This is a genomic window from Anaerostipes sp. PC18 (genome assembly GCF_039789045.1).
GTDB classification, from domain to species: domain Bacteria; phylum Bacillota; class Clostridia; order Lachnospirales; family Lachnospiraceae; genus Anaerostipes; species Anaerostipes hominis.
This window is the reverse complement of the sequence record NZ_CP121164.1, coordinates 3,315,596-3,373,266: the sequence shown is the minus strand read 5'-3', so window position 1 is coordinate 3,373,266 and position 57,671 is coordinate 3,315,596. Positions and strand designations below refer to the sequence as shown.

Genomic DNA, 57,671 nt, shown 5'->3' with positions numbered 1-57,671 from the left:
TCAGCTGGAAGCAAACCTGAACAACATTCCCTGTGTTGTGGACAAGTATATGAAAAATCACAAGATAGCCGGAGTGTCTTCCGAGATTATGGAACAGATCACCGGGCTGTGTGCTGTCCTGAGTTTTTTCATGGGTTGTCTTGGCACAGTCTGGGGGTACATAGAAGGAGCCGATTTAAGTGTTGTGGCAGAGAGTCTGTTTTTAAGCCTGTCGGCCGGATTGTTTCTCGTGTTTGTGGACAGGCTGATCACCTTTGATGGCAGAAAACAGCTCGTCAGGGCCAATCTGATCCATTTCCTCGAAAATATCCTCCCTAACCGCTATCTGAAATCAGTGAAAAAACAGGAAAAAGAAGAACAGGCAAAGCAGAAGGAGAAGCAGAAAGAAAAGGAGCAGGTAAAGGAAGAAAAGAAAGAGGCAAAAAAAATAGAAAGACACTGGCAGGAAGCTGCCGCATCCAGAGAATTTGAACTGACTGATGAGGAAATGCAGGCGGTGAAAGATTTTATAAATGGATTATAAATCTAATGTATACATAATAGAATAATAAAAAAGCAGGAAATCAAAACATGAGGAAAGTTTTTTTATTATTCTGTATCATTTGCATGCTTGGTCTCGCCGGCTGCCAAAAGGAAGAGGCACAGGTGGAGACTACGAAAGTGATCAGCCAGGGAAGCAATACAAAAGAAGGATGGTGGCTGAAACGAAATAAAGAACATCAGCAGCCGGAATTTTCACAGAATGTGGATCTGTCCAAATATGATGCATACTCGGTGGATACGAAGGCGAAAAATAAGAAAGTGATGTATCTGACCTTTGACTGCGGATACGAAAATGGTTTTACGCCCAAAATTTTGGATGTATTGAAGAAAGAGAAAGTGCCGGCGGCATTTTTTGTGACAAAGCCTTTCATCCGGGAAAATCCGGATTTAGTAAAGAGAATGAAGAAAGAGGGACATGTGGTGGGAAATCATACGGTCCACCATAAGAGCATGCCGACGGTCTCAGACAGGGACAATAAGCAGGAACTCATTGACTGTGCGGAATACTGCAAAAAAGCAACCGGTTATGATATGGATATGTTTATGCGCCCGCCTATGGGAGAATACAGCGAACATACATTGGCGCTGACAAAGAAGCTCGGATATAAGACAGTTTTCTGGAGTATGGCATATGTGGATTTTAATGTGAACAGCCAGCCGGGCAAAGACTATGTGGTCCGGCATTTTGAAGAAAATTACCACAATGGAGCCATTCCGCTGATGCACAATGTATCCCAGTCTAACGCGGAAGCACTGGAGACCGTTATCAAGAATATGAGGGCAAAAGGATTTGAATTCCGGTCGCTGAAAAAGCTCCCGGACTATTGAATAGAAGGGTGTTATTTGTTAAAATATAGATAACGCATTTAAACAAGAGAGACAACAGTAAAGGAGAAAGACATGGGAAAAATTAAGTTTGATTACAGCAACGCAAAAGATTTTATCAGGGACCATGAGATCGATATGATCGAGAAGCAGGTTTCGGATGCGAAAGAGTATTTGCTGTCAAGAAAAGGCCCGGGAAATGACTTCTTAGGATGGATAGATCTTCCTGTGGATTATGATAAAGAAGAGTTTGTGAGAATCAAAAAAGCTGCTGACAAGATTAAGAGCGATTCCGATGTATTGGTTGTCATTGGGATCGGAGGATCCTACCTTGGTTCCAGAGCCGTGATCGAAGGGCTGTCCAACAACTTTAACAACAAGCTGGACAAAGAAGTGAGAAAAGCTCCGGAAGTATATTTTGCCGGACATAATATCAGCGGTACATATGTAAAACAGCTGATCGACGTGATCGGAGACAGAGATTTCTCTGTAAATGTTATCTCCAAATCAGGAACGACGACAGAACCCGGAATTGCATTCCGTATCTTCAAAAAACTTCTCAAAGACAAATACGGAAAAGAAGAAGCAAACAAGCGCATCTACGCTACCACAGACAAGGCAAGGGGGGCATTGAAGACACTTGCCACAGACGAGGGATACGAGACCTTCGTTGTGCCGGATGATGTAGGAGGACGCTTTACAGTCCTGACAGCCGTAGGACTCCTTCCGATCGCAGCTGCGGGAATTGATATTGATGAGTTCGTAAAAGGATTCCAGGACGGAAGAGAGATGTTCCTTAACGCGCCGTTTAAGGAAAATCCGGCTATGCTGTATGCTGCGATCCGAAACATTCTCATGCGCAGAGGAAAGGGCATGGAGATACTTGCAAACTACGAGCCGAACCTCCACTTTATCTCTGAGTGGTGGAAACAGTTATACGGAGAAAGCGAAGGAAAAGACGGAAAAGGTATCTTCCCTGCATCCGTTGACTTCTCCACAGACCTTCATTCTTTAGGACAGTTCATCCAGGACGGATCTTCCAACCACTTTGAGACCGTGCTGAACGTGGAAGAACCGGAATTAGATATTGTGCTCGAAGCAGAAGAAAACGATCTGGATGGATTAAATTATCTGGCAGGCAAGTCTATGAACTTCGTAAACCAGAACGCTATGAAGGGAACCATCTTAGCTCATGTGGACGGAGGCGTTCCGAACTTAAGATTTGATATTCCTAAGATGGATGCATACCATCTTGCGCAGCTGTTCTACACATTTGAGTCTGCGTGCGGTATGAGCGGTTACTTAAACTGCGTGAATCCATTCGACCAGCCGGGAGTGGAAGCATACAAGAAAAATATGTTTGCCCTGCTTGGAAAACCTGGATTTGAAGACAGAAGAGAAGACTTATTAAAGAGATTATAGGAGAACAAATGAAAAAGATTGCACAGTTCCATAAAGTAAGTTTTGGACAGTTTTTAGAAAGCTGGCAGGATACCTTTGAAGGTACCTCCGAGGATGAAGTGAGACAGATTTTTGACGGCATTGAGCTTCCCAGAAGGGCTACCAGAGGTTCCGCCGGGTACGATTTTTACAGTCCGGTTGATTTTGAACTCAAACCGGGTGAGACGATCAAGATCCCGACAGGCATCCGTGTGTATATGGAGCAAAGCTGGGTACTGAACCTGTTTCCGCGCAGCGGCCTTGGGTTTAAATTCCGCCTTCAGATGAACAATACGGTAGGGATCATTGACAGTGATTACTTTTATTCAGACAACGAGGGACATATCTTTGTAAAGCTCACCAACGATTCTAATGAAGGAAAGGTTGTCAGAGTAGAAGCGGGAACCGGGATCGTACAGGGCATTTTTATGGAATATGGTGTGACCATAGACGATGATGCAAAGGAAGTCCGCAACGGCGGATTCGGCAGCACAACCAAATAACAGAAAAAAGACCTTGCCTTTAAAGGGCAGGGTCTTTTTTTTGACAGAAAGTATATGCCTGAATATGTAAATATCACGTTTTTGAGAGTTTGTGGCCAATGATATGATATTCAGGGGAAAAAGTTTTTATAATTTCCATGATACCTTCTAGTATAGAAACATTTGTAATCATAAAAAGGTGAATGATTTCAGGAATTTTCCCGGTGTTTCATATGCTCCAGTTCTGCCGGGGTATGGCCGGAAGCTATGAACAGACGGGTGTCTGCGTACAGACCCATCATCTTCCCGGCAAAGGTATCTGCCTGCTCATACTCGTTGTACAGTTCGGCGATATGCTCAAGCGGTGCGGCTCCGTAAATACGGACACAGTAGTAGCAGTACTGGATCTGTTTTCATGTCAGTTCCCTGCGTTTCCTGAAATTCTCTGTATTCATGGCGCCGGGTTTTAAGATGTATTCAGAAAGATATGAGGCCAGATCAGGCTTCTCCATCTGTGAACAGTGATCCAGCTGATGGATATGGGCGATCTCCAGAAGATCATCCTTTGTATACTGAAGGTAAGCATCCTTGAGGGAATCGGAAGAGAAAGAGGGAGCGGCTTCTTCTGTTTTTTATCTGATATCCGCCCATAATCAACCCACTGTCTGCAATGCTTGTGTAGAAGTTTTATTACATTTATTTTATCACATAAACAGGGCAGAAAAAAGACGGAGCAGGCATCCTCCTGATCCGTCTTTTCCGTCATAGTTTAATGATTAAGAAAACTGTCCTACCCAGGTCTCGATCTTGCCACCGATGGCCTCTGCATCTTCCATGGAGGAACCTTTCACTCCATAGTAGAACTTGATCTTAGGCTCTGTTCCGGAAGGACGCACGCAAAGCCATGTGTTGTTTTCCAGTTCGTAGTAGAGCACGTTAGAAGATGGAAGACCGGTTGGAACTGTCTCACCAGTGGTAAGATCAGTGATCGTGTCGTTCTGGTAATCCCGGGATTTTAATACCTTGAGTCCTCCGATTTCTTTCGGCGGATTCTCTCTCAGAGACTTGAGCATATTCTGGATCTTTTCAGCTCCGTCCAGCCCTGCAAATTCAAGGGCTTTGACTTTATCCAGATAATAGCCGTACTTCTCATACATGTCGGTCATTGCATCCCACAAGGTCTTACCCTGGGTCATATAATATGCGGCAGCTTCACAGAGGGCTACGGTTGCGGATACCGCATCCTTATCCCTTGCATAAGTTCCGATCAGGCAGCCGTAGCTTTCTTCCAGACCGAACAGGTAAGTTCCTTTGCCCGTATTTTCAAAGTTCAGCATCTGCTGTCCGATGAATTTGAAGCCTGTGAGCACTTCGATCAGGTTTACGCCGTAGCCCTCGGCCACTGCGTCCACCAGGTTGGTTGTGACAATAGATTTTACAATGGCTCCGTCATCCGGGAGAGATCCGTTCATGGCTTTCTTCTGGCTTAAAACATATTCACACAGAAGAGAACCGGACATATTGCCGGTCAGTGCGATATATTCTCCGGTCTTTGAATCTTTCACATAGACTCCGAGGCGGTCGGCATCAGGGTCTGTTGCCAATACAAGGTCGGCATCCTTTTCTTTGGCAAGCTTCAGGCCAAGTTCAAATGCCTCTTTGGATTCCGGGTTTGGATAGCTTACGGTTGGGAAAGCCCCGTCGGGCAGTTCCTGCTCCGGCACTACATAGACATTCTGGAAGCCTAAATCCTTTAATACGCGGCGGACAGGGAGATTTCCTGTTCCGTGCAGAGGAGTATAGACAATTTTTAATTTTGATGCCATCTGGTCGATCGCATCCTGATTATGTACTTGCTTTTCTACTTCGGTGATGTATGCATCGTCGACTTCGGAGCCGATTACTTCATATAATCCAGCTCTGATCGCCTCCTCCCTGGACATTGTCTTAACCTTGGAAATATCTGTGATGGCGTTTACCTTGGAGGTTACCCCTTTGTCGTGAGGCGGCGTAAACTGGGCACCGTCCTCCCAGTATACTTTATAGCCGTTATATTCCGGAGGATTGTGGCTGGCGGTAATATTGATTCCTGCAATGCAGTTATAGTAACGGACTGCAAAGGACAATTCCGGAGTCGGACGAAGTGATTCAAAAATATATGCTTTGATGCCGTTTGCTGCCAGGCACAGGGCTGCTTCCTCAGCAAATTCCGGAGACATATGCCGGGAGTCAAAAGCAATGGTAACGCGCTTTTTGTCCGTGCCCTGTTCCAGGATATAGTCTGCGAGTCCCTGAGTCGCCTTGCGGACAACATAGATATTCATACGGTTGATGCCGGCACCGATGATCCCGCGAAGGCCTGCTGTTCCAAAAGCCAGGTCAGAGTAAAACCGCTCTTTGATCTCGTTGTCATCATCCTGAATGTTCTTAAGTTCCTCTTTTGTAGCTTCATCAAAATATGGATTGTTAAGCCATTCCTGATATGTTTCCTGATAGTTCATAGTAGTGCTCCTCCTTTACGTTTTTCCTTATGTTTTATTATAACTTATTTGGGCCTAAAAAACATTATAAAAGTTGTGATATTGTAAAAGAAATTTCTCTCTTTTTTCTTTTAAATCAACAATATCCTGAAGCTTATTGAGATATCTTGGAGATACCCAGTGTTTCTTATGATTCATGTATTGATTTGAGATTTTCCAAAGCTTTTCCGGGTATAAAAAAAGCACATACAAAAAAGAATAATCATTCATTGTGAGGCGCTGAACTTTATTGTAGCCTTTCAGCATAGTCTCACAGATACTGAACTGATAATCATTTTTTTCCAGAGCCTTTCGGATAAAATAATACAGATCGGTCAGAGGATAGCCATAATAAAAATGTTCAAAGTGAAGTGTGGCAGTCCCATGGGGTCCTATCAGCACATTGTGATGGTTGTAGGAACCGTGGCACCAGCCTTCCCTTAACCCTGTAAGTTTTTCCATTTTCGCGCTGGAATCCTCAAGCTGTTTCCAAAAAGGCTGAATCTCCTGCAAAAAAAGATACTCGAAGTCTCCTTTGTTCTTTCTGCTCCCGATATATTTCCAAATACTTTTAAGCTCCCGTCTCCGCTGATGATAGCTCTTTGTCAGGGAGAAATGAGGCGTCCCGTAGTCCGCATGGTAGGGAATTCTGCCTGACGCGCGATGGAAAGAGGCAAGATTCCTGCAGGCGGAAGACAGATCGGAAGGAGAGTGGATATTGCATTCTGTACCATTGAAAGTCCTTCTCATAACAAAAGGCTCATAGTATTTATCATAAGAAATAAATTCATGTTCTTTGTTTACGATATATTGGTCAATTTTTGTAAATCCCTGGTCAATCAATTCTTCTTTCCACTGATGTTCGACAGCCAGACGTTCTTCGGACAGTTTCGTAGCAGACAGGGCAAATAACCCCTGATCAGTGCCGCAGATGATCTCGCCGCGGCCTCTTTTTAAATAATCAATATGCAGATCATATTGATCTAAAAGTATTTTGTATTTGTCGTTCACAATATGCCCTCCTCAAAGTTCTACCTCTAATTGTATGTGCCCGGGGTGCCGGATATGATATCGTCTTGTAATTCGGAAAAAAATGAGGTATACTGGTATTAATCTAAATGTTACAAATGTTACAGAAGTACAATTGGAGGAACAAAAATATGAGAAAAAAATATTTATTTATAACATGTATGCTGATGATCGGGGCTGTTGGCCTGATGGCATGTGGAAAGAAGAGCCCAAGCTCCGAGGGTTCCACAGAAGCCACAACGGCTGAAACAGAGGAGACAACCGCCAGCGAGGAAGTGTCCACGGTAGCTACTGAGGAGACCGAAGCAACCACTGAAGCTGCGAAATCCACAACTGAAGCTACGATCGCAGACAAAAAGGATGAGCAGAAGAAACCGATAAGTGCAACTGGAGTATACAATGGTTTCGGCGACAGTAATTCAGTGGAAGTAAAGATGTCCAGCGGGGAATACAAGACGTTCATCATAGAGGATGAGAAGGTCATGGACGCTTTAAATGACATGGAACCGGGCACAAAGATCTCCTTTACTTATGGAGCCTTAGAAGGCCAGGCAAACATGCAGATTTTATCCGTGAAGAAAAAATAAGTATAAAAAGCACATAGGAATTTATAGTTCCTGTGTGCTTTTTATTACATAGAGGGGAAAAGCATAAGTATGAAAAAATGAGGAAAAATATTTCGGAGGCTGACAGTTCTTTTGTTTACAGGATTGCTCAGCATTACATTTTTAGCTCTGAAGGAGGCTTCGGCAGCATCTGCAAAGTATGCATCGTATTCAGAGAACAATATTTATGAAGTGGGGAGACACCGCTATAAGGCATCAGTTAAGAATCAGGAAAGCCGGCCGAAAGGTCCACTCAAAAAAGATTAAAAGCCCGACTTCGGTGCTGTTTTTCAACACACGCTGAAATGCTCGATAGGCTCTTTCCGTCATGGGAAGCTGGCGCACTCCGTTTTTGGTCTTTGGTGTTTCACTAATATAGACAAGAGCACAAAAGGATAATGCTTGACGGAAGTTATCTCGTCAGATTTTCCACTCGATTTCTACTTTCTCATTGGTTGCCCGGATAACGGTTATCAGTGCGTCCACCACCTGCCGCCTTGCGTCCAGTTCCTCAATCCTACTGTTTGCGTAGGAGAGCAGCACCGGGCTTGCGCCTGTCAGCGTGTCGAGCAGCTTTTCAATCTCGCTTTCCAACTGCGCCAGTTCCAGCCGCTTTGCTGTCAGCTTCGGGGAGATTTTCGCCGCCTTTTTCCGTCCCGTCAGCGTCTTAAAATCTTTCAGCTTCTTTACCATCGCTCCATAAACAACCGCTTTCAGTTCGTGCAGCTTCACGCACCCGCAGCCGGGACAAGCCCCGCTGTCCAGGTGTTCCAGGCTTTCCTTGCAGGCTGATAAGTGTGGCTGGCAAGCAGCTTCTTTCTGCATTTCAGCCACAGTTCGGAGGGGATAAAGCCCTCGTGGGGCGCAAGCACCAGCGTCTGCCCTTGCAGGTGCTTATGCTTGTTTTCGGTGTTCCCCTTGCCCTGATAGTAATAACAGCCGTTTGTCCCCACAAAGTCAGCGGCGTCATTGTAAATATCCGTCCCCTGACTTTTATAGAACTCGTATATATCGAGGTCAGCCATGACATAAATCGGATTGCGGAGGATAACGCTCAAAGTTGCCCTCGACAGCGGTCTGCCATGATAGGTACCTGTCCACGACAGACCTCCTTTTCCGTTCACTTTCTGTTTTCTGCCGCCTGTGAACTCTGGCGGCGCAGTCGGGGCAGTATTTCCCCCGGTTGGACTTTGGGACGAACACGCCGCCGCAGACCGCACAGCGTTTCAAATCTGCACCCCGGTAAATCTCCACTTCCAGCGTCCCGGCAAGCGGCAAGACCGCCCAGCGGAACCACTTACAGCAGACCGAGAAAGAAATCGTTTGGAGACAGGTGCAGGTATCGCCATCATCAAGGGCGATACAATTCCCGTTGTCATAACAGCAGCACTCCCGCCGGATAAGGGAGTTTGCCTGTTTCCGTTGTGCCGGTGTCATGCGGTAAGGCGTTCCGTCTGACTTGCGCTCCAGCGGCGGCAGTCGTTTATATGGGTTATCTCTCATGTGTTCCCTCCGTTTATTTTCCATTGCCGTTCTCCCCGAAAAGATTTCCTGCCCCATTTCTGCGGCGTGTTTTCTCCGTTGGCACGCAAATGCGCTGCTTCGCCGGGAGAAATATTCCTTTTCGGACGGTCATTCTGTTTTCTAGGTGCGGCTCATCGATGAACTAAGATAAGTCTACACGAAAAAAATGCAATCCTCGTTTTCTTGCGAGAATTGCATTTTGATGAAGTTTTCACTTTGAAAATTGTATTTTTGCAATTTTGCTGTATAATGGGAATATGCGGAGGAGGTGTGTGCTTATGGCTTTACCCGGAACACCCGGACAGCGGATTTCCGATTTATGCAACGGAAACCATATTACACAAAAGGAACTTGCGGAGAAGATAGGCGTTTCCGCTTCCCAGTTGAGCCGCATTGTCAGCGGCGAAACAAAGACGGTCAGCAGTGATATTCTCATAGGCGTGGCAAGGGAATTTAAGGTATCGACAGACTATATACTGGGCTTGTCCACTGTGAGCGTCCGCAAAAGCTATGATATTTCTGAATTAGGTTTGTCAGAGGGAGCCGTAAAGGGGTTTGTAACAGGTGCAGTCGATGTGCAAATCCTTAACCGTTTGTTGGAACACAGGAACTTTCCCAAACTGATAGATTTGATACGGATTTACTTCCAAGATACGGCGGCAAAGGGGATAATGGCGAGAAACCAGCTTATCGAGATGGCAACCGCTTCCCTGTCTGACTTGATGAAAGCTCACCCGGAACACAGGGCGGAAGTAAGGCAGGATTTACAGCTTTTGAACGCCCAGAAGATAGGGGAACACGAAGCGGAGATTGAAAAAATCAAGAGTGTGTTCCTTGCTATCCTGCGAGATATTAAGAAAGACATGGAAAGTGGAGAACAGCCGGGAGATACCGCTACCACTGTCATATTTCAGACCATGCGGGACGCATTGATTGAGCAGAAGCAAAACCCACTTTCCATTGATGAGGTAACAGCGATGGTTGCCGGACAGATTGGACAGCTTGCGCCGATGGACGAGGAAGCCGCCGATCTGTTTCAGAAGCTGGCGAAAAAGATGATTGAACAGGCGGGAATATAAAATTCAAAGGAGAATTTATGGCAACAAAAATTTTAGTTCATGGCTCAGGACACAAGGCAACAAGTTGGAATAAAACAATTTCATACATGACAAATAACGAAGATATTGTATGCCCAAACCTATCCTCCATCCTTGAAGGAAAAGAGGCAAGTTACGAAAATCTCTATGCTTCATTTGTAAAATATTGCAACGAAATTAACGGACAAATTCATTTATGCGGTCTTTCATTAGGCGGTATTTTGGCTTTGAATTTTGCTTTGGATTTCCCGCAAAAAGTGAAAACATTAGTGTTAATCGGAACGCCGTATAAAGTCCCGAAGGTAGCATTTAGTTTTCAAAATATGATTTTTAGATTTTTACCAAAGTCTATTTTCGAAACTATGGCATTTGATAAAAAGGACACTTTTGCTTTAGGAAACACCATGAAAAACTTAGATTTCAGTGACAGGGTGAAATATATTAAGAACCCCACTCTAATCCTTTGCGGAAAGAAAGACAGCGCAAACATAAAATCAGCGCATTATTTATGTGAAAACATTAGAAGCGCAGAATTGCAAATTATCGAGGATACAGGCCATGTTGTAAATGAAGAAAATCCAAAAGCCTTAGCAGAGCTGTTGAATGAATACTACTTGCAAAGCCCTTAATAAAGCTATCGGCAAAAGAATTAAAATTGCCAGAATTAAAAAGAACCTTACTCAAGAAACCGTTGCTGACAGAATAGGCGTTACTCCACAGCACGTTAGCAATATAGAAACTGGCAATACATCAGTTAGTTTAACAACTTTGGTCGCTATTGCCAATACATTGACAGTATCGGTTGACGAGTTGTTATGTGATACGGTCTTAATCTCAAAGCCTGTCTTTGAGAAAGAAGCCAAAGAGATACTGGAAGATTGCAATGAATATGAAATTCGTGTACTGGTAGATGTTCTGCAAGCTACGGTTTTTCTTGTTCGCTAAATTTATAGCCCACACCCCAGACTGTGATAATGTATCGTGGTTTTTCTGGGGTAGGCTCTATTTTTAATCTTAGCTTTCTGATAAATGAAGTCAGATTGCTTGCGTCTAAGGTATGGTTATAGCCCCAGACATTTTCATAAAGCTGTTCTTTCGTGAACACCTGTCCTTTATGACAAGATAGGAAATACAACAGGTCAAACTCTTTAGCGGTCAGTTGTATCTGATGTCCGTTTCTATCTATGACAATACGGTTGAACGGATTGACTGATAATTCATTCGTATTCTGTTAATGATATTTCAAATATAATTCAAAAGTTTTATCGTCCATGTTATCTACTATTTCACGCATAAATAAGGCACAACCGTCAGTTGCCACATAATGCAATCGTTTTGTCGAAAATACAGACATTAAATTGTCAATATCTTCCTTACGAACAAGTTCAAATAAATCTTTTGGTTGAGAATTTGAAGCAAAAGTTTCTGGATTAAGAAGTCCTTTCTCTAAATACTCAGCGATATTGATATTACTGCGTTGAAATCCCTCATCGAGTAAACAACCGTCAGATATAACATAAGCGACAAATATAATACCATTTTGTTTAGTAACACGAATTGCCTCACTCAATGCTTGTCTTTTATCCTCTATGCAATAAAGATGATAAAGAGGACCTAATAGCAATGTTAAATCATATGTATTGTCGGGAAAATTCGATAAATCCATAGCATTTCCTTGCGTAATGGTAATGTTTTCATTTTTTATAGTATTCCTGCAAAAAACATCTATATTATGCTTTACCAGTTCTACAGCATCGACTTTATATCCTTGACGTGCTAATGCGTGAGAATAACGACCTGTACCAGCTCCAATTTCTAATATAAAATGTTGATATTTTAAGTGAACGCACTGTTTATCGTGTCATGGAAGAGATTGGTGTGAACCATCATCCCAGACGGAAACCAAACGGAATTACGAAAGAAGACCGTGAAGCCAGGAAGCCAGTATACCAGCCGGATTTACCGGGAAGCGATCTGTAAATATGGCATTCGGCAAAGCATGAACAGTGCAGGTGGAAGATGCCATGACAATGCCCGCTGCGAAAGCATGTGGGCCAGAATGAAATTCGAACTGTTATATGACCGTTATGATACGGAGAAGATGACTACAGATGAACTGAAAACACTTATCAGGAGATATTTCATCAGCTACTGGAATAACCGTAGGATCTGTTCAGCTAATGGAGGTCTTCCTCCAATGGTAAAACGACAGCAATACTATAATTTCCTGAAAGAAGCTGCATAGGATTCAAAATCCTTGAGGAAAATGTGTCAACTAATCTTGACAAAATCAAATGTCCCTCATTAAAGGTTGAACCGATAGAACCGTCATTCATTACCTTTTCAACGATACCGACACGCTCTTGCGATTCCGTCCAGTATTGCTTGCTTTCGGCATGAACAATGGTACTCGGCAAAGCGGTAACGATAGTCGCAAAGGCTAAAAAGCCCGTACATAATCGCTTGAATATCTTTTTCATAATTCTTAATGCTCCTTTCATTTTGGGTAATAAAATAGCCGTCCACTGGGAACGGCTGGGAATAGAAAAGGAACGTCATTTTAGGCGTTCCTTAGTCTATCTGTTATTCAATTTTTTCTTGTTTCAATACTGATGTGCTGTACCTTATCTTTGCAAATCTAGGGAATAGGACGTATCAAGGCTCATAGATACAGTGTTTTAGGGGATAATCAGATTTTTAGTGTGTTTTTCTTTAAAAAAATTACAAACAATATTAATAGTATCTAAAAACCATTTCTCGTCTGGTTTTTGTTCTGGCATATTTCTCGATTACAAATAGGACATAGAATCCATTGATAATTTTCCATAGTATTGTTACCTCCTTATGTATCAAAACTGTTGAATTGGAATTTGTCATAATGAATTAAGGATATTATAGGTTTAAGTAGTAGCAAGACTTTAATAAAGCAGAAAAGCCTCAATTGAATTTCTATACCAGATTAGTTACTGTGTATAACCTCCATATAAACGTCCTCTTCCATCATTTGTTCTTTTGATTTTTTATCCAGATATAGCAGATAACCACTCCGATTAAGGCTATCCCTCCCGTGGTTATATATGGTAATTCAATATTGCTTTCATACAGATACCCAGTTAATAAAGGAGCAATAACTTTGCTAAGATTTCCGGCGGTACTGGCAAATCCCATCAGTGTTCCTTTATGCTGATTGTCAGTTTTTGAAAGGGTTGCGTTTAATGTGGGTACTGTAATAGCAGAAGATACCGCAAATAAGCCAAAAACCACCAACACACTAACAAACCCAGTTGTCAATACCATGGCAAACGCTACTAAGGCTTTGCAAAACATACCTATCAGTATTAGTCGCTTCTCACCAATTTTTTTTGCTAAAGGACCAGTCAAAAAGCCTTGTACTACAATCAAAATACCTGCTAGAGCCATCCAAATAACACCAACTTGCTTAGTGGAAAATCCAAACTTATCTACGACATACAGCCCCGTAATTCCTTGCAAGCCTGTTTGACAGAATTGCACGACGAAAATAAGTATCAAAACCATTCCTGCTGAGCCAAAAATTATACTTTTCAGGTCTGAAAAATCAAAGGGTTTTCTTTTTTCCGTCTGTCCTGAACGCTCAATTGACTCTGGCAAAAGTGTTAGAATTAGCAGAAAGGCAATAAATGAAATGCCAGCTCCTGTAAAAAATGGGAGCGCAAGCGAATAGCCTGCAAGAATGCCTCCCAATAATGGTCCCATCATTACGCCAACGCTCATTGAAGCTCCAAGTTGACTCATATTCTTGCTTCTTTCTTCCTCCGAGCTGGAATCTCCAACATATGCCAAAGATGCAACGGACGTAGCAGATGACAAAATACCCGATAAACTGCGAGCTATAAATAGTGTCCAAAAGGATGAAGCCAAACCGAACAGGAACAAACTGATGGAATATCCTATAATACCAATGCTGATAATCGGCTTTCTACCAATTCGGTCGGACAGTGCACCCCAAAAAGGTGCGCATACTGTTTGTGCCAGAGCATATACGGCAGTGAGCCATCCAAGCTCACGACCGCCAGCACCTAGATTTTCCATGTAAAATGGCATGACCGGAAGAATTAAGCTATATCCTAACGCAATCACCAAAGTAGCAAGCTTTAAAGCGAAAATCGGCTTTTTATTCATCAATCGTCACCGTCCCCTCCGAGCCGTCCACCGTTATCATTTGTCCATTTTTAATACTTCTCGTGGCTGTGTGTGTCGCCATAACGGCAGGGATACCACATTCCCGTGCAACAATACTTGAATGACTGAGAGGACCTCCAATATCCGTTACAATTCCACTTGCAGAGGCAAATAAGGGTGTCCAAGCCGGAGTTGTAGTAACGGCAACCAAAACACTTCCCGGCTGGAAATTTTTAAAATCTGCCGGACTATTTAGTACGCAGGCACGAGCCGTCACGACACCAGAACTGGTTCCTATACCCCTCAACACGGTTTTTCCATCTTTTTGTTTCTGTGGTGCATGTGATATGCTTTTTACTTTCTTCTCAGGTAACTGAGCTGGTGGCACATAGCCCTGATACTTTTTGAGTTCCGCTTTTCGCTCAAGTATCGAATTTCTTCTATCGGATAAAGGTATATTTTCGTCTAACTGTATTATGAGTTTTTCCAATTCCAATTTTGTGAGCCAATAAATATCATCTATATGCGAAGTAGCTCCGCCACGTATAAGGCGTGCTGAAATTTCATGAAACATCTGGCGAATCAGAGGATGCCCCATTCCCATCAAATAAATAGCATTTTCACGCATAGGAGCAGTTTCCTGCGCCCAATGGAGCAACTTCAAAAACAGTTTTTTGCGTGAGCTACCTATATGTTGTAAAATTTCTTCTTCTGCCTGTTTCCTATGCTTTTCAAATTTGGATTGACGTAAAAAAGGACTTTCACCTTTGCCTTCTACAAAGGTTTTTATGGATTCAAAGGTTGGTGTAAGTGTTTCCTGCGGTGTGGAATATGCAAAATCAAATTCATAAGCGGTACGACCAAACTCTTTAAAATACTGATTGATTCGATTTTTCCATTCTATCCATACTTCCAGCGAAACTTCGTCAGGCGGAACTGAGGACATAAAATTTTCCGCTATCTTTGCTGTTGGATTACTTTGCAGATAAAGGTTGAGAGTATTATTTTGCTTTACCCATTCCGAGAGACTCCACAGGTTCTTTTCGGCTTGCAGAGCAATCGTATCAAATCCAAGCAGGAAAACAGAAGTATCTGTCATACCAGCGCGACGAGCCGCTCCCTGAAAAAATTTTGTAAATAATGTTTCGCTGATAGAGGCGGCTGGCAATGTAAGCTGAATCCTCGTGAAATAAATACACGCTCCATAAAATACAGTCTGAATCCCCTCCATTATTTGATGAGCATTCAGCATATGCAAGGGCTTTTCTTCCCATTGTTTAATCACATTCTCAAATTCTTTTCGTGCTGTTTCCCAGCGTGCAACACTGTTCGTGAGCGCACGGCGTAAAGATCGGGGTGAAAGGGATTTGACAGCAATCAAAAGAGGCTTTGAATTAGCGGAAAGATAAACATATCCGTTAATAATCGTATATGCTCCGTTTTCTGGCAGTAGCTTTTTCGCACTTTTACCAAACATATCTATCCATAAAAGCGCCGACGCACGGTTGACTATTTCAAGCCCAAGTGTGGCGAATAAGGGCGAAACAGGATTTGGCAAGTGTTCCGCTAGACTGCCTCTTGTATATATAACATCCTTTTCCGGTAACGTCCATTCCGGCGGTAGGACAGTAATGGGGCGAGCCTGAACAATATACAAATTATCTTTTTCCAGTGCCCACTCTACATCCATAGGCATTTCATAATACTTCTCAATTTTTTTTCCAAGCTGTGTCAATCGCATAACTTGATTGCGAGTAAGAGCATGTTTTTTCCTCAACTGTTCAGGAGTTGGGATTTCTTCTGTTCCATCTGAGTTGCGGACTGTCATAATCTCTTTGTTTGCTACTTCATACGATACAATTCGTTCAGCATTTTTATCTACAACGATTGTATCAGGGGTGACTAAGCTAGAAACCACCGATTCGCCAAGTCCCCACGCGGCGTTAACAATCATTTCGCTACGTCTGCCATTGGTGGGGTTTAGCGTAAACATAACGCCGGACGCATCGGAAAACGCAAGCTTTTGTACTACAACAGCAAGTGCGACAATTTCCTGCTTTATATCATTCTTCACGCGGTAAGCAATAGCGCGAGCTGTCCATAGGGAAGCCCAGCACCTCTTTACAGCGTCAAGAACTTCATTCTCACCTTGTATGTTAAGATAGGTTTCCTGCTGGCCTGCAAAAGAAGCGTCGGGCAAATCCTCGGCGGTTGCGGAGGAACGGACAGCCACCGCTATATTTCCCAATCCGGCATATGCGGTTTTAATTGCATCTGATACTTCCTGCGGCATTTCTCCATTATGGAAAAGCATCCCTATCTGCGTAGATACATTTTCAAGCTGGCTGGTATTGTTAGAGTCAATACCGTCCAGCAACTTATTAATGTGAGGCTGAATATGGTTCTTTTCAACAAAAATCTTGTATGAAGTAGTCGTAACATGAAAGCCCTCCGGCACAGGGATACCCGCTGACAAAAGTTTTGATAAAGACATACCTTTTCCGCCGACCATTTCAAGGGTTGCCTGTTTATGCAACAAGGGTAGAGTATAATAAATCATAATAATTAACCTCGATCATTCATAATTCCGTGTAGAAATATATCCATTGTTTCATCAAGCATTTTCTCCGGACTGGCTGATGGTCGGGATGTGTAAATGATTGATATAATGGAGTTAATTAACAAATGCGTCATAAGATCGGCATTCGTCTTACGGAAGACGCCTGATTCCACTCCATTTTCAATTACAGATTTTATAATATCCTGATATGCGTAACGCGCAGTTTTCAGCCGCTTTCGATAATCTTCTTCTAAATAGTCAGATTCTGTATTTAACCACATCAGCACCGTTCGATACTGCTTTGGTACTCCAAGATGATTCAGCATGATTTTTCTAAGACACTGTTCCGGCGAGGATTCATCGGCAATAATCCTATGAACCTTTTTAATTGTTTCTTCTATTTCTTTCTCAACTGCATATACAACAATCTCGTCTTTCGTTTTGAAAAAATCATACAGACTGGACTTTCCCATGTTTGCTAAAATCGCAATTTCCCTCATTGTTGTTTTTTGGAATCCATTTTTCTCTATGAGCTGCAAAGCAACACTGATTATTTCTTCTCGGCGTTCTTCTTGTTGTTCTGGTGTAAGCATAATTCCTTTTGGCATATTTATGATACCTCCCCATAGCGACCATCGGTCGTTTCTTGTTTCGCTTTTATTATATAGCGACCAATGGTCGCTTGTCAAGGCTAATTTTTAACTTAAAAGCCGCGGCAGAACATCATAGTCTGCCGCGGCTTTTTGTCTCCGTTTCTTTTTAATAGTCTTCTGAATGAATCTGGAAGAATTTTTTCGGATGTGCACAGACCGGACATACTTCAGGCGCCTCGGTTCCGTAATGTACATGTCCGCAGTTTGTACAGATCCATGCCTGTTCTGTATCTCTCCTGTAAACAATTCCTTTGTCGATATTCTCTGTAAGCTGCTGATAGCGTTCGTCATGGCGTTTTTCGATGCCTGCAACCATCTCAAACAGGGCTGCGATTTCATCAAAACCTTCTTCTTTTGCTTCTTTGGCAAAAGTCGGATACATATCCGTCCATTCAAAATTTTCTCCCGCAGCAGCATCTTTTAAGTTGACTTCTGTTGAAGGCATTCCGTCATGCAGTAGTTTAAACCAGATTTTTGCATGTTCTTTTTCATTCAATGCGGTTTCAGCAAAGATATTGCCGAACTGCACATAGCCGTCCTTTTTTGCCTGGCTTGCATAAAAATCGTATTTTGTACGTGCCTGTGACTCCCCCGCATATGCAGCCATCAAGTTCTGTTCTGTCTTCGTTCCTTTTAAATTTGGCATTCCACATAACCTCCTGATTTTATAATAGTAATTATTATTGTTTTATTGTCTCAGATATAAGTATATAAGTCAATACATACTCTGTTATTATTATGGTACAATAAGGATAAAATATTCAATTAATGGACGCAATGTATGCTTAAAGGAGGCGGCCCCTATGAGAATGTATGATCTGATCTTGAAAAAAAGAGATGGATATTCCCTTGCAAAAGAAGAAATCAGGTGGATGACAGACAACTATTTACATGGAAAAATTCCGGATTACCAGATGTCGGCAATGATGATGGCAGTGTATTTCAGGGGAATGGACACACAGGAGACTTTTGAACTCACGATGGCCATGGCAGAGAGCGGAGACCGGCTGGATCTGTCAGGGATTCCTGGCATCAAAGCAGATAAACACAGCACCGGAGGAGTGGGGGATAAGACCTCTCTTGCGCTGGGACCGCTGGCGGCGTCCTGTGGTGTTCCTGTTGCAAAAATGTCGGGAAGAGGACTGGGACATACAGGAGGAACCATTGATAAACTGGAAAGCATTCCGGGATTTCAGACAGCGCTCACAGAGGAGCGGTTTATGGAACAGGTAGCATCTGTGGGCATAGCGATCATGGGACAGACAAAAGACCTGGCACCGGCGGATAAGCTTTTATATGCACTTCGTGACGTGACGGCAACCGTAGATCAGATCTCGCTGATCGCCAGCAGTATTATGAGCAAAAAGCTTGCGGCCGGCGCGGATGCCATACTGCTGGATGTGAAGTGCGGCAGCGGTGCTTTTATGAAAAACTTTGAGGATGCCAGGAAGCTTTCGGAGGCTATGATCCGGATCGGGAAAACTGCCGGAAAAAATATGGCAGCGGTCATATCGGATATGGATCAGCCTTTGGGAAGAGCAGTCGGCAACGCGCTGGAGGTAAAAGAGGCCATTGATACACTTAAGGGAGAAGGTCCCGAAGATTTTACGGAGCTTGTGCTGACGCTTGGCTCCCGGATGCTCTGTATGGCAAAGAAAGCGGAAACACCGCAGGAGGCACGAAAGATATTAAAACAGAAGATCTCGGACGGAAGCTCGCTGCATAAATTCACGGAATTTGTCACGGCACAGGGGGGAGATCCGTCATGGATCGAATATCCGGAAAATTTCTGCAAGGCAGATTATATAGAAGAAATCCCCTCTGTGAAAAACGGTTTTGTCACTGCTTTTAACACACAGGAGATCGGAGTCTGTTCTCTCCTGCTGGGCGGAGGAAGAGAAACGAAGGAAAGCGCGGTCGATCCGTTTGTGGGGTTGGTGCTCCGGAAGAAAAAAGGAGAGGCAGTAAGAAAAGGGGAAGGACTGGCAGTCATATACGCCAACGATAAAGAAAAACTGGCAAAAGCAAAAGAGCATTTTCTGAAAAATGTGACGGTTGAGTCTGAGATGAAGGAGCCGGGGCCGCTGATCAAAGAGATACTTTCTTAAAAGAATTCATGAGAGGGCTTCTTTTTTCATAAGTTAATAAAAAAACGGAGCGCGCTATGAAAAGATATATCGTTTTTATCATGATGGCTGTAAGCTGCTGTTTGTGTGTTGGATGCTTAAATCAGGAAAAGCACGGCGCAAAAGAGAATGTAGACTATGCAGTCTGCAAAAAAGAAAATTTGCCGAAAGAATTAGCGGCACGAATTAATGAACAGAAGGATAAAGTTTTTCATTTTACGTATTCTATGAAAGAGACAATGTACTATGTGATCGGATATGGGAAACAGACAGGAAGCGGATATAAGGTCCGGGTGAAAAGGATGACCATGGATGAAGGCCATGTCTATATTGACACGAACCTGATCGGAGTTCCGAAGCGGCAGCAGGAAAAAGGATATTCATATCCATATATCGTGATCAAGAGCCAGAATTATGAAAAAGACGTAGTATTTTTGTGATATGTCACAAAAACTTTAGAATTGTTTTATTGATTTTCAAGCAGTGAAACCATATAATGGAGTCTATAAATGCTTGAGAAGATCGAAGGAGGAAAAGCATTCGTGGATAATAGACAGAAGAAACCGGATAAAAATAACAAGAATTCCATTCAGATGATCATATCGATTTTGATTACATCTATTTTAGTGGCTGTTTTGTTCAACTTTGTAGTGGGCAAATGGAAAAACGGTACAGAGACCGAGATTTCCTACGGCAAGTTTGTCAAGATGATCGAGAAAAAAGAAATTAAAAAGGTTGTGTTCGAAAGTGATGTGATCACCGTTATTCCGAAAGAATCAGAGAACCCGCTGTATAAGACTACATACAAAGTAGTCCAGCTTCCCGTACCTGATTATCAGCTGGTCAACCGGCTGGAGAAGGCAGGGATCGAAAATTACCAGGCAAAGGCAAAGGACGGATCTGAGGTTCTCATGAGTGTTCTCGTGAGCATTCTGCCTGCCATCATTATTTTTGGACTGCTGATGTTTATGATGCGCGGAAAGAGCGGTATGATGGGCGTAGGAAAGTCCAACGCCAAGGTCTATGTGGAGAAGAAGACAGGCGTCACCTTTGCCGACGTTGCGGGACAGCAGGAGGCCAAGGAGTCCCTGACCGAGATGGTGGATTTTCTGCATCACCCTGACAAGTATTTAAAGATCGGTGCAAAACTGCCCAAGGGAGCACTTCTTGTGGGACCTCCGGGTACTGGTAAGACTTTGCTCGCCAAAGCAGTGGCGGGAGAAGCGAATGTTCCGTTTTTCTCCCTGTCCGGTTCTGATTTCGTGGAGATGTTCGTTGGTGTCGGTGCGTCCAGAGTCCGTGACTTGTTCAAGCAGGCCCAGTCTATGGCTCCGTGTATTATATTTATAGACGAAATCGATGCCATCGGAAAAAGCCGTGACACGGGCATCCAGGGCGGAGGAAACGATGAGCGTGAACAGACATTAAACCAGCTTTTATCTGAAATGGATGGATTTGATACTTCCAAAGGACTTGTCATTCTGGCTGCTACCAACCGTCCGGAAGTACTGGATAAAGCACTTCTGCGCCCGGGACGTTTTGACAGGCGCGTCATCGTAGAGCGCCCGGACCTGAAAGGAAGAATCGAGACTTTAAAAGTCCATTCCAAAGACGTTAAGATGGATGAGAGCGTAGACTTTGAAGAGATCGCCCTGGCTACATCCGGGGCAGTGGGATCGGATCTGGCCAATATGATCAACGAAGCGGCCCTGGCTGCTGTCAAAGCAGGAAGGGAGTATGTGTCTCAGTCAGACCTGTTTGAGGCTGTGGAAGTGGTCATCGCCGGAAAAGAAAAGAAAGACCGTATCCTCGGCAAGGAAGAAAAACAGATCGTTGCATACCACGAGGTGGGACATGCGCTTGTCATGGCTCTCCAGAAGGAGTCTGAGCCGGTGCAGAAGATCACCATCGTGCCAAGGACCATGGGAGCCCTCGGATATACGATGCAGAGGCCGGAGGAAGAGAAGTACCTGAATAAAAAAGACGAGATGCTGGCAGACCTGGTATCCTTCTTTGGAGGCCGTGCGGCCGAGGAGATCAAGTTCCACACGGTGACAACCGGTGCGTCCAATGACATCGAACGGGCCACGGCCATCGCGAGAGCTATGGTGACACAGTACGGTATGTCCGAAGAATTCGGCCTGATCGGCCTGGAATCCATTACCAACCGTTACCTGGACGGACGTCCCGTTATGAATTGTGCGGAATCCACCGCGGCAAAGGTAGACGAGGTGGTTATGGGAATTTTGAAAGATGCATATAAAAAAGCGCTTTACCTGATCCGGGACAACATGGACATACTGGATGAGGCTGCACAGTTCCTGATCGAGAAAGAGACGATCACAGGAAAAGAGTTTATGGAAATCTTCAATGCCAAGAAAGAAAATTCTGAACAGGAAGAGGAAGATTCCAGGGAAGATGCCTCAAGCTCCACGACAGAGGATGAGCCTGCACAGGAACAGCCGTCGGAAGATATGGAAAAAAATTCTCAGGATATGTAACATTCTGGACATCCCATGTATAGATTTGACAGGATTCGGTTATAATGATACAATAAAGTTCACAGTATACAGAAGGTGTCACGAGTTCTGTATAGATAGAATGGGGTGAAAGAATGACACAGATGGATATTCAATGCATTCGTAAGTCAATTCAGAAGCGCATTGGCAGCAAAATCAAGATCAGCTCAAATAAAGGTAGACACAAGTTTGTAACATCACAGGGAGTCATTACGGAGACATATCCGAACATTTTTTTGGTAGAGATTGAAGACGACAGCAGCACTAAAAGCAAAACTGTCAGTTTCAGTTATCAGGACGTGATCACGAAAGATGTCAGGATGATGCTGCTGGAAGGCTGACACTGTACCGGATACAATTTTAATCTTGAAGGAATAGATTCCTTCCTGTCTGAATATATTTGTATATACAAGACAGGGAGGAATTTTTTATGGATTTTAACAAAAAGGATTTTTATGGAATCGTTGCAAAAGAACGAAAGCAGGTACAAATAACAATCGACCAGGACTGCAATGTGCCTGATACGAAGCCGGATGTGGAGAAGATGATCCAGACCAAAGGGCTTGTGATCATGCAGGAGACAGAGATGATGGTGGACCGTATCCGGATCAAGGGAGAATTCCATTTTTCAGGCCTGTACGGGACAATTGACGCCAGGACCTATTTAGAGTCTCTGGATTTTGTTCTCCCCTTTGAGGAGTATATACATATGGACGGCGCTGTGCCGACAGATTATGTGAAGGTTTCTTATGTCATTGATGACATCAACACAGTGCTGATCAATTCCAGGAAACTGAGCATAAGAATACTTCTGACCCTGACCCTCCATGTCAACGAGGAGATTAAAGAGGAAGGCATTATCGATGTTCTTGGTGACGGGATATCTTCCCTGAAAAAGGAAGTTCAGGTGACAGACCTGATTGTCAATAAAAAGGATATTGCCAGAATGAAAGAGGAGCTGGTTCTGCCGGCCAACAAATCCAACATCTATGAGATTCTCTGGAGCCAGGTGGAGCTTGAGAATGTACAGGGAAAGTTAAAAGACCACAGCATCGACATACAGGGTGATATGCATGTGTTTATTTTATATCTCGGAGAGGATGAACAGCTTCCGGTCCAGTATGCCAGGTGGGAGATCCCGCTGCACACAGAATTGGAGTGCTATGAATGTGCACCGGGAATGATCGGCAAGATCCACATTTCCCTTGGAAACCATCAGCTGGAGATCCGTCCGGATGTGGACGGAGAAGAGAGAGTGGTATCGGTTGACGCAACTCTTGAGTGTGATATTAAAGTCTACGAAGATCAGGTGCTTTCTTACGTGGGAGACTGCTATACGATGCAGAAGACTCTGGTGCCGGAATATAAAGACTTTGCTTTTGAATCCCTGATCGGAAAAAATCAGGCTACCATGAAGATGGCGAAGCGTTTTTCCATCGAGCAGGAGCCGGGAAAGCTTTTGCAGGTGCTTTCTGTCAAAGGAAGCTGCAATTTAGACGATGTGGAAGTCAAAGAGCAGGGGCTCCAGGTGGAGGGTGTCCTGATGGCGGATGTGCTGTTTTTGTCCAGCGAGGACCAGAACCCGGTAATGAGCAGCTCATATATGGAACCGTTTTCTTACTTTATCGAGGCTAAGGGTCTGATGAAAGAGGACGATTATCAGCTGGATGTTATGCTGGATCATATCAGCGCCACTCCGACGGAAGGGGATGAGATCGAGATCAAAGCAAATGTTATATTTGACTTCATCTCTTTCCACAAAAAAGCGGAAAAGATTATGACAAATGTATCTGAGCAGCCTCTGGATTATGAAGAACTGCAGAAGATCCCGGGAATCGTCGGATATATCGTGAAGGACGGGGATACTCTGTGGTCCATAGCAAAACGTTATTTTACTACCGTTGACGATATCCGTGATCAAAATGAAGGCATTGAGGAAGTAAAGCCAGGTGATAAACTGTTAATAGTCAAAGAAATTGAATGGAATTGATAAATAGGATTGCATTTTTATAGGAACAATATTATAATGTTCTGTATACAATACTAAGTTTCAGCGGCAGGAGACAGTGAGGAGTACAGATGAAAAAGGTAGTTCTGAAAGCTTATGGAAAAGTAAATTTAGGGCTGGATGTAGTACGGCGGAGAGATGACGGGTATCATGAGGTAAGGATGATCATGCAGACAGTGGGTCTTTTTGACCGGCTGGAGCTTAAAAAGACTTCCGGTGATTCCGTCACACTTTCCGCCAATCTTAGATTTCTTCCGGTCAATGAACAGAATCTTGTCTGTCAGGCCATCGCAGCCGTAAAGAAAAAGTATTCGCTCAAAGACGGCGTGGAAGCGTATCTGGAAAAGCGTATCCCTATCGCTGCAGGCATGGCGGGCGGCAGCTCTGACTGCGCCGCAGCACTGAGAGGAATGAACCAGCTGTTTGAACTGGGACTTAAGGAAGAGGAACTGTGTGAGATCGGAGCCGGGCTGGGAGCGGATGTGCCTTATTGTGTCATAGGAGGAACTGCACTGGCCGAAGGGATCGGAGAAAAACTTACAAAGTTGCCCCCTGTGTCGGACTGCCATATACTGATTGCCAAGCCGGGGATCAGTGTATCCACGAAAACTGTGTATGAGAATCTGGACGTGCCGGGGCTTTCCTCACACCCGGACATCACAGGAATGATATCTGCCATTGAAAATCAGGATTTGAAGGGGATCACAGGAAGGATGGAAAATGTTCTTGAAACAGTCACCATACCAAGATATCCCGTGATCGATGAGATCAAAGAGTTCCTGCTTAAACAGGGAGCCGAGAATGCACTCATGAGCGGGAGCGGACCGACGGTCTTTGGAATCTTTGCTTCACAGGAAAAGGCACAGAGAGCCCTTTCCAATCTAAGATCCTTTGAAGATGTGAAGCAGGCCTATGTGGTGGCGCCGGTCAATAGAGAATCATAATTGGAGGGAACGAAAGATGAGCAGTGATAAATTAAAAGTAAATGTCAATGAATATCTGCCGCTGAGGGATGTGGTGTTCAATACACTCAGACAGGCGATCATCACCGGAGAGTTTGTGCCCGGAGAGCGTTTGATGGAGATCGCGCTGGCAAACCGTCTCGGAGTCAGCCGTACCCCGGTCAGGGAAGCCATAAGGAAGCTGGAGCTTGAGGGTCTGGTAGTCATGATCCCGAGAAAGGGCGCGGAAGTAGCCCGCATCACGGAAAAAGATTTAAGAGATGTCCTGGAAGTGAGAAGTTCTCTGGAAGAACTGGCAGCAGGACTTGCCACGGAGCGCCTGGATGAAAGTTCCAGAGAGAAGATTCAGGCAGCCCTCGACAATTTCCGGGAGGCCATCCAGACGGATGACAATCCTAAGATCGCAGACTGTGATGTGGAATTTCATGATGCCGTCTTCGAGGCGACTCAGAACAAGAGGCTGATCCAGATCATTAACAATCTGAGAGAACAGATTTACCGCTACCGTCTGGAATATGTCAAGGATACGGCATATCATGCGGTCCTTCTCAAAGAACACGAGGAACTGGTGGAAGCAATGTTCGCCGGGAACAAAGAGAGGGCGAAAGAGATCATGAAACGTCATATTGACAATCAGGAAGAGACGGTGATCAAAAAGATCCAGGAAGAAGAAAAATAGGTCTGAGGACTTTCAGACAGAACTCTGTGCGTACGCATAGAGTTCTTTTTTTTGCTCATACTACTTTCAAAGGTGGTGTGAAAAAATGGATCGATTTCATGATAAAAATCACAAAATGAAAGGTGTAATATCAAAGGATCTGGAACAGAATATTGCTTATCTCGAAGCGGTATTTTCAGACTGCAATGATATTGTAAAGAAGAAGTTTTACGTCGGGAAGAAAAAACACACGGGAATGTATGTGATCTACACGGACGGGCTTGCCAAAGCCGACATGATCCAGGAAAATGTACTGGAACCTCTCCTCACAGACCCTCTTCACCCTCTGAAAGAGTCTGTGACCTCCTGGGTGATTGAGAGTGCAGACCGGAAAATGGTTACGACAATGGATGAAGTTGTCACGGCCGTTTTATCAGGAGATACGGTACTGTTTTTTGACGGGCTTGATCAGGGGATTTTTATATCCAGCAAGTTTTTCCCTACCAGAGGAGTGCAGGAAGCCGACAGGGAAGTAGCAATGATCGGTCCGAAGGACAGCTTTAATGAAAGTCTCAGGACCAACACGGCACTGATCCGAAGACGGGTCAGGGATACGAGAATGAAGGTTGTCCAGCTTAGGATCGGAACAAGGAGCAAAACAGATGTAGCGCTTATGTATATCGAGGATCTGGCCAAAGATGAGGTAGTAAAGGAGATAAAAAAACAGTTGGATGAACTGAATATTGACGGAATTTTTGACAGCGGAATGCTGGAACAGCTCATGGAGCAGGACAGCAAATCTCCGTTTCCCCAGTACCAGCTGACTCAGAGGCCGGACAAGGCGGCAAGCGGGCTCATGGAGGGAAGAGTTGTGCTCGTGGTGGACAATTCTCCGGAGGTCATTGTGCTGCCGGTGACGCTGAACATTTTTTTTCAGGCCAGTGATGACTACTATAATCGGTGGGAAGTAGCCACATTTGCCAGAATCCTTCGATATATTTCTTCTTTTATTGCCATCGGGCTGCCGGGATTTTATATTTCCATTGCAAATTATCATCCGGAGATTCTTCCCACACCGTTTATGCTGTCCATTGTGTCGGCCAGGGAGGGAGTGCCTTTCCCTGTCGTCGTGGAAGTTCTGCTTTTGGAACTTGCGTTTGAACTTTTAAGGGAAGCGGGTATCCGCCTTCCGGGACAGCTGGGCGGCACCATAGGCATTGTAGGAGGGCTGATCGTAGGACAGGCAGCGGTGGATGCCAATATTGTCAGCACGATCGTGGTAATTGTTGTAGCCTTTACAGCCATCGCATCGTTTTCTATACCAAATGAAAGCTTTTCGGGGGTATTCCGGCTGCTGAGATTTTCTATTATGATCGTCTGTGCCATATGGGGTCTTTATGGATTCTTTCTCGGATTCCTTGCGATTGCAATCCATTTGATGAAGCTTCAGAGCTATGGAATCCCGTATCTGTTTCCGACCGTATCAGCCACGGTGGAAGAAACGGACCCCTGGGAGGATTATATGGTGCGCCTGCCTATCAGGCGTATGATTTTCAGGCCATGGTTTACAAAGGACGGGGCGAAAAAACGCCAGGGAAGGAGGAAACATCATGTGGACGGCGAATCTTGAAATTTCTAAAAAGCAGGGAAGCAGGATCTTTCTTCTGGAAACCTTCTGCGGAGTGGGCATGTTCCTTCCCCAGGCATCTGCCTTGAAATCCGGTGAAACAGGGCTTTATACGGTGCTCCTTGGGGCCCTGGCCGCGGCCTGCTATCCGTGGCTTGTACAAAAAGCAGAAGGCAGTCTGACCATGGAAGAGGTATTAAAAAAGCACCGGGTGATTTCCTTTCTCTATTATGTGAGATTTTTTATAAACGCCGCATTTTTTTATGCATATATGCTGATCTTAGCCAGGGTGTTCCTTCTGCCGTATATGAATATTTACTGGATCGGACTGCCGATCATTTTTCTGGCTTTCCGGATGAACGGGGAGGGGCTGGACGACAGAGCGAGAGTCATGGAAGGGCTGTTCTGGTTTATCCTGATCCCGTTTATTTTTATCCTTCTTCTCAGTACGACGGAATTTTCTATGAAACCCTTCCTGATCCGGAAGTTTGAACCGGAGAATCTGGCGATGGGCGGGCTGTATGTGCTCGCACTGTTTCATCCTATGGAACTGGTGTGGTTTTATCAGGGGCATATGAAGGAAAAGGGAATAAATAAGAGGACGCTGCTTGGAATTATCATTTTATCGGCAGGAGTGTTTGCCGCCACGGCGGGAAGCCTGGGTCTTCGGATGATCAGGAGAGACCCGTTTCCGGTGATCTCCATGGCCCAGAATGTAGCCATGCCGGGAGGGATCATGGCAAGGCTGGATATTTTCCTGATCGCATTCTGGATCGTTGGAGTTTTTTGTGTGCTGAGCGGATACCTGTTTTATGGAAACTGGAGTTTTGAAAACACATTTCCGGGGAAAAAGAAATGGGGCAGGTGGATTTCTTACGGCGGACTGTTTTTGACCACTGGATTTCTGATCCCTATGATCCGTCTTTGGGAAAATTATATTTCTGTGTTCCTTTTTGCAAATCTATTGCTGGGCATTTTAATTCCGGCAGTTTTGTTTTGGCTGGAACGGAGAGGAGGCACCCATGAAAAAGATCATCATTAGCCTTTTGATGGCCGCAGTCACAGCAGCGGCACTTACGGGCTGCAAAGAAGCCGGGGACATCGAGGACAGCAGCTATGTTTTGGCAATGGGCATCGAAAAGACAGAGAACGGATATCTGATCGATTATTCCTGTGCAGATTTTTCCAAGGCTCAGGACAACCAGGGAACGAACGTGCCGTCCAAGTCTGTGGTTTATTCAGGCAGGTCTTTTAATGAGACAAACCAAAGTTTTGAGCGAACCCAGCCGAAAAAATTAAACTTCGGGCATTTAAAGGTGATTGTATTTACCAACGGACAGATTGATGATACTATGATAGAGGAGCTTTTAAATCATTCGGAAATCGCAAAATCCGTACTGATTCTTAAAAGTAAAAAACAGTTAAAAGAGCTTTTTTCGATCGAGAAGGAGCTGCCTGTCTCCTTTGGTGAATACATGGCCAAAGGCATTGAAAGTTCTCCGAAAGTGAAAAAGCCCAAGGATCTGAGCCTTGGCAGGATTTACGGCAGAAAGTGAAAAAAATCAGCCTTGACTTGTATCGGATGAGATGGTAAGATGGATACATTCACACAAGATATAGTAGAATAAAAGATCATATCAAACAATATATAGTAATTTGATTGAGAAAATAGCGATGAGTCCCCTGCCTGCGGTGTCTCCTGCTTTCAGCGGGATATGCCGCAGGCAGGACGATGCTCTGGGAACAGTCAGGGAGGAGAGAGTATGATACGGGTAGTAAAAAAGGACGGAACAAAAGAGGATTTTAATATTCAGAAGGTGGTGACGGCGGTAAATAAATCCGCCTACCGTGCCCTTGTGAAATTTACGGAAGATGAGCTTGATGAGATCTGCCGGTTTGTCAATGGGAGAGTGGACGAGCTTAATAAGGCGGAAGTACATATTACGGAGATGCACAATGTGGTGGAAGGGGCTCTGGAGAGGGTAAATCCCGACGTGGCCAAAAGCTACCGGGACTACCGGAATTATAAACAGGATTTTGTGGAAATGCTGGATGATGTGTATAAGAAAAGCCAGTCCATCATGTACATAGGAGACAAAGAGAACAGCAATACAGACAGCGCCCTTGTGTCAACGAAGCGGAGTCTCATCTTTAATGAGCTGAACAAGTCTCTGTATCAGAAGTTTTTTTTAACGACAGAAGAGATTCAGGCCTGCCGGGACGGGTACATTTATATTCATGATATGTCAGCCAGAAGAGATACGATGAACTGCTGTCTGTTTGATGTGGAGGCCGTGTTAAAAGGCGGCTTTGAGATGGGGAATCTCTGGTACAATGAACCAAAGACACTGGATGTGGCCTTTGACGTCATAGGAGACATCGTGCTGAGCGCGGCCAGCCAGCAGTATGGCGGATTTACGGTGCCGAATATTGAACTGATCCTGGAACCGTATGCCGAGAAGTCTTATGAAAAAGGCATTGAAAAGTATGAAGCCCTCGGCCTTTCCAGAGAGCGGGCAGAGACCGAGTCCCTCAAGGATGTGCAGAAAGAATTCTGTCAGGGATTCCAGGGGCTTGAATATAAGTTTAACAGTGTTTCTTCCAGCCGCGGAGACTATCCTTTTATCACAGTGACCGCAGGAACCGGCACAGGCCGGTTTGCAAAGATGGCAACGATTACGATGCTGGATGTCAGGAGAAGAGGACAGGGAAAAGAAGGACATAAAAAACCGGTGCTGTTTCCAAAGATCGTATTTCTCTACGATGAAAATCTCCATGGACCCGGCGGAGAACTGGAGGATGTGTTTGAAGCGGGCATCCGCTGTTCCAGCAAGACGATGTATCCCGACTGGCTGAGCCTTACAGGGGACGGATATGTCCCGGACATGTATAAAAGATATGGAAAGATCGTAAGCCCTATGGGCTGCCGAGCATTTTTATCTCCCTGGTATGAAAAGGGAGGGGCAGAGCCTCTGGACGAGCAGGACAAGCCGGTTTTTGTGGGCCGTTTTAACATCGGGGCGGTAAGTCTGCATCTGCCGATGATCTATGCAAAGGCAAAGCAGGAAAGCCGTGACTTCTATGAAGTGCTGGACTATTATCTGAATCTGATCAGGGAGCTCCACAGAAGGACCTACGATTATCTGGGAGAGATGAAGGCATCCACAAATCCTCTGGCATACTGTGAGGGAGGCTTCCTGGGAGGACATCTGGGACTTCACGACAAGATCAAGCCGCTGCTTGAGTCTGCCACAGCATCTTTTGGGATCACGGCGCTCAATGAACTTCAGCAGCTGCACAACAAAAAATCCATTGCTCAGGACGGCGCATTTGCACTGGAAGTCCTTGAGTACATCAACAGTGAGGTGACTAAGTTTAAGAAAGAAGACGGGCATTTGTATGCGATCTATGGAACACCGGCAGAAAACCTCTGCGGACTTCAGGTGAAACAGTTCAGAAAAAAGTACGGTGTGATCGAAAATGTCTCTGACCGGGAATATGTGAGCAACTCTTTTCACTGCCATGTATCCGAAGATCTGACGCCGATCGAGAAACAGAACTTAGAGGGACGTTTCTGGGAAAAATGCAACGGCGGAAAGATCCAGTACGTGAAGTATCCGATCAGCTACAATAAAGACGCTATACGGACGCTGGTAAGGCGTGCCATGGACCTGGGTTACTATGAAGGGGTGAATCTATCCCTGTCATACTGTGACGACTGCGGGCATGAGGAGCTGGAAATGGATGTGTGTCCGGTCTGCGGAAGCAGGAATCTGACCAAGATCGACCGCATGAACGGTTATCTGTCTTATTCCAGAGTCAAGGGAGACACGAGGCTCAATGACGCAAAGATGGCGGAGATCGCCGACCGGAAGTCGATGTAGAAAGGATGATATTAGCATAGAGGTGGGAAGTATGAGGTATCACAACATTACAAAGGACGATATGCTGAATGGGGACGGTTTAAGAGTTGTCTTATGGCTGTCAGGATGTACCCATCAGTGCAAAAACTGCCACAATCCGGTCACCTGGGATATCCATGGCGGATTGGAGTTTGACCGGGCGGCAAAAGAAGAACTGTTTGAAGAGCTCAGTAAAAATTATATCAGCGGTCTGACGTTAAGCGGAGGAGATCCTCTGCACCCTGAGAACCGGGAGCCGGTAGAACAGCTGGTCAAAGAGGTCAGAGAAAAGTTTCCGGAAAAGACCATATGGATGTATACCGGTTTTCTGTGGGATGAAGTCTGTACTCTGGATGCCGTAAAAAATACAGATGTTCTGGTGGACGGTCGTTTTGAGGAAGACTTAAAGGACACTGCCCTCAAATGGAGGGGAAGTTCCAACCAGAAGGTGATCGATGTGAAAAAGTCGCTGGAACAAATGAAAAAAGTGCTGTACATAAGATAAAACAAGGCTTGACGGCCTGCCTCTTCCATGATACAATGTGTAAGCTAGACTTTAGCGTTGGAAGAGGTCTTTTTTTTATGCCTTATTTTAAAAACAATGGAGGTGGAAGTTGTGCGCACAAAAATCACATTAGAATGTACAGAATGTAAGCAGCGTAATTACGATATGATGAAGGATAAGAAAACACATCCGGAACGTATGGAAACAAAGAAATACTGCAAGTTCTGTAAAAGACACACATTACACAAAGAAACTAAGTAATGCACGTTTATTTAAGGAAGTGAGAACATGAAGAATACCAGCAAATCAAGCAAAACCAGCTGGTTCAGAGAATTGAAATCAGAATTCGGAAGAATCATCTGGCCTTCTAAAGAACGCATTGCCAAAGAAACCGGCGTTGTGGTCGTGTGTGCTATTATCATTGGTATGATTATTGCTGTTCTGGATTTGGGACTTCAATATGGAATCAAGATGTTAGTAGGGTAAAGGTAAGGAGAGCATATGGCAGAAACAAATTGGTATGTAGTTCATACCTATTCCGGATATGAGAATAAAGTAAAAGCAAATATCGAAAAGACGATCGAGAACCGTAAGCTTCAAGATCAGATTTTAGAAGTCCGGGTACCGCTTCAGGACGTAACGGAACTGAAGAATGGTGTGAAAAAACAGGTTTCCAAGAAGATGTTCCCAGGATACGTGCTGATCCACATGGTGATGAACGACGATACATGGTATGTTGTCAGAAACACCAGAGGTGTGACAGGATTCGTAGGCCCTGGCTCCAAACCGGTCCCATTGACACCGGCTGAGATGAAGCCATTGGGAATCAACGTGGGCGGTACAAACGAAGAAACGCCTAAGAAGGAAAAAATTGATATTGATGTTGAAGTAGGTGATATCATTGTTGTTACTTCCGGTGCTTGGGAAGGTACGACAAGTGCAGTTACCGTAGTAAATGAGCACAAACAGACAGTGACCATCGAGGTGGAGATGTTTGGACGTGCCACATCAGTAGAGATTGATTTCTTAGATATCAAAAAAGCAGAGTAAATGACAAAACCTCTGCACGTAACAAGGTGGGAGGGATATCTCCCGTAATTACCACAATCATCAGGAGGTTAACGATTATGGCAAAGAAAGTAGAAGGATATATTAAACTTCAGATTCCGGCAGGAAAGGCAACACCAGCACCGCCGGTAGGACCTGCACTTGGTCAGCACGGTGTAAATATCGTACAGTTCACAAAGGAATTTAATGCAAAGACTGCAGATCAGGGAGACCTGCTCATTCCTGTTGTGATCACAGTATATCAGGACAGAAGTTTCAGCTTTGTGACAAAGACTCCTCCGGCAGCAGTTTTATTAAAGAAAGCCTGCAAGATCCAGTCCGGGTCCGGAGAGCCGAACAGAAAGAAAGTCGCAACAGTATCCAAAGCAGATTTACAGCAGATTGCTGAGACAAAGATGAAAGACTTAAACGCTGCATCTATCGAAGCTGCAATGAGCATGATTGCAGGAACAGCAAGAAGCATGGGAATCGAAGTAGAGGAATAGGCATTAAACACTTAATGAGGGCAAGCCAGAGGCGCAGGCCGAATTTAGTGTGAAAGCCGTTACCGAGACTCAGTGAAGGCGAGTCGAAGACGAAGCCTGAACGCTTAGTCGAGTGTAACTTCCTTAAATTTAGAAAGTGGGAGGGTTGCTCCCGATATGACCACAGGAGGTATTTTTAGAATGAAAAAAGGAAAAAGATATGCAGAGGCTGCCAAATTAGTTGACAGAACGAAACTGTACGACGTAAAGGAAGCAGTATCTGTAGTAAAAAAAGCAGCGAATGCCAAATTTGATGAGACGATCGAAGCACATCTCCGTCTCGGAGTAGACGGCCGTCAGGCAGATCAGCAGATCCGTGGAGCAGTCGTACTGCCTCATGGTACCGGTAAAAAAGTTCGTGTTCTTGTATTTGCGAAAGATGCAAAAGCAGAAGAAGCAAAGGCAGCAGGAGCAGAGTATGTAGGAGCAGAAGAACTGATTCCTAAGATCCAGAAAGAAAACTGGTTTGACTTTGACGTAGTAGTTGCAACACCGGATATGATGGGTATCGTGGGACGTTTAGGTCGTGATCTTGGACCAAAAGGATTAATGCCGAACCCGAAAGCCGGCACTGTAACAATGGACGTTACAAAAGCGATTGAAGATATCAAAGCAGGTAAGATCGAATACAGACTGGACAAGAACAATATCATTCATGTACCGGTAGGTAAGGCTTCTTTTACAGAAGAACAGTTAGCGGACAACTTCCAGACGTTAATAGATGCTATTATCAAAGCAAAACCGTCAGCAGCAAAAGGTCAGTATTTTAAGAATGTGACAATCACTTCTACAATGGGACCTGGAGTTAAAATTGACACAGGCAAGTTTGCTTAAATAAAATAGTTAAAGTTATGACAAGGAGGAATCGGCTAATGCCGATTTTTCCGATTTAAAAGAGAAATAGGGATACCCTACGGAAATACGTGCCTTTCAGCATCGTCATATTCCGCAGGGTATCCCTATTTCTGAGATCAGTAATTATTTTTGAGCGCACAAAACAAAGGGGCTCTTCCAAATAAGCCACGTTTTCCTTATGCTGCGTTTTCTTCCTGTTTGCCTTCAAACCTCTGGAGTTTATTGCATAAGAACCGATGATATTTATTGATATTTCTACCTATCGCATACAGCATAAACTCTTTGTATACTTTATCTGTTGAACGGTGATTAAAACGCCGGAAATCATCATTTTCTTTGATATCCCCAAAATGTCCTTCGGTTTGGATTGAGCGGATCTGACGATTTAGGATTCCTTTCTCGCTTTGGATATTCGCATGAGATTTTTCTTTCAATTCTTCCCAGCGCTCATTGATCTTCATAACTTTATTTTTGTCGGCATCTTTTTCTGGGTTATATTTATACAGGCATTTCGCTTTATGCTCACAGCCACTGCAATCAGCACATCCATACACTTCCAATGTTTGTGTATATCCTTCCATTTCTTTTTCTTCTGTGCGGATATGTCTCAGTTCCCTGCCATCATGACAAACATAATAACGTTCATCCTCAAATATCTGGGTTGTCATGTTGTAGTATTTTCCTATATTTTCTTTATAGGCACGGGTCTTTCTCTGTTCATGATCCTGCAGTTTGATATAACTTTCTATGTTGTGTTCTTTTAGGAACAGTAAATTCTTTTCACTACAATAACCACTGTCTGCAGTAGTTTCCTTTAATATTTCACCGAAAGTATTGATGTGTTTTTGAATGACTGGGATCAGGGTGTTGTAATCTGTTCTGTCATTACTTACATAACCATGAATGATAAAGTAGTTCTCTACAGCAATCTGAACATTATAAGCCGGTTTGAGCTGGCCATTCATCATGTGATCATCTTTCATTCTCATGAAAGTTGCCTCTAAATCTGTTTTCGAATAACTGTTACGGTCTTTCCCCATGATTTCAAAACTTTCTGCGTATTCCATGAGTTTTTTGCCACATCCTTCGAGTTCTTCGTAAAGCTGCTGGATTTCAGATTTTTTCTTACCTTTTCCGTAAACAAACCCAATGCCTTCACCATCTGCTATCGTTGCTAAATTTTTCTGGAGCTTTAGTAGATCCAATGGAGAACAGTTGTCAATTTCGATAATTTTATTGTTTGGTAATTTTTTGTGTTTTGTAAGTTTTCGCTTGCGGTTCTTTTCAATCACTTCCCGCACTTTATCCATACCCTCAATAATAAACATCTGTGCATTTCCAAAACCGTATTTTGCATCATATCCGTTTTCTTCTAAGAGCTCGTTATACTTTGCATAAAGGGAATCGATGGTATCAAGAAGCCCTGCCAGATGGTAATTGAGTGTTCCACGCCATACAAATGTATAACGGTTTGCATTGGCTTCTATCTTTGTTCCATCTATAAAAAGCGATTCTAATGTGATCAGACCTTCTTTTTTTAATCGTCGCAGCAATTGATAATTCAGGTCATCTAAGATTTCGGGTGTCAGTTTTTTGTTTATGAAATCATAGAAGGCATCCCGTTTGGGCTGTTCGCCCTGCGTGAGCCAGATGAATCCAAGGTCTCTTTTACACAGGTCAACAATACGGTCAATCTCACGAATTCCCCGCATATTTGCGTATGTAAGAACTGCATATTTCATGATTGGGTTATACCCGTGTTTCCCCTTACCAGAATACTGCGCCAATAACGCTGTAAAATCCATTTCCTCCATTACATTTTTAAGGGTAAAGACCGGATCGTCATCAGGTAAACTCAATTCATAAAAGTTAAAGTTCATTTTTAGTTGTCCTAATTCGAAAAATCGGTTATAATAATCTTGTTTATGCATAGTTACATTATAACATGTAACGGAGAGGAGATGGTTATGGTTAGCCATCTTTTTCTCTTTTTATAGGGATAAAGTTAGGGAAGGCAGCGACATCACCGAGTCGCTGCCTTCACTATTCATGACTGTCTATTAACCGACAGCCCCTTTTGAATGCAGTAAATTGTGTGCCATGCGTGCAAAAAGAGAGGAAAATATGAAGGATTTAACGGTAGGGAAACCATTTGAAGTCATCGGAAAATTTGCGCTCCCTATGATTCTCAGTATGATATTTCAGCAGGTGTACAGTGTTGTGGACAGCATTGTGGCCGGCCGGTTCATTGGAGTCAATGCACTGGGAGCAGTAGGAGCGTCCCAGCCTATTACAGTCATCTTTATTGCCATAGCCGTGGGGACCGGCATGGGAATTAATGTTGTCATATCCGGCTTTTTCGGAGCCAAAAAATATAAAAGAGTAAAAAGCTGTATTTCCACGGCGGTGATCACGATCGTGATCATGAGTGTTATTTTGACGGTGCTGGGGCTGGTGGGATGCAGGTGGATGATGAGTGCCATGTCCACCCCGTCCGATATATTTGAAGATTCGGCCCTGTATCTGAGGATTTATATCATGGGCATCTTGTTCCTGATGCTTTATAACGGGGCAAATGCAATCTTTACAGCGCTGGGTGACTCTATCACACCGCTGATCTTTTTAATCTTTTCATCGGTGCTGAACATCATTCTGGATGTGCTGTTTGTCACCACGTTTTCCATGGGTGTCGCAGGAGTTGCATGGGCTACCTTTATAGCCCAGGGTATTGCCTCTGTTCTGGCCGTGGTGACGGTATTTAAAAAGAATGCCAAAATACAGGCCGGAAACTATCAGAGATTCAGTCCTCTTCTTCTAAAAAAAATGACATGGATCGCGGTTCCAAGCATTATGCAGCAGTCTTTTGTATCGGTGGGACAGCTGTTTGTGCAGGGACGGATCAACAGCTTTGGGTCTGTGGTCGTGGCAGGCTATTCGGGAGGATTTAAAATACAGATCTTTATCCTTTCGGTACTTGGAACTATCGGCAACGCAGTTTCAAGCTTTACAGCTCAGAATGCTGGCGCCGGGAAATGGGAGAGAACAAAGGAAGGCACAAATGCCGGGATTAAAATTATTGTGGCTATGGCCGCAGTATTTTCTGTTCTCTGTCTGGTCTTCAGCCGTCAGGCAATGGGGCTGTTTCTTTCCGGAAACTCTGCAGAGGCAGTCAGGAGCATGGGAGTGGGGGTTGATTTTCTGAGGATCAATGCTCCGTTCTTTGCGCTGGTCAGTGTAAAATTTGTCTGCGACGGAATGCTCCGGGGCATGAGTGAAATGAAAGGATTTATGGCTTCCACATTTGCCGATCTGATCGCGAGGGTATCCCTTTCCTATGTGCTGTCAGTTCCGTTTGGTGCTGCAGGAATATGGGCTGCCTGGCCCATCGGATGGGTGATAGGGACCAGCGTGTCGGTGTGGTTCGGGAAACGGGCACAGAAAAAATATATATGAGCAGTAAAAAGACCGGGGACTTAATAAAATGATCAATGTGATATAATGGAAAAGAGAGAATACAGGCGATTGACTTAAGTGTGCGGGAGTAATGCTTCCGCGGAAACGTAAAGGAGGACTGGATATGATCTCAATTTATCATCAGGCAGAAGAATTAACCAGGCAAGTAATTGAAAGCTTTTATCATCAGGATTCGAATAATTTAATCCAAAAACTTCATCCGGATGTAACGTGGATCGGAGCCGCGGACGGACAGTGTATCAAAGGCTATGAACAGGTTTGTGAATACATTAAAAATTTTGATGTGCCCAGATGTGATATTCTTAAAAAAGAATTTCAGGTAGTTGCAAACAGTGATGAGATTTTTATTGTAGCAGGGTGTATGAAGGTTGCCGCTTCACAGGGAAGGGGTGAAATATTAGGTGCAGTTCAGCGCATTACTCTTATATGGAAGACAGAGGGGCAGAAGTTTAAGCTGCTTCATTTTCATGTATCAAATCCGATTGAATCCCAGAAAAATAATGAACGTTTTTCTCACTCGATGGGAACAGAGACATATGAATATGTTAAAAAACTGCTCAGCCAAAATCGGAGCCGCCTTATTGCCTACGGGAAACATGATCTGACTTATGTTATAAGGAATAAAGACATTGTATATATAGAAGCAGAAAATACAGACAGTGTGATCCATTGTCTGAACAGGGATATTCTGTCCAGGGAATCTATATCCGATCTGGAGAAAAAAGTCGGAGAAGGTTTCATAAAAACGCACAGAAGTTTTATTGTCAACAGCAGATATATTACCGGAATTAAGAGATACCAGCTGGCGATCAGCCAGGGAATTGAGCTTCCGATTCCTGAGAAAAAATACAGGGAGATCAAAGAAAAGGTTCTGCGCGCAGTGAACCAGAGACAAAACGAAATTTATATATAATATTTGGTTATTGACTTGTCCTGAGCAGTCATTGGCAGAATATGATTGAAAATACAACAAAACCCCGATATAGTAAAAGATAAGCATTGTAACAAAACTGCAGGGTCTTTGGGAAAACAGATGACATCGGAGTTTTAACAGGCATAGATACATAACGGTAATAATAAGAAGATCCTTCATTGCTGAGGGGTCTTTTTGTTTATTATTTTTCAGGAAAGACTTTGTTTTGAGACGGAGGTGATCATGTGGCAGAAGAACCGAAACTTAAGGCAGCACTCCAGACAGGAGTACATATAGCAGGAGAGCCTTTTCGGGCGTCCATTGTCTATGGTGAACACGGCCTTTGTCTGGGTGCCGGATGGGAAAATGATAATCATCACAAGCTGAGCCTGTGGGGTATCATGGACAGTCTGTCACTGGGTCTTCCCCAATTTTTGAACTGGGAAATGGAGCTTAAGAGAGCAGGAGTATTATACAGGGCGGGAAGACAGGAAATTTTAATGGAGATCAGCACTGCCGAAAACAGGAGACTTCTGTTTGCTGCCAAAATAAAAGAAGGGATTTACAGTCTCAGACTATATCCTGAAATCTCCTGCAGGCTTCGCGATCTGCCCGTGATGGGAAAATACTTGGGAGAGCAGGATTTGATCAGAGTCCGTTATATGCAGGCCGCATACCAGGAAGAGGGAGGATTCCGGGGACAGTGTCTCATAGAAGCCAGTTTTTCGGGAAACGAGTACAAATTCGGAGATGAGGACGTCAAACTTCCCCAGCAGGACATTGAGAAATCAAAGCCGCCGTCTCCGTCAGAAGAAAAGAAATCCGGCGTACACTGGATGGAACTGAACAAAAAAATCGGCCCTTGTTTTGTAAAAAGAATCGGAGGAGCGTTTCAGGACGGAGCAATCCAGGTGTGTGTGGATGCAGGAATTACGATCTCGGTCCTGACTCTTGAATTCATGGAACTTTCTCTGGGGATCAAGCCCGGACCGAAATTTGATTTTCAGTTTGGATTAAAAGGCATGGCAGTGACGGTGAAAAAACCTCCCCTGATGATCTCAGGAGGACTGTATGTGGCTGAACCCGGACGGCTCTATAACGGTGAAGTTACAGTGGCATTTGAGAAGTTCACTTTTTTAGCCCTCGGCTCTTACGGACTGACGAAAAAAACAGACAAACCTTCTTTTTTCGTATATTTGATGCTTGATTATGCGTTCGGCGGGCCGCCTTGTTTTTATATTACGGGATTATGCGCAGGTTTTGGCCTGAACCGGAAAATCAACATACCGTCTTTGTCCGGGGTCAAGGATTTTCCTTTTGTGGCAGCGGCAAGGGGCACAGGCGGGACATTAAAGCCGGGAACAGGAGCTTCCGAGGCCCTGAATACTCTGAGTGATCATATTGAACCGTGTGAGGGCATGAATTTTCTGACGGCAGGGGTCAAATTTACATCCTTCGGCATCGTAGAGTCGGTTGTGATTGTCAACGTGGAGTTCGGGACGAAATTTGAGCTTTCCCTCCTGGGGACGTCTGAGATCTCACTTCCTCCCAAGTGCAGTGATCCGGTTGTCTACGGATGCCTTAATCTGAGAGCGGTCTTCTCACCGGATGACGGAATTCTGCTGATCGAGGGGGCAATGTCAAATGACTCTTACCTGTTTTGCAGGGATGCCGGACTCACCGGAGGATTTGCTTTTTATTCCTGGCTTAAAGGAGAATATGCAGGGGATTTTGTGCTCTCTGTAGGAGGATATCATCCTCAGTTCCAGAGAAGGCATTATCCGGCGGTGGACAGGGTGGGACTGAACTGGAAGATCAGCGATCATCTGGAACTGATCGGAGAAGCTTATTTTGCGCTGACGCCAAACTGTCTGATGGCAGGGGGCAAACTGGAACTTAATTATCATACAGGAAAGCTTGCGGCCTGGTGTCATGCTTATGCGGACTTTCTGATCCGGTGGAAGCCGTTTCACTACGATATTAACATAGGAGTGAGTGTCGGCGCGTCCTACCGTCTGGACCTCTGCTTCATTCATAAGACTTTTAGGATCGAACTGGGCGCGGACCTGCACTTGTGGGGGCCTGAATTTTCCGGAACCGCACATATAAAATGGTTTATCATCTCTTTTACTATAAAGTTCAATTCGGGAAGCCAGAATCAGCCGCCAAGGCTTAACTGGAAACAGTTTTACACAGAATTTCTGCCGGATTTTGGCGGCGGCGTAAGAGGAGAAGTGTCCTCGTCCGACATCAGTGAAAAGAGCCAGGAGCCGCTGAAACTGGCAAGAATGAATCCGCAGGGAGGTTATCTTGGAGAAAGGGAGAAAGAAGGGACCAAATACCATTACATAAGTGCGAGACAGTTTCAAATGGAAATTGAGAGTGCCCTGCCGGTTGTGTCTGCACAGGTGAACAAAAAGGGTGAAAGACTTAAGAACCCGGGGTATGGGATATACCCCATGGGGCTTACGGGACTTCATGCTGCGCTGGATGTTCGTCTTTACGGATACGATGCGGATGGAAAGATGTCGGAGACAGGGGTGAATTACCGGCCCGTCTATAAAAATGTCCCCAGGGCATTGTGGAATGACCGGAGACCGGATATGAACCAGGACATGATAAAGGACGCATGCATGGGACTTTCCATCTGGGGCGGCGAAAAGACCGGACACTTCATACCGCCGGATAAAGGAGGAAGTCCGGGATGGTACCGGCTGGCACAGCTCTTAAAAAATGAGGAGTACCACTGTCCGGAGCATTTTATGTGGGAGAAGACAAAAAACATAGAGGGAAAGGATTTTACGGGAGAAGAGATGGAGGATTCCATTGCGGAAAATGATAAGAGAAGAGAATGGCTCTCGGAACTGAATGAGTTTGGAGTGAGGACGGAAGACGAGATCCATATGGAGCATTTTGCAGCACATTTAAAGCAGCTCCTCTCTGCACCGGCGGAGATGAGGAGTATGGGATACCGGGGAGATAAAAAATAAGGAGGTCCGGCTATGGAAGTGAGCATGAGGTTTGCAGACGAAGATCTGCCTGAGATAAAGAGCGGGCTTTATGAGCTGGAAATAGAAGTGAATACCGGGATCAGAGAAGACGGCACGGAAAAACAGAGCAAAGAGACAATTCACCTGGTCGCCGCGGCAAAAAGATTTTCGATGGACCCCGGCGAGGTGTATTCTGTTTATCCGGCGGCAGGGAGTGAAGGAGAGTTTTCAAACTGTCTTCCCCATATTGTGTTTAACCGGGGGACTCTGCCGTGGGAGTTCGGGTGCCGGGACGGAAGCCCGGGGCTGGCTGTATTCCTCTGTACGGAGGATGAGGGAGTGCAAAAGCGCACGATGAAAGTGGCAGACATTTGCTGTCCGAAAGAACCGGGTGTTTTTGTATCCGAACACCTCCGGGCGCAGAACAGCGATGCCGAAACCGGGGATGAAACATGTGAGTTTGTGGATATTCCCCTGAAATTATACCGTCGGCTGTTCACAGACTCGGAAGAGCGAAAACTCCTCACTCATGTAAGACAGGTGAAGCTTGATGACAAGGTAACAGATCCTCTGGTCAGGGACGGGACATTTTCCTGCCTGGTGTCGAAGAGGTATCCGAAGGAGCCGGAAGAAAAGGGGAAAAAGACTGCCCATAAAGCCTATGTAGTTTCTCTTAAAGAGTATGAGGGGGTCACCATTCCTGAAAATGCAGGATTTGTGCGTCTGATCTGCCTGTATGCATGGGAGTTTGTCGTCACAAAACAACCGTATGATTTCCGGGCAGCTTTGAAGAGAATCTCTCCCGGTGTGCTGAAAAGGGCGGTGAGCCCGGAAGGAAAGCAGGGGGAGCTTGTGGATATTTTAAGCAGGGGGTACTGTCCGGTGAATCACGATGTCAGGGATGGGAGCAAAACGGTTTCCTGGTATCGGGGACCCTGGATTCCATACGGAGAAAAACAGATGAAACCCAGATACCGGATATTCTCGGATCAATTTTATTTTTATGATCCCGCCTGCGGAATGATGGATGTAAGTTATGCATGTGCATGGCAGCTGGGACGGATGGTTTCCATGAATCATCTGACGGTGTGCAGGGAGCTTGTTTCATGGAGGCTGGATCACTGCTCGGAGGCGGCACAGAATTTTCAGCAGAGCCAGCTTTTTGACCGGATTCCTGCAGAGGGAAAAGATGTGGGGGAGCAGCTTATAAACGCATGTGTCCGGGCGGCCAGTCAGCTGGCAGCCGAGAAAGGGGATGAGGCCGATGGGACGGTGGATTCAGGGAAAGTGTGACCGTACCGGCTATTTTGAGGGGCTGGGCTCCGAAGGATTTCCGGAATCAGTGCTGGAACTGTTAAAAGAGGCAAGCCTGTTTTATCATGTTCCGGCGGCGTACTTGTTTCCGGTGCCGGATATGCTGAAAAAGGACAGCCTGAACTTTTTTCAGGTGGACCACAACTGGGTGCTGGCAATGCTGGACGGGATCTGCAGTGTGGGAAGGAATGCATCCATCGACTATACCCATGACACGGAGCTGATCGTGGATATTTACCGGCAGGCTTTAAGGGAAAATGAGCAGGTGCGCCTGAAACTCCAGGAAAGAGAATACACGGATACAGGAGAGGATGTCCCGGAAGTGATCAGCGGATTTCTGCTGAATTCGGTTTTGACAGAAAATTTCCGGGGACTGGAATTTCGGGCATATGGTCAGCGGGAGGGAGGAGAGCCCTTAAAGGCGCTTCGGATTGAAACTCTCGGGCGACAGCTTCTTCTGGGAATTTTTAAAGGAGAGATCCGCAGGCTTGAGATTGCGCAGCCACCGGAGGGGCTCCATTTTGGATTCCATACCGAAGACGGGGTGATGAAAAAAACGGTCCGGGAGATCAACGAGGGAAAGCTGGGTGACAAACAGGCGGAGCTTGTCTGGAAATCCAAAGAAGACAGAGTGATCGATGTGAAAGCCTCGGCGGCCAAACTGAAGGAGGTAGCAGGACTTCAAAATATGACATCGGCAGAATTTGCACTGGAGATGATACAAAACGCACAGACCGGAGTGTATACAATGGGGGAGGAATTTAAATGAGAATTTCAGATGATCTTGAAGAAATGCGCCTGCTCCCAATCCATGTGGAGGCTGCTGTGTTCGGCAGCGGGAGAAATGTTTCCATGGCCAACATCAATGATAATTATCGGAGCCTGCTGGCAGCGCCGGCGGGAGATGACATGGAGAGCAAAACATTTACGGGAAACAACAGCCCGGAGGAGCCCGGGGTACATCTGCATTTTATTCTTCCGGAGGAGTTCACCCACGGAAGCCAGCAGGAGGAAGGCGGGGATATCGTCTATCCGGACTTTCCGAACCGGTGGACTGTAACAAGGATCGCGGTTTTGGAAAGCGAAGGAAAGGAACCGGTTTTGACGAGAAAAAACTGGATTCTTGAGAGTGATCTTCTCTCAGCGTTCCCCGACAGCGACAAACAGTACACGTCCATCGGATATCATGATCCGAAAAAACCGTACCGGTTTCTGGGCAAAATGAGAGACTGCGACGGCGTGATTACTTCTCCCGGAGAACATCTTCCCCATCTTTCGGCAGTGAGTACGGGGAAGCCTCATTTCAGCGGATATTATCCGGAGTGTAAAAATGTCCTTGGCTGTTATGACAGTCTTTCTGATCTTGAGGTCAAAGAAGGGACAGAGGATTTTATAAGACTTACTTATATTGTGTGCGGCTGGACAGAGAATGAGGACCCCAAAGATCATACGGTGTGCCATGGAATTGTCACCGGAATCAAATGGACGGGTCCCTCCGGCAGCTATGAGACAGGGCTCCCAAGCGGCACCAGCATGCCCAATGTGGCGGTGGGAAATTCACTGGAAGAGGCGGCGGCAGCCCTCGGAAGCTATTATCTGAAGCAGCCGGCGATGGAAAAAGTGCTGAAGCATTTGTTTTTCGGCACCCTGTCCGAGTGGGAGAAGCTTGACGGAGCTTTGGAGGGGGAGAAGAAGATCAAACAGTACCAGTTCCTCCCCGAACCCTCCAAGGAAGAGCTTAAAATTCAGGGAAAAGAAGCCGGGTGTTTTCGGGAAAGGGAGGAAATCCTTTATGAGATTTTCCGCCGCAGAAGACATCAGGAGGAATATGAGGAGCAGATTAAAGAAGAACGGCAGGAGATCTATCTGCTCTGGCGAAAATATGCGATGGACCCCAAATTTCTTGAAAAGGCAAAGAGCGGAATTTCACAGAGGATGGAAGCGGTCACTGATCTGGAAAAGAAAAGGAAACATGAGGAAGCCCTGGAGCAGGAGACGGTCAAAAAACTCAGAGCTCTGCTTGGAGATGGGGAAGCATTGATTGAAGCACCGGGAGAGAGATACTGGAGGCCGAGAGACCTGACGTTCTTGCTGGAAGGGGCCGGCCAGAGCAGCATCTATAAGCGGCTGGAAGAGTATAAAATTGACGGTAAGATCCCCGGGCGGAACCGGAAAGATATCATTTCTGAAGTCATAGTGAAGATTTCGGGAGTTACGGAAGGAGAAGAGGTCAAAATTTCAGGTGAGCAGCTTTTAGAGGGGACGGAGCGGATCAAAGAACCGGTCATAGAGCAGCTTGTCCGGGAGGGGGCACTGACTGCCAGGGGCTGTATTTTCTATACGGCGGACAAGCTTCTGCGCCGGTATAAAAAACAGAGAGACACAAGGCTGATGTCTCATGCGGTCACGGCATATGAAGACTGTCTTAATAGCAGAGAAAACCTATGTGGAGGAACAATGGCCAGTCCTATTGGAAACTATGTATGGTCTCCGGCGTGGAATCCCCTGATCCTTGAGTGGAGTATCAAGTATTATCCCGACCCGAAAATAAAAGAGGGGGCTTCGGGCTTTGAAAACTGGAGGCTAAAAGAGACGGATTTTGACTATGAAGGAGAAACGATCGGGGAGGAAGTTTTTGAGCCTTTCACCGGCAGATGTATTTTATCACCATATGGGGCTGACTATTTGTCAGGGATGTTTAAGAAATATGTGTCGGATGAGAAATACAGGGATATAGGCAATAAGATGGCAGGGATGAAGATTTTGTCACAGAGCCTGGACGGTTTTCATGACAAACTGATCACCAGAAAGGAAAGTGTGGTTGTGGCTCCATGGATGAACCGGACTTTAGACCAGGAGATCACGGCGCTGACTTCCCGGGCCATTCAGGGGACAGAACTTTACGAGGACTTGAATCAGTCCAAGAGAAACCAGAGAAAGCCGACAGAGGCCTTTTATCCCATAAGGGCGGGCTTCGGAAGGATTGACCGGGTCCGTGTGATCGACAGCTTTGGAAGGGTGCTGAAGTATGATGTAGGAGACGTAATCGTGCCTGAGAACCTTCGAATGGGGCAGGATAATCCTGCACCAAGGTTTTTGCTGAGGCCGAGAATCCTGGCGCCTATGAGGCTTAGAAGCCGCTGGATTATGCAGGAGACAGGCATAGGTGATGAAATATCACCGGTTTTTGGATGGCTGTGGGTGAACCTTTTGGATTCCTGTCTGCACATCTACCATCCGGACGGCACTATGGCCGGCAGTATTCAAAATACCATGAGGATGGACGGCAGCGGCATCTTTGAAATTTCTTTGAGGAACCCGCCGGGGCAGACAAGGAAAGAAGAGGAGATCTTAGACGGGATGGGGCCCAGCCTCCGGGGATTTGCGGAAGGGCTCTTAGAAGCCGGCAGGAGAGAACCGTCCACGATACCGGAATTTTTAAAGGCTCTCGATGACAGTATGTGGACAAGCAGATCCGGAGGCGGTACTGCTCAGGAACAGATTCAGGCCGGCATGGGCAGGCCGCTGGCACTGGCAGGGATTGAAATTAAGGTGGAAGTGAAGGGCAGCAGCCCTGTGCCCATGATTTACGATAACAGTGAAAGGGCAGAGTCTCTGCTTGATCGGCTTCAGATACCTCTTCGCATCGGAGACGAAGTCCGCCAGACAGACGGGACTGCAGGGTTTTATCTGCACGGAGAAGGCGGGGGATTTTGCGTATTTCATCAGTGCCGGAGCGAGAAGGGAACAGAGAGCAGGACGGCATATCTGGATCAGAATACAACGCTGAACATGAAAACGGCAAAAGACGCTTTGCCCACAAGACTGACTGTTTTGTTTCATCCGGCAGGAAATATCAGTATGACAACAGGGCTGCTTCCGGTCAAAGAGATGAAACTCAGCGAAGCCTGGACAGAGCGGGCTATAGAGAATATTTATCTTACATTGTATTACGGGCCTTTCCTGACGCCGCAAAGCCAGCTTCAGATGTTTCTTCCCAAAGCTATGGAAAAAGAATGGAGCTTTTTATCCTTTGAAAAACCGGGAATAAAAAATGAGGAACGGGACATCAAACCTCCGTGGATGGACATGGACCAGGAAGAAGAATGGAAACAGATCAAAGAAGGCTGGCTGCTGCTTAAGGCCGGTGCGAAAGAAAAGGGGTGACTGTGATGGAAGGAACATTTACGTTTGAGACTGTGGGAGGAAATAAACTGATCGTCTCTGACAGTCAGGCGTCTCCTGCCAAAAATAAACTGGAGATCAAGGTTACGTATGATCAGAATGAGGAACCGCTGATCAGCCAGATCGAGTATGCATTTTCGGCGGGAACGAAAGGCAAAGATTTTGCGGAACTAAAGAATCTCAGACAAATAGAATTCAAGATAGATAATTGGACTGTGGTTGATGTTTCAAAAGAAGAATTTATAGAACTGAAAAGTCAGAAGAAAGAAAAGCGGAGTGGAAATGCCGGGTGGTATGCGTGCAGGTTTGAGGAGGAAGAAGAATTTATCTATGCTTTAACACCGGGCGAAGCGTGGTCTATGAAGGATCAACAGATTATGGATCTGATGATGGAAAACGTGGTGACCACTGCCGCGGAAGGTGCTTCTGTTATCCGGTGCACTGTCGGGATTCTTGCAGAAGATCCGCAGGAATATGGGTTGGAGATTAAAAAAGAACGGGATCACACAGTGAAGGTCCAGGATTTTTATCCCGAGTCGGGATGTGCTCTGTCGGGAGAGCAGGTCAGGCTCAGCTGGTTTGTCCAAAACGCCCAAAAGCTGTTTTTGTATACCGGAGCGTCAAAGAAGGAAATCGATCCGGCAAAGAGTAGTGAGTTAGTGACTGTTTCTGATACTACGGAATATACGCTGGAAGCAGTTAACGGTGAGAAGAAGGATACAAGAAAAATTTCGATCCAGGTACTGCCGCTCTGCCTGAGACAGTTTTGGGCCGACTATGAGGAAGAAAAGATTAAGTGGGACGTATGCTGCGGGGATCACATTAAAATAAACGGTATTTCCACAAGCTTTGCATCCGGGTCGGCGAATCTCAGTGAGTATACGCCGGGACGCCCTGTTGTTCTGACCGCAGAGGGGAAAAATACGTCTGTGGAGAGTGCAGTGTACTATGGAACAGAAGATGAGAGAATTGATATCGTACATTTTCAGAAAACCATTACATTTTATAAAGGCTTTCAGATTTTGGACGTCCTGTGGAAACTTTATGAGCTGAAAAGCAAAAATACTGCAAAATCCATCCGCATTGTCTATCAGGATCGTGAGCGGAATGAACTTTACGACATAAAGGGAGGTGAGAATCTGGGAACGGAGGGAAGCTGGCAGCAGATATTGACGGGAACAGAGGCAACAAGGGCAGGAGAGAATATTTTGGTGACGATGTATGTGGAAAGATATGATGACGGAGCACACAAAGGTTATCAGATTACAATTTAGAAAAAGGGGAATGCCATGGAAATTAAGTCATTTAAAATAAACGGGACCGACCCGGAGCAGACATACGAGGCAGACGCAGGAGAACTTCTGAAGCTTATGTGGGATTGTCCGGACTGTGATTTTTGTATGATCTATCCGTACAACTGGAAAGTCGACAGAAACGGAGAACTGGAAGTCTATATTTATGAAACAATGACCGTAATCCTCAGAGCAGTCAAGGGCAGGGAGAGTGTACAAAAAGAGATTACAGCAAAAATCAGCGGGGGAGAAGATGTAAAGGAGATTTCTGTATCCCCTGCGGGTCCTGTCAGTGCCGGTGAGGAGACCAAATTTGATTTTGAGCTGGGAAAAACTGATTTTGGGTATTTAGATCATGGAATCGGCAGAGTCGAGGGGAACTCAGGAAGTTATGTTTTAAAGAACCAATACACCGTATATAGATATGACATTCTGGCTGCCGGCGGAGAAATCGGATATAAAGAAAAGACGGTAAAGGCGGGAAGATCGGACGCACTGGAAATCCAGAGGCTTAAATATGTGATGATGAAGAATGGGAATGAGCAAAGGTATGAGCTCTCGTGGAGGATTGTGAACAATGACGGAAAGGACGTGATCATCGAGGCGTCGGATCACAAGAGCACATTTGCAAAGAGTGCTTCCGGACATGCGTCCTTTACCCGGACAGGCGGGGACACCGTGACGCTTTCTATCCGGTGTGATGCAGGAGAAAAGGGGAAAATTGAATTTGCGGATATTTATCCGTTTGAACTGAAATAAGGAGGTTACTATGGCATACGAAAGTATTACGATCGGTACGGAACAGGAAATAAAAGAAGTATATCTGTTTCTCGTCAATGAAGATGGTTCGCCGGCTGAGTTGGACCAGGACAGCAAGGCCATTGCTTCTATTTGGGAAGGGGAGGAGAAGCTTGCTGATGTGACTGCAGACACAAGAATTACCATTCCAGGATTCGGGACGTGTTTTCAGCTGGAGCTTGCCACCACGCCCGCAGGAAACCATGAAGCGGACCGATGGAGAAAAAGAAAAGAAGCGATTAAGCTTTTTGTCAGGGAATTTGTGCCCATGCAGAAACAGACAAAAAACCCTGCGGACGCTGACCTTACAGTAGCAGGGAAACATTATATTGCCGGTGAATTCTCGACAGAGGTTCAGGGAGAAAGATTGGAGACGTATAAGATAAAAGGAAAACCCGGAGACCGCAGAAAATTTTATTTTTTCCGGAATGAGTACCACTCCGTTATCAGATGTGCCAATCAGATGACGATTGGAATCGGAAGAGATGATCTTACCGGCGAGTTTTTACAGAAAGCACTTTGGGACCGGCGAAAATGGGATATGCCATGGATGAAAGATCTGTCGGAAGAACTGGCCGATCCGCTTGGGGCTGTCAATCCCACGGCGGAGCAGAAATTTATGTACAGTTACGTTGGATCAATCTTCGACTGGTCCGTAAAACTTTATGTCAGGCAGCATCCAAATCATACACATTTTACAGACTTTGACAGAAACCATGCAGAAGAAAAAAATATGTGGGGTGTGCTTCCCAGGTCACCGGTATATAAGCTGGTGGATTATTTAAAAATTAACGAAAAAAGTGTTTTTAACTTTTTGAAAAGCAGGAAATTTAATGACGGAAACAGTCCCGAAAAAATGGCAGAGAATCAAATCTATTCAGAACTCTCAGAAGAATTCTGGAATCTTTATGACAGCGGAGACGGGTTTACTGCGGACTCTTTGCTCCGGGCCGGAGTAATCTCCAATACGGGCAATCAGTATCTGTTTGAATTTCGTACAGTCAGGACCAAAATTGAAAATATTTATGAGGACAGCAGCCAGTATATTTACAGAGGATAATAAAAGTCAAAATTCATTGAAAGTTAAGAAAGGGGGATATTATGCGGGAAATACAGACGGAACTTTTTAAGGGCAAAGAAAAAGAGATACTCGTCAGTATCTTCGGAGGAGAGCAGAAATTAAAAGAGGAATACCCGGCATTGTATGAAGACATGGTAACGGCACAAAAGCAGGCCGGGAACCGGAATGAAGAGGGAAGGGCAAGTACACAGAACGCCGATTTTGATGGATGGGAGGAATTTGAAAAATTAAGGCTGTTTTATGATTCAAAGGCAAAAATACTCACGGTAAAAGGAAAGATCCATAAATCAGGCGGTCCCAATTATTTGATTGCAAGGCTGAAAATTTGGAATGAGCAGGGGAAAACATGGACTTTTTCTTATGCAGTAACGCAGTGCAGTTTCCTTATGATTGAGGAGAAGATAAGGATGGAACGGGAGGAACTGTCCGGAATACAGGCAGAAATCAATTATATGTTAAGGGTTCCCGCCCTCTGGAAGCCGGTTAAGGCAGGAAATCTGAGGGGAACCGCGGTCATCGGTGCGGGCCTGGATATTATCGGAAAGGGCCAGATTCTTCATCCGGTGTCCAAAGCCGGAAGGTCCAAGATCAACATTGTTTATTTCCGCACAGATGCCATGGGTACATCGGACTACTTTTATGCGAATCCCGAGAGACGGAACAATAATTTTTGTGTTTATCTGCCGATTGCCATTCAGTTTGAGATGGACGCAGGAAAGCAGGCGGCTCAAAATTCCAGGGTGCAGGGAGATATTTATATTTATAGCACCAGACATTCCACGGTGCAGTTTCAAAACTTTCAGCAGATTAAATTAATCCCTGCATCTCAGTGGAGCAATATGCCGCCGTTTTATCCTTTGATATCACAGAGATTTACAAAGGGATACCTGTTAGTTCTGCCTCAGGCGTGGAACAGCTTTATCAGCCAGGGCGGCGTGGCAGGGGAAGATGACTTTTATTTATCCATGTATATAGAGTTCTCGTGTACAGATGGGCTTCGATATTCTCTGCAGATGGACAGTCAGCTGGTCCCAAAAAAATATGAGGGAGGCAATCTTGTGGAGATCCCCTGTATGCATCTGCTCTGGGGATGCCTTGAAAAAGGAGCTGTGATCAAAACAAGGGGTCGGGGCAGTATTCCGGTGTGTGATGTAAAGATTGGGAATTACGTGGCTTCCGCCAAGGGAACCTATGAAAAGGTCATCAATATTTATACGGGAAATGAAGAAATCCTGAAATATATAAAGGCCGGAGGAAAAACCATCATGATGACAATGGACCATCCGGTCATGACAAAGGAAGGATGGAAACAGGCAAGAGAGGTCACTGCGTCAGATCAGATCTGCATGGATGGAGAACTGTACAGTCCGGTGGATGAGGTTTATGATGAGCCTTATTATGACCGGGTGTATTCTCTGGAACTGGAACAGGGAGAAGGATTTTTTGCCAATGGTTTTTATGTGGGAGACTTTGGAAAGCAAAACAGTATGGAGAAGCCGGAACCGAAGCTGCCGCAGGATATCCTGAATGATTTAGAGAAGTTTAAAAATTTTTCATAAAAGAGAAAGGAGAAACATTATGCCAGATCCAAAAGAACCAAGCGAAGTAGTGCCAAAGGAACCGGAAATAGTTCTGGAAGGAGGGACGGGAACAGATGTCGCGATCCCTGTACGCATCAATGCGGGAGTGAAATTTACGCTGCTGAAAAATCATTTTGTGGCTGCGCTCGAAAAGGACGGGGACGTCATGATGCTCCTGCTGGCACCGACGGATTCTGCCGGACAGGAGGGAATGACCATACAGGAGATGGTGGAGGAAGTCAAGCAACTAATGGGAGCCAAAGAAGGAGACAAAGAAGTTGCGGATATGGAGACTCAGCTGAACAGTACAGTGAGCAGTATGAGTGATCCTAAGAAAGCAGGCAGCGGTTTTGATCCTATGTCAATCCGTATCTATGTACAGCAGGCGTTTCTCTATTACCGTTCTGCTAAAAAGGAGGATGGAACAAAAGAAAAAGAGCTGGAATATGCCTTCAGTCTGAAAGCCGATACTTCAAAGCTTCTTGGAAACATGGACCTGTTCACTCTCGACGAAATCTATTTTTCAGTGTGGAAAACAAACCGTAAAAAGGTCACAGACACTATGAATATGTTTATGATCGAAGACTTTTTGAAAGAGACGGCACAGGCCTGAAGCAGTTTGAAAATTATAAATAAACAGGAGAACATTCCCGGGGGCAGGAGCCTCCGGGAATGTCTTGTGTTGAGATATATTTTGGAGAAGTAGTGGAAATATTACAAAAATAGTATTATAATATAACAATAATATAATCAAATAATAATCAAAAGGAGTGCGTTATGGCAGGAAAAGTTGAAGTATGTTTTTATTGTGATCCAAACCATCAGGGCAGAAAGGATCTTATGATCGAAGCTGAACAGATTTTGCTCCCCGGAGTCTCTTCAGCTTTTTATCTGCTTTCATACAGGCTTGTGAGAGAAAGGAGAATCACTTATACTGGTAGATAGAAACTGCGAGGGAGGCGGGAATCTTATGCAGAAGTGTTATACTACCGGTGAATTTGCCAAAAAGGCGAAAGTGACCATCCGGACCATTCGGTATTATGATAAAAAAGGCATTTTACAGCCGAGTTTCCGCAACGATGCCGGATACAGGATGTATACAGACCAGGACTTTTTAAAACTCCAAAAAGTGCTGTCTTTAAAATATCTGGGATTTTCCCTGGAAGAGATCAAAAATATGACCATTAACGATGACGTATCAGATATTACGAAATCTCTCCAGATGCAGGCGGATTTGCTGCACAAAAAAGCAGAGCATTTAAAGCTGATGGAAGAAGCTCTGCGAAAGACGACAAAAGTGATTGAAGAGACCAGCGAGGTAGACTGGAATGAGATTCTTGGCCTGATCCATATGACGAGTATGGAGCGGATGCTGGTAGAACATTATCAAAATTCCACGAATCTGGATATCAGGATCAGCCTGCACGACAGGTTTTCTGTAAATAAACAGGGGTGGTTTCCGTGGCTTTTTTCTCTTGTGGATTTCAAGGACGCAGGCGCAGTGCTTGAGGTCGGCTGCGGCAACGGGCAGATGTGGAAAAATGAAAAAACAAAAGAACTGTCCGGTCTGAAAGTCGTGCTATCCGATATCTCGGAGGGGATGCTGTCTGATGCCGAAAAGAATATTGAACAGGTGAAAGGACCTGATTTTTCGTTTCAGAGGTTTGACTGCCAGAACATACCGTTTTCTGACAAGAGCTTTGACAGGGTCATTGCAAATCATGTGCTGTTTTATGTTGGCAGTCTTCAAAAGGCATTGGAGGAAATACACAGAGTAATGAAAGATGACGGGATTTTTTACTGCAGCGCTTATGGAAAAGAACATATGAAAGAAGTTACTATGCTGGTCCAGGAATTTGATCCGCGTATCAGCTTGTCGGAAGTGAATCTTTTTGACATGTTTGGCCTTGAGGGAGGGGAAGCTGTCCTCAAAAGGTATTTTGCAGATGTGAAAAAGATTGAGTACGAGGATGCCCTGATCGTTACCGAGGCAGAGCCTCTGCTGGATTATATTCTTTCCTGCCATGGAAACCAGAATGAGATATTAAATGACCGTCAGATGGAATTTAAGGAGTTTCTCAAAAAGAAAATAGATACACAGGGGCAAGTAAAAATTACGAAACAGTCTGGTGTATTTGTATCGAAGAAAGCGAAATGATAAGAAAACAGATTTATACTGAAAATAAAGAAAGGAGCAAACTGCCCACATCGGTGGTTAGCCTCTGGGGTAAGAAATAAACCTACCTTGACTGGCCAAGTACAAAGGTAGGTTTATTTATGTTATAGGAAGCTCCTGCGGAACCTCCTATAACATAAAGGCGCTACGCGGGTTGTGCACGGATGCGTAAGGAAATTATTTGCCTTCGGCAATCATGAACATTCCAAACGTTATCATTAAAGATAAGACAATATATTTACAAAAAAGAAAATGTTTAAAATATAAAATCAAGTCTTGACGATTACGTTACGTCACCCACTATAATAACACTAACTGATAACGGACAAAGAGAAAGGGAATATTCATTATGAAAGGAATTATTTTAGCCGGCGGCTCAGGGACAAGGCTGTATCCGCTGACAATGGTGACGTCAAAGCAGCTGCTTCCGATCTATGACAAGCCGATGATTTATTATCCGCTGTCTGTGCTCATGGACGCAGGCATCAGGGAGATCCTGATCATTTCCACTCCGGATGATACCCCCCGGTTTGAGGCACTTTTAGGAGACGGACATCAGTTTGGCATCGAGCTTTCCTACGCGGTTCAGCTTTCACCGGACGGGCTTGCACAGGCATTTATCATCGGAGAAGAATTTATCGGTGATGACAATGTGGCTATGGTCCTGGGGGACAATATTTTTCATGGACACGGGCTCAGAAAACGTCTTCAGACTGCGGCCAACAAAAAGAGCGGGGCTACGGTATTCGGCTATTATGTAGATGACCCGGAGAGGTTCGGCATTGTAGAGTTTGATTCTGACGGAAAAGCGATCTCCATAGAAGAGAAGCCGGAACATCCAAAGTCCAACTACTGTGTGACGGGACTGTATTTTTATGACAACCGGGTTGTAGAGTACGCAAAAAACCTTGCGCCTTCGGACAGAGGTGAGTTAGAAATTACAGATCTGAATAAAATCTACCTGGAAAACGGAGAACTGGAAGTTACTCTGCTGGGACAGGGATTCACCTGGCTGGACACAGGGACACATGAATCCCTCGTGGAGGCGACCAACTTTGTCAAAACGGTGGAGACACATCAGCACAGAAAGATTGCATGCCCGGAGGAGATCGCATACCTTCAGCACTGGATCACCAGGGACCAGCTGTTAAAAGACATTGAGCCTCTGAAAAAGAACCAGTACGGACAATACCTTTTGGATGTAATGAATGGGAAATATATAGACAAGTAAGACGGGAGAAAACATTATGAAGATTTTAGTGACCGGCGGCGCCGGATTTATCGGAGGGAATTTTGTTCATCACATGGTGAATAAGTATTCGAATGATGAGATCGTGAATCTGGATCTGCTCACCTATGCAGGGAATCTGGAGACTTTAAAACCTGTGGAAGACAAGCCCAACTATAAGTTTGTAAAGGGAGATATCGCGGATGAGCCGTTTATCATGGACCTGTTTGAAAAAGAGCGTTTTGACATGGTCGTCAACTTTGCGGCGGAGAGCCATGTAGACCGCTCCATCACAGATCCGGGTATCTTTGTTACAACCAATGTAATGGGAACCAGAGTTCTTCTGGATGCCTCAAAAAAATACGGTGTAAAACGGTATCACCAGGTATCTACGGATGAAGTGTACGGGGATCTTCCTCTTGACCGTCCGGATTTGTTTTTTACGGAGGAGACACCTCTCCACACATCGAGTCCTTACAGCAGTTCCAAGGCCAGTGCAGACCTGTTTGTCCTGGCGTATTACCGCACATACGGACTCCCAGTGACAATTTCCAGATGCTCCAATAACTATGGACCATATCATTTCCCGGAAAAACTGATTCCGCTCATTATAAGCAGGGCGCTGGCGGATGAGGAACTTCCGGTATACGGAAAAGGGGAGAATGTAAGAGACTGGCTCCATGTGTCTGATCACTGTGAAGCCATCGATCTGATCCTCCATAAAGGAAAACCGGGGGAAGTCTACAATGTAGGCGGACACAACGAACGCACAAACCTTGAGGTGGTGCAGACCATACTTAAAGCATTGGATAAGCCGGAAAGCCTGATCAAATTTGTGACAGACCGCCCGGGACACGATATGCGCTATGCCATCGACCCGACAAAGATAGAGACAGAGCTTGGATGGAAGCCAAAGTATACATTTGATACCGGTATACGTCAGACGATCGAGTGGTACTTAGACAACAAAGAATGGTGGCAGAATATTTTATCCGGTGAATATGCAAACTATTTTGAGAATCAGTATGGAAAAAGGTTAGAACAGGAGTAGCGTATGAGGGTATTAGTGACAGGGGCAGCCGGACAGCTGGGCCATGATGTCATGGACGAACTGAAAAAGAGAGGCCATGAGGGTATAGGTGTGGATGTACAGGAAATGGACATCACAGACGCCGAAAAAGTACGGCAGGTGGTCACGGAAGCGGATGTGGAAGCGGTGATTCACTGTGCCGCTTACACTGCCGTGGATGCGGCAGAAGACAATGTGGAGCTTTGCAGGAAGATCAATGCAGACGGGACCCGGAATATAGCCGAGGTATGCCGGGATCTTGATCTTAAAATGATGTACATCAGCACAGACTATGTGTTTGACGGACAGGGAGAAAGACCGTGGGAGCCGGATGATGAGAGGAATCCGCTGAACGTATATGGACAGACAAAGTATGAAGGCGAGCTGGCCATCGAAGAATTTCTGGACCGCTATTTTATTGTGAGGATTGCCTGGGTATTCGGAGTCAACGGGAAAAACTTCATTAAGACGATGCTGAACCTTTCAAAGAATCATGAAAGACTCACGGTTGTAAATGACCAGACGGGATCTCCCACTTATACTTTTGATCTGGCCAGACTCCTCGTGGATATGGCAGAGACAGACAAGTATGGAAGGTATCATGCTACCAACGAAGGGCTGTGTACCTGGTATGAGTTTGCCTGTGAGATATTTAAACAGGCGGGGATCGAGATTGAAGTGGTTCCGGTGGGCAGCAACGAATATCCGGCGAAGGCAAGGAGGCCGGAGAACAGCCGGATGAATAAGGAAAAGCTGACACAAAAGGGTTTTGAAAGGCTGCCTTCATGGCAGGATGCGCTTGCCAGGTATTTAAAAGAAATCGGATATTAGGAGGAACAGATGGGAAAGATTAAGGTTACAGACTGTGATATTGAAGGACTGCATATCATTGAGCCGGCAGTGTTTCCGGATGAGCGGGGATATTTCATGGAGACGTATAACCAAAGGGATTTTGAAGAGGCAGGGCTTGGCATGACCTTTGTACAGGATAATCAGTCCATGTCAGTAAAGGGGGTCCTCAGGGGACTTCATTTTCAGAAACAGTATCCGCAGGGAAAGCTGGTGCGCGTCGTCCGTGGTAAGGTGTTTGATGTGGCGGTGGACCTGAGAAAAGATTCTCAAACTTACGGAAAGTGGTTTGGGGTAGAATTATCCGCAGAGAATAAAAAGCAGTTTTATATTCCGGAAGGGTTTGCCCATGGCTTCCTTGTCCTCTCAGAGGAGGCGGAATTTTGCTATAAGTGTACAGACTTTTACCACCCCGGAGATGAAGGTGGGATCAGGTGGGATGACCCTGACATCGGTATTAAATGGCCGCTTGAAGAGGGTACAGAGCTGGTGATCTCAGAAAAAGATCAAAAATGGTCCGGATTAAAGGA

52 protein-coding genes and 5 pseudogenes (2 of these 57 running past the window's edge) are annotated in these 57,671 nt (G+C 45.0%); 45 read left to right on the top strand and 12 right to left on the bottom strand.

Translation table 11 applies throughout. From position 1 onward, the window contains the following. The 5 genes from P8F77_RS18045 to P8F77_RS18025 form a co-directional block, all read left to right on the top strand. A protein-coding gene (locus P8F77_RS18045; RefSeq protein ID WP_024729100.1) for a hypothetical protein crosses the window boundary here: on the top strand, positions 1–523 show its 3' portion. It extends 179 nt beyond the left edge of the window; only the last 523 of its 702 coding nucleotides appear in the window; its start codon lies beyond the left edge, outside the window; the stop codon is at positions 521–523. 47 nt (positions 524–570) lie between these two features. Further along, positions 571–1,371 (top strand): polysaccharide deacetylase family protein, encoded by an 801-nt coding sequence (locus P8F77_RS18040; protein ID WP_024729101.1) that lies wholly within the window; start codon positions 571–573, stop codon positions 1,369–1,371. 72 nt (positions 1,372–1,443) lie between these two features. Continuing rightward, complete coding sequence (locus P8F77_RS18035) at positions 1,444–2,790, top strand: glucose-6-phosphate isomerase (RefSeq protein ID WP_024729102.1); 1,347 nt, start codon at positions 1,444–1,446, stop codon at positions 2,788–2,790. Positions 2,791–2,798: 8 nt separating this feature from the next. Beyond that, positions 2,799–3,311, top strand: a complete 513-nt coding sequence (locus tag P8F77_RS18030) for a deoxyuridine 5'-triphosphate nucleotidohydrolase (RefSeq protein ID WP_024729103.1) — start codon at positions 2,799–2,801, stop codon at positions 3,309–3,311. Positions 3,312–3,493: 182 nt separating this feature from the next. After that, positions 3,494–3,760 carry a hypothetical protein gene (locus P8F77_RS18025; protein ID WP_024729104.1) on the top strand — a complete coding sequence of 89 codons (267 nt, stop codon included), beginning with the start codon at positions 3,494–3,496 and terminating at the stop codon, positions 3,758–3,760. A 306-nt stretch (positions 3,761–4,066) separates the two neighbouring features. Here P8F77_RS18025 and P8F77_RS18020 read toward each other — a convergent pair whose 3' ends face one another. Together P8F77_RS18020 and P8F77_RS18015 are read right to left on the bottom strand one after the other, a co-directional pair. Further along, on the bottom strand, positions 4,067–5,791 hold the full coding sequence (locus P8F77_RS18020) for a phospho-sugar mutase (RefSeq protein ID WP_024729105.1): 1,725 nt from the start codon (positions 5,789–5,791) through the stop codon (positions 4,067–4,069). 54 nt (positions 5,792–5,845) lie between these two features. Beyond that, complete coding sequence (locus P8F77_RS18015; protein ID WP_024729106.1) at positions 5,846–6,820, bottom strand: phosphotransferase; 975 nt, start codon at positions 6,818–6,820, stop codon at positions 5,846–5,848. A gap of 149 nt (positions 6,821–6,969) precedes the next feature. Between P8F77_RS18015 and P8F77_RS18010 the strand changes: the two genes are divergently transcribed. Both P8F77_RS18010 and P8F77_RS18005 read left to right on the top strand, forming a co-directional pair. Continuing rightward, the gene (locus P8F77_RS18010) at positions 6,970–7,425 is read left to right on the top strand and encodes a nucleolar protein 3 (protein WP_235824603.1); all 456 of its coding nucleotides are present in this window, start codon (positions 6,970–6,972) and stop codon (positions 7,423–7,425) included. Positions 7,426–7,536: 111 nt separating this feature from the next. Beyond that, positions 7,537–7,710 (top strand): hypothetical protein, encoded by a 174-nt coding sequence (locus tag P8F77_RS18005; protein WP_287520076.1) that lies wholly within the window; start codon positions 7,537–7,539, stop codon positions 7,708–7,710. A 153-nt stretch (positions 7,711–7,863) separates the two neighbouring features. Here P8F77_RS18005 and P8F77_RS18000 read toward each other — a convergent pair. Beyond that, a pseudogene (locus P8F77_RS18000) lies at positions 7,864–8,531 on the bottom strand (recombinase family protein); the annotation flags it as partial. A gap of 7 nt (positions 8,532–8,538) precedes the next feature. Further along, positions 8,539–8,946 (bottom strand): annotated as a pseudogene (locus tag P8F77_RS17995) (cysteine-rich VLP domain-containing protein); the annotation flags it as partial. A 299-nt stretch (positions 8,947–9,245) separates the two neighbouring features. Here P8F77_RS17995 and P8F77_RS17990 point away from each other — a divergent pair. From P8F77_RS17990 to P8F77_RS17980, 3 genes are read left to right on the top strand one after another with little or no spacing between them, the layout of a single operon-like run. After that, positions 9,246–10,046 (top strand): helix-turn-helix transcriptional regulator, encoded by an 801-nt coding sequence (locus P8F77_RS17990; RefSeq protein WP_287520080.1) that lies wholly within the window; start codon positions 9,246–9,248, stop codon positions 10,044–10,046. A 17-nt stretch (positions 10,047–10,063) separates the two neighbouring features. Beyond that, positions 10,064–10,693: an alpha/beta hydrolase gene (locus P8F77_RS17985; protein ID WP_287520083.1), complete on the top strand. Its 630-nt coding sequence runs from the start codon at positions 10,064–10,066 to the stop codon at positions 10,691–10,693. After that, on the top strand, positions 10,668–11,009 hold the full coding sequence (locus tag P8F77_RS17980) for a helix-turn-helix transcriptional regulator (RefSeq protein ID WP_287520085.1): 342 nt from the start codon (positions 10,668–10,670) through the stop codon (positions 11,007–11,009). Before P8F77_RS17985 ends, P8F77_RS17980 begins: the two co-directional genes overlap by 26 nt. On the opposite strand, the gene P8F77_RS17975 is transcribed toward P8F77_RS17980, so the two are convergent. Further along, positions 10,987–11,199, bottom strand: coding sequence for a helix-turn-helix domain-containing protein (locus tag P8F77_RS17975; protein ID WP_347256212.1), 213 nt, complete (start codon positions 11,197–11,199; stop codon positions 10,987–10,989). The two genes, P8F77_RS17980 and P8F77_RS17975, sit on opposite strands and share 23 nt — an antisense overlap. 99 nt (positions 11,200–11,298) lie before the next feature. Continuing rightward, positions 11,299–11,886, bottom strand: a pseudogene (locus tag P8F77_RS17970) (class I SAM-dependent methyltransferase); the annotation flags it as partial. A gap of 5 nt (positions 11,887–11,891) precedes the next feature. On the opposite strand from P8F77_RS17970, the pseudogene P8F77_RS17965 reads away from it, so the two are divergent. Next, positions 11,892–12,309 (top strand): annotated as a pseudogene (locus P8F77_RS17965) (integrase core domain-containing protein); the annotation flags it as partial. Between the two features lie 52 nt (positions 12,310–12,361). On the opposite strand, the pseudogene P8F77_RS17960 reads toward P8F77_RS17965, so the two are convergent. From P8F77_RS17960 to rbr, 5 genes and pseudogenes are all read right to left on the bottom strand, one after another. Further along, a pseudogene (locus P8F77_RS17960) lies at positions 12,362–12,544 on the bottom strand (hypothetical protein); the annotation flags it as partial. A 520-nt stretch (positions 12,545–13,064) separates the two neighbouring features. Then, positions 13,065–14,225 (bottom strand): MFS transporter, encoded by a 1,161-nt coding sequence (locus P8F77_RS17955; RefSeq protein WP_347256446.1) that lies wholly within the window; start codon positions 14,223–14,225, stop codon positions 13,065–13,067. Then, complete coding sequence (locus P8F77_RS17950) at positions 14,218–16,785, bottom strand: PEP/pyruvate-binding domain-containing protein (protein WP_347256211.1); 2,568 nt, start codon at positions 16,783–16,785, stop codon at positions 14,218–14,220. Before P8F77_RS17950 ends, P8F77_RS17955 begins: the two co-directional genes overlap by 8 nt. A gap of 5 nt (positions 16,786–16,790) precedes the next feature. Beyond that, positions 16,791–17,393 (bottom strand): TetR/AcrR family transcriptional regulator, encoded by a 603-nt coding sequence (locus P8F77_RS17945; RefSeq protein ID WP_034550574.1) that lies wholly within the window; start codon positions 17,391–17,393, stop codon positions 16,791–16,793. Positions 17,394–17,544: 151 nt separating this feature from the next. After that, positions 17,545–18,084 carry a rubrerythrin gene (gene rbr, locus P8F77_RS17940; protein ID WP_024729110.1) on the bottom strand — a complete coding sequence of 180 codons (540 nt, stop codon included), beginning with the start codon at positions 18,082–18,084 and terminating at the stop codon, positions 17,545–17,547. A 157-nt stretch (positions 18,085–18,241) separates the two neighbouring features. On the opposite strand from rbr, the gene P8F77_RS17935 reads away from it, so the two are divergent. The 17 genes from P8F77_RS17935 to rplA all read left to right on the top strand — a co-directional run bounded on the left by P8F77_RS17935 (position 18,242) and on the right by rplA (position 34,171). Then, on the top strand, positions 18,242–19,546 hold the full coding sequence (locus P8F77_RS17935) for a pyrimidine-nucleoside phosphorylase (protein ID WP_024729111.1): 1,305 nt from the start codon (positions 18,242–18,244) through the stop codon (positions 19,544–19,546). Positions 19,547–19,602: 56 nt separating this feature from the next. Continuing rightward, positions 19,603–20,004, top strand: coding sequence for a protease complex subunit PrcB family protein (locus P8F77_RS17930; RefSeq protein ID WP_129700835.1), 402 nt, complete (start codon positions 19,603–19,605; stop codon positions 20,002–20,004). A 69-nt stretch (positions 20,005–20,073) separates the two neighbouring features. Next, positions 20,074–22,065, top strand: a complete 1,992-nt coding sequence (gene ftsH, locus P8F77_RS17925; protein WP_034550578.1) for an ATP-dependent zinc metalloprotease FtsH — start codon at positions 20,074–20,076, stop codon at positions 22,063–22,065. 113 nt (positions 22,066–22,178) lie between these two features. After that, entirely contained in the window at positions 22,179–22,424 is a 246-nt protein-coding gene (locus P8F77_RS17920; RefSeq protein ID WP_024729114.1) for a Veg family protein, read from the top strand. A gap of 89 nt (positions 22,425–22,513) precedes the next feature. Beyond that, complete coding sequence (locus P8F77_RS17915; RefSeq protein WP_024729115.1) at positions 22,514–24,073, top strand: SPOCS domain-containing protein; 1,560 nt, start codon at positions 22,514–22,516, stop codon at positions 24,071–24,073. An 89-nt stretch (positions 24,074–24,162) separates the two neighbouring features. Continuing rightward, positions 24,163–25,035, top strand: a complete 873-nt coding sequence (gene ispE, locus P8F77_RS17910; RefSeq protein WP_024729116.1) for a 4-(cytidine 5'-diphospho)-2-C-methyl-D-erythritol kinase — start codon at positions 24,163–24,165, stop codon at positions 25,033–25,035. 16 nt (positions 25,036–25,051) lie between these two features. Next, the gene (locus P8F77_RS17905) at positions 25,052–25,732 is read left to right on the top strand and encodes a GntR family transcriptional regulator (protein ID WP_024729117.1); all 681 of its coding nucleotides are present in this window, start codon (positions 25,052–25,054) and stop codon (positions 25,730–25,732) included. Positions 25,733–25,817: 85 nt separating this feature from the next. Continuing rightward, positions 25,818–27,341 (top strand): spore germination protein, encoded by a 1,524-nt coding sequence (locus tag P8F77_RS17900; RefSeq protein WP_129700833.1) that lies wholly within the window; start codon positions 25,818–25,820, stop codon positions 27,339–27,341. After that, positions 27,322–28,380 carry a GerAB/ArcD/ProY family transporter gene (locus tag P8F77_RS17895; protein ID WP_024729119.1) on the top strand — a complete coding sequence of 353 codons (1,059 nt, stop codon included), beginning with the start codon at positions 27,322–27,324 and terminating at the stop codon, positions 28,378–28,380. Before P8F77_RS17900 ends, P8F77_RS17895 begins: the two co-directional genes overlap by 20 nt. Further along, positions 28,361–28,894: a hypothetical protein gene (locus tag P8F77_RS17890; protein ID WP_024729120.1), complete on the top strand. Its 534-nt coding sequence runs from the start codon at positions 28,361–28,363 to the stop codon at positions 28,892–28,894. Before P8F77_RS17895 ends, P8F77_RS17890 begins: the two co-directional genes overlap by 20 nt. A gap of 207 nt (positions 28,895–29,101) precedes the next feature. Beyond that, a complete protein-coding gene (nrdD, locus tag P8F77_RS17885) occupies positions 29,102–31,222 on the top strand; it encodes an anaerobic ribonucleoside-triphosphate reductase (protein WP_129700831.1) in 2,121 nt (706 codons plus the stop codon). 31 nt (positions 31,223–31,253) lie between these two features. Further along, positions 31,254–31,745: an anaerobic ribonucleoside-triphosphate reductase activating protein gene (gene nrdG, locus P8F77_RS17880; RefSeq protein ID WP_024729122.1), complete on the top strand. Its 492-nt coding sequence runs from the start codon at positions 31,254–31,256 to the stop codon at positions 31,743–31,745. A 111-nt stretch (positions 31,746–31,856) separates the two neighbouring features. Next, positions 31,857–32,006: a 50S ribosomal protein L33 gene (rpmG, locus tag P8F77_RS17875; protein ID WP_006568181.1), complete on the top strand. Its 150-nt coding sequence runs from the start codon at positions 31,857–31,859 to the stop codon at positions 32,004–32,006. Positions 32,007–32,033: 27 nt separating this feature from the next. Then, positions 32,034–32,231: a preprotein translocase subunit SecE gene (gene secE, locus P8F77_RS17870; protein WP_024729123.1), complete on the top strand. Its 198-nt coding sequence runs from the start codon at positions 32,034–32,036 to the stop codon at positions 32,229–32,231. A gap of 15 nt (positions 32,232–32,246) precedes the next feature. Beyond that, the gene (gene nusG / locus P8F77_RS17865) at positions 32,247–32,795 is read left to right on the top strand and encodes a transcription termination/antitermination protein NusG (protein ID WP_024729124.1); all 549 of its coding nucleotides are present in this window, start codon (positions 32,247–32,249) and stop codon (positions 32,793–32,795) included. A gap of 77 nt (positions 32,796–32,872) precedes the next feature. Then, complete coding sequence (gene rplK, locus P8F77_RS17860) at positions 32,873–33,298, top strand: 50S ribosomal protein L11 (protein WP_006568184.1); 426 nt, start codon at positions 32,873–32,875, stop codon at positions 33,296–33,298. 180 nt (positions 33,299–33,478) lie between these two features. Then, on the top strand, positions 33,479–34,171 hold the full coding sequence (rplA, locus tag P8F77_RS17855) for a 50S ribosomal protein L1 (protein ID WP_024729125.1): 693 nt from the start codon (positions 33,479–33,481) through the stop codon (positions 34,169–34,171). A gap of 197 nt (positions 34,172–34,368) precedes the next feature. On the opposite strand, the gene P8F77_RS17850 is transcribed toward rplA, so the two are convergent. Beyond that, positions 34,369–36,171, bottom strand: coding sequence for an IS1182 family transposase (locus P8F77_RS17850; protein ID WP_034550782.1), 1,803 nt, complete (start codon positions 36,169–36,171; stop codon positions 34,369–34,371). A 121-nt stretch (positions 36,172–36,292) separates the two neighbouring features. Between P8F77_RS17850 and P8F77_RS17845 the strand changes: the two genes are divergently transcribed. The 17 genes from P8F77_RS17845 to rfbC form a co-directional block, all read left to right on the top strand. After that, positions 36,293–37,645 (top strand): MATE family efflux transporter, encoded by a 1,353-nt coding sequence (locus tag P8F77_RS17845; protein ID WP_034550583.1) that lies wholly within the window; start codon positions 36,293–36,295, stop codon positions 37,643–37,645. Positions 37,646–37,769: 124 nt separating this feature from the next. Continuing rightward, entirely contained in the window at positions 37,770–38,579 is an 810-nt protein-coding gene (locus P8F77_RS17840) for a LytTR family transcriptional regulator (protein WP_024729127.1), read from the top strand. A 245-nt stretch (positions 38,580–38,824) separates the two neighbouring features. Beyond that, positions 38,825–41,569 (top strand): DUF6603 domain-containing protein, encoded by a 2,745-nt coding sequence (locus P8F77_RS17835; RefSeq protein ID WP_287520090.1) that lies wholly within the window; start codon positions 38,825–38,827, stop codon positions 41,567–41,569. A 12-nt stretch (positions 41,570–41,581) separates the two neighbouring features. Next, positions 41,582–42,862, top strand: a complete 1,281-nt coding sequence (locus P8F77_RS17830; RefSeq protein WP_287520092.1) for a hypothetical protein — start codon at positions 41,582–41,584, stop codon at positions 42,860–42,862. Further along, positions 42,834–43,652, top strand: coding sequence for a hypothetical protein (locus P8F77_RS17825; RefSeq protein WP_287520095.1), 819 nt, complete (start codon positions 42,834–42,836; stop codon positions 43,650–43,652). The genes P8F77_RS17830 and P8F77_RS17825 overlap by 29 nt, the downstream gene beginning before the upstream one ends. Continuing rightward, a complete protein-coding gene (locus tag P8F77_RS17820) occupies positions 43,649–47,050 on the top strand; it encodes a hypothetical protein (protein ID WP_287520097.1) in 3,402 nt (1,133 codons plus the stop codon). The genes P8F77_RS17825 and P8F77_RS17820 overlap by 4 nt, the downstream gene beginning before the upstream one ends. A gap of 5 nt (positions 47,051–47,055) precedes the next feature. Further along, complete coding sequence (locus P8F77_RS17815; protein WP_287520099.1) at positions 47,056–48,342, top strand: hypothetical protein; 1,287 nt, start codon at positions 47,056–47,058, stop codon at positions 48,340–48,342. 15 nt (positions 48,343–48,357) lie between these two features. Next, complete coding sequence (locus tag P8F77_RS17810) at positions 48,358–49,119, top strand: hypothetical protein (protein ID WP_287520101.1); 762 nt, start codon at positions 48,358–48,360, stop codon at positions 49,117–49,119. 10 nt (positions 49,120–49,129) lie between these two features. Next, positions 49,130–50,218, top strand: a complete 1,089-nt coding sequence (locus tag P8F77_RS17805; RefSeq protein WP_024729134.1) for a hypothetical protein — start codon at positions 49,130–49,132, stop codon at positions 50,216–50,218. Between the two features lie 41 nt (positions 50,219–50,259). Beyond that, positions 50,260–51,798 (top strand): Hint domain-containing protein, encoded by a 1,539-nt coding sequence (locus tag P8F77_RS17800; RefSeq protein ID WP_287520103.1) that lies wholly within the window; start codon positions 50,260–50,262, stop codon positions 51,796–51,798. A 19-nt stretch (positions 51,799–51,817) separates the two neighbouring features. Then, positions 51,818–52,432, top strand: a complete 615-nt coding sequence (locus tag P8F77_RS17795) for a hypothetical protein (protein ID WP_024729135.1) — start codon at positions 51,818–51,820, stop codon at positions 52,430–52,432. Between the two features lie 164 nt (positions 52,433–52,596). After that, entirely contained in the window at positions 52,597–52,764 is a 168-nt protein-coding gene (locus P8F77_RS17790) for a hypothetical protein (RefSeq protein ID WP_287520106.1), read from the top strand. Positions 52,765–52,789: 25 nt separating this feature from the next. Beyond that, positions 52,790–53,977, top strand: a complete 1,188-nt coding sequence (locus P8F77_RS17785; RefSeq protein ID WP_270431864.1) for a methyltransferase domain-containing protein — start codon at positions 52,790–52,792, stop codon at positions 53,975–53,977. 367 nt (positions 53,978–54,344) lie between these two features. Continuing rightward, a complete protein-coding gene (rfbA, locus tag P8F77_RS17780) occupies positions 54,345–55,226 on the top strand; it encodes a glucose-1-phosphate thymidylyltransferase RfbA (RefSeq protein ID WP_024729137.1) in 882 nt (293 codons plus the stop codon). A gap of 16 nt (positions 55,227–55,242) precedes the next feature. After that, on the top strand, positions 55,243–56,274 hold the full coding sequence (rfbB, locus tag P8F77_RS17775; protein ID WP_024729138.1) for a dTDP-glucose 4,6-dehydratase: 1,032 nt from the start codon (positions 55,243–55,245) through the stop codon (positions 56,272–56,274). A 3-nt stretch (positions 56,275–56,277) separates the two neighbouring features. Continuing rightward, positions 56,278–57,123: a dTDP-4-dehydrorhamnose reductase gene (gene rfbD, locus P8F77_RS17770; RefSeq protein WP_270431861.1), complete on the top strand. Its 846-nt coding sequence runs from the start codon at positions 56,278–56,280 to the stop codon at positions 57,121–57,123. Between the two features lie 9 nt (positions 57,124–57,132). Then, positions 57,133–57,671, top strand: partial view of a dTDP-4-dehydrorhamnose 3,5-epimerase gene (gene rfbC, locus P8F77_RS17765; RefSeq protein ID WP_148459406.1) — the 5' portion only. 16 nt of this gene lie beyond the right edge of the window; only the first 539 of its 555 coding nucleotides appear in the window; it begins with the start codon at positions 57,133–57,135; its stop codon lies beyond the right edge, outside the window.

Bases quoted from the DNA above. Each gene is read 5' to 3' on its own strand.
- P8F77_RS18040 (WP_024729101.1), top strand. From the start codon at position 571: ATGAGGAAAGTTTTTTTATTATTCTGTATCATTTGCATGCTTGGTCTC.
- P8F77_RS18035 (WP_024729102.1), top strand. From the start codon at position 1,444: ATGGGAAAAATTAAGTTTGATTACAGCAACGCAAAAGATTTTATCAGG.
- P8F77_RS18030 (WP_024729103.1), top strand. From the start codon at position 2,799: ATGAAAAAGATTGCACAGTTCCATAAAGTAAGTTTTGGACAGTTTTTA.
- P8F77_RS18025 (WP_024729104.1), top strand. From the start codon at position 3,494: ATGATTTCAGGAATTTTCCCGGTGTTTCATATGCTCCAGTTCTGCCGG.
- P8F77_RS18020 (WP_024729105.1), bottom strand. From the start codon at position 5,791: ATGAACTATCAGGAAACATATCAGGAATGGCTTAACAATCCATATTTT.
- P8F77_RS18010 (WP_235824603.1), top strand. From the start codon at position 6,970: ATGAGAAAAAAATATTTATTTATAACATGTATGCTGATGATCGGGGCT.
- P8F77_RS17990 (WP_287520080.1), top strand. From the start codon at position 9,246: ATGGCTTTACCCGGAACACCCGGACAGCGGATTTCCGATTTATGCAAC.
- P8F77_RS17985 (WP_287520083.1), top strand. From the start codon at position 10,064: ATGGCAACAAAAATTTTAGTTCATGGCTCAGGACACAAGGCAACAAGT.
- P8F77_RS17980 (WP_287520085.1), top strand. From the start codon at position 10,668: ATGAATACTACTTGCAAAGCCCTTAATAAAGCTATCGGCAAAAGAATT.
- P8F77_RS17955 (WP_347256446.1), bottom strand. From the start codon at position 14,225: ATGAATAAAAAGCCGATTTTCGCTTTAAAGCTTGCTACTTTGGTGATT.
- P8F77_RS17950 (WP_347256211.1), bottom strand. From the start codon at position 16,785: ATGATTTATTATACTCTACCCTTGTTGCATAAACAGGCAACCCTTGAA.
- P8F77_RS17945 (WP_034550574.1), bottom strand. From the start codon at position 17,393: ATGCCAAAAGGAATTATGCTTACACCAGAACAACAAGAAGAACGCCGA.
- rbr (WP_024729110.1), bottom strand. From the start codon at position 18,084: ATGCCAAATTTAAAAGGAACGAAGACAGAACAGAACTTGATGGCTGCA.
- P8F77_RS17935 (WP_024729111.1), top strand. From the start codon at position 18,242: ATGAGAATGTATGATCTGATCTTGAAAAAAAGAGATGGATATTCCCTT.
- P8F77_RS17930 (WP_129700835.1), top strand. From the start codon at position 19,603: ATGAAAAGATATATCGTTTTTATCATGATGGCTGTAAGCTGCTGTTTG.
- ftsH (WP_034550578.1), top strand. From the start codon at position 20,074: ATGCTTGAGAAGATCGAAGGAGGAAAAGCATTCGTGGATAATAGACAG.
- P8F77_RS17920 (WP_024729114.1), top strand. From the start codon at position 22,179: ATGACACAGATGGATATTCAATGCATTCGTAAGTCAATTCAGAAGCGC.
- P8F77_RS17915 (WP_024729115.1), top strand. From the start codon at position 22,514: ATGGATTTTAACAAAAAGGATTTTTATGGAATCGTTGCAAAAGAACGA.
- ispE (WP_024729116.1), top strand. From the start codon at position 24,163: ATGAAAAAGGTAGTTCTGAAAGCTTATGGAAAAGTAAATTTAGGGCTG.
- P8F77_RS17905 (WP_024729117.1), top strand. From the start codon at position 25,052: ATGAGCAGTGATAAATTAAAAGTAAATGTCAATGAATATCTGCCGCTG.
- P8F77_RS17900 (WP_129700833.1), top strand. From the start codon at position 25,818: ATGGATCGATTTCATGATAAAAATCACAAAATGAAAGGTGTAATATCA.
- P8F77_RS17895 (WP_024729119.1), top strand. From the start codon at position 27,322: ATGTGGACGGCGAATCTTGAAATTTCTAAAAAGCAGGGAAGCAGGATC.
- P8F77_RS17890 (WP_024729120.1), top strand. From the start codon at position 28,361: ATGAAAAAGATCATCATTAGCCTTTTGATGGCCGCAGTCACAGCAGCG.
- nrdD (WP_129700831.1), top strand. From the start codon at position 29,102: ATGATACGGGTAGTAAAAAAGGACGGAACAAAAGAGGATTTTAATATT.
- nrdG (WP_024729122.1), top strand. From the start codon at position 31,254: ATGAGGTATCACAACATTACAAAGGACGATATGCTGAATGGGGACGGT.
- secE (WP_024729123.1), top strand. From the start codon at position 32,034: ATGAAGAATACCAGCAAATCAAGCAAAACCAGCTGGTTCAGAGAATTG.
- nusG (WP_024729124.1), top strand. From the start codon at position 32,247: ATGGCAGAAACAAATTGGTATGTAGTTCATACCTATTCCGGATATGAG.
- rplK (WP_006568184.1), top strand. From the start codon at position 32,873: ATGGCAAAGAAAGTAGAAGGATATATTAAACTTCAGATTCCGGCAGGA.
- rplA (WP_024729125.1), top strand. From the start codon at position 33,479: ATGAAAAAAGGAAAAAGATATGCAGAGGCTGCCAAATTAGTTGACAGA.
- P8F77_RS17850 (WP_034550782.1), bottom strand. From the start codon at position 36,171: ATGGCTAACCATAACCATCTCCTCTCCGTTACATGTTATAATGTAACT.
- P8F77_RS17845 (WP_034550583.1), top strand. From the start codon at position 36,293: ATGCGTGCAAAAAGAGAGGAAAATATGAAGGATTTAACGGTAGGGAAA.
- P8F77_RS17840 (WP_024729127.1), top strand. From the start codon at position 37,770: ATGATCTCAATTTATCATCAGGCAGAAGAATTAACCAGGCAAGTAATT.
- P8F77_RS17830 (WP_287520092.1), top strand. From the start codon at position 41,582: ATGGAAGTGAGCATGAGGTTTGCAGACGAAGATCTGCCTGAGATAAAG.
- P8F77_RS17825 (WP_287520095.1), top strand. From the start codon at position 42,834: ATGGGACGGTGGATTCAGGGAAAGTGTGACCGTACCGGCTATTTTGAG.
- P8F77_RS17820 (WP_287520097.1), top strand. From the start codon at position 43,649: ATGAGAATTTCAGATGATCTTGAAGAAATGCGCCTGCTCCCAATCCAT.
- P8F77_RS17815 (WP_287520099.1), top strand. From the start codon at position 47,056: ATGGAAGGAACATTTACGTTTGAGACTGTGGGAGGAAATAAACTGATC.
- P8F77_RS17810 (WP_287520101.1), top strand. From the start codon at position 48,358: ATGGAAATTAAGTCATTTAAAATAAACGGGACCGACCCGGAGCAGACA.
- P8F77_RS17805 (WP_024729134.1), top strand. From the start codon at position 49,130: ATGGCATACGAAAGTATTACGATCGGTACGGAACAGGAAATAAAAGAA.
- P8F77_RS17800 (WP_287520103.1), top strand. From the start codon at position 50,260: ATGCGGGAAATACAGACGGAACTTTTTAAGGGCAAAGAAAAAGAGATA.
- P8F77_RS17795 (WP_024729135.1), top strand. From the start codon at position 51,818: ATGCCAGATCCAAAAGAACCAAGCGAAGTAGTGCCAAAGGAACCGGAA.
- P8F77_RS17790 (WP_287520106.1), top strand. From the start codon at position 52,597: ATGGCAGGAAAAGTTGAAGTATGTTTTTATTGTGATCCAAACCATCAG.
- P8F77_RS17785 (WP_270431864.1), top strand. From the start codon at position 52,790: ATGCAGAAGTGTTATACTACCGGTGAATTTGCCAAAAAGGCGAAAGTG.
- rfbA (WP_024729137.1), top strand. From the start codon at position 54,345: ATGAAAGGAATTATTTTAGCCGGCGGCTCAGGGACAAGGCTGTATCCG.
- rfbB (WP_024729138.1), top strand. From the start codon at position 55,243: ATGAAGATTTTAGTGACCGGCGGCGCCGGATTTATCGGAGGGAATTTT.
- rfbD (WP_270431861.1), top strand. From the start codon at position 56,278: ATGAGGGTATTAGTGACAGGGGCAGCCGGACAGCTGGGCCATGATGTC.